54 protein-coding genes (1 of these 54 running past the window's edge) are annotated in these 57671 nt (G+C 46.1%); 20 read left to right on the forward strand and 34 right to left on the reverse strand.

Annotated features, from left to right (window positions below):
* Window positions 1–783: 783 nt before the first annotated feature.
* Entirely contained in the window at window positions 784–1320 is a 537-nt protein-coding gene (locus ACO0K1_RS05735) for a hypothetical protein (RefSeq protein WP_423023611.1), read from the forward strand.
* A 1222-nt stretch (window positions 1321–2542) separates the two neighbouring features.
* Here ACO0K1_RS05735 and msrA read toward each other — a convergent pair.
* The 4 genes from msrA to ACO0K1_RS05755 form a co-directional block, all read right to left on the reverse strand.
* On the reverse strand, window positions 2543–3040 hold the full coding sequence (gene msrA / locus ACO0K1_RS05740; RefSeq protein WP_423023613.1) for a peptide-methionine (S)-S-oxide reductase MsrA: 498 nt from the start codon (window positions 3038–3040) through the stop codon (window positions 2543–2545).
* Window position 3041: 1 nt separating this feature from the next.
* Entirely contained in the window at window positions 3042–3488 is a 447-nt protein-coding gene (msrB, locus tag ACO0K1_RS05745) for a peptide-methionine (R)-S-oxide reductase MsrB (RefSeq protein WP_423023615.1), read from the reverse strand.
* A gap of 170 nt (window positions 3489–3658) precedes the next feature.
* On the reverse strand, window positions 3659–4582 hold the full coding sequence (locus ACO0K1_RS05750; protein ID WP_423023617.1) for an HD-GYP domain-containing protein: 924 nt from the start codon (window positions 4580–4582) through the stop codon (window positions 3659–3661).
* A 415-nt stretch (window positions 4583–4997) separates the two neighbouring features.
* Window positions 4998–5960 carry an AraC family transcriptional regulator gene (locus ACO0K1_RS05755; RefSeq protein ID WP_423023619.1) on the reverse strand — a complete coding sequence of 321 codons (963 nt, stop codon included), beginning with the start codon at window positions 5958–5960 and terminating at the stop codon, window positions 4998–5000.
* Between the two features lie 116 nt (window positions 5961–6076).
* Between ACO0K1_RS05755 and ACO0K1_RS05760 the strand changes: the two genes are divergently transcribed.
* From ACO0K1_RS05760 to ACO0K1_RS05770, 3 genes are all read left to right on the forward strand, one after another.
* Complete coding sequence (locus ACO0K1_RS05760; protein ID WP_423023621.1) at window positions 6077–6658, forward strand: ferritin-like domain-containing protein; 582 nt, start codon at window positions 6077–6079, stop codon at window positions 6656–6658.
* A gap of 9 nt (window positions 6659–6667) precedes the next feature.
* Window positions 6668–7096, forward strand: a complete 429-nt coding sequence (locus ACO0K1_RS05765; protein WP_423023623.1) for a c-type cytochrome — start codon at window positions 6668–6670, stop codon at window positions 7094–7096.
* 108 nt (window positions 7097–7204) lie between these two features.
* Complete coding sequence (locus tag ACO0K1_RS05770; RefSeq protein ID WP_423023625.1) at window positions 7205–7513, forward strand: MGMT family protein; 309 nt, start codon at window positions 7205–7207, stop codon at window positions 7511–7513.
* A 188-nt stretch (window positions 7514–7701) separates the two neighbouring features.
* On the opposite strand, the gene ACO0K1_RS05775 is transcribed toward ACO0K1_RS05770, so the two are convergent.
* Both ACO0K1_RS05775 and ACO0K1_RS05780 read right to left on the reverse strand, forming a co-directional pair.
* Complete coding sequence (locus tag ACO0K1_RS05775) at window positions 7702–8160, reverse strand: hypothetical protein (RefSeq protein WP_423023627.1); 459 nt, start codon at window positions 8158–8160, stop codon at window positions 7702–7704.
* Between the two features lie 205 nt (window positions 8161–8365).
* Window positions 8366–8845, reverse strand: coding sequence for a hypothetical protein (locus ACO0K1_RS05780; protein ID WP_423023629.1), 480 nt, complete (start codon window positions 8843–8845; stop codon window positions 8366–8368).
* A gap of 160 nt (window positions 8846–9005) precedes the next feature.
* On the opposite strand from ACO0K1_RS05780, the gene ACO0K1_RS05785 reads away from it, so the two are divergent.
* Entirely contained in the window at window positions 9006–10727 is a 1722-nt protein-coding gene (locus ACO0K1_RS05785) for an HDOD domain-containing protein (protein ID WP_423023631.1), read from the forward strand.
* Between the two features lies 1 nt (window position 10728).
* Here the strand turns inward: ACO0K1_RS05785 and ACO0K1_RS05790 are convergent, their stop codons facing one another.
* A complete protein-coding gene (locus ACO0K1_RS05790; protein WP_423023633.1) occupies window positions 10729–11298 on the reverse strand; it encodes a hypothetical protein in 570 nt (189 codons plus the stop codon).
* A gap of 99 nt (window positions 11299–11397) precedes the next feature.
* Here ACO0K1_RS05790 and ACO0K1_RS05795 point away from each other — a divergent pair, with 99 nt between their 5' ends.
* Together ACO0K1_RS05795 and ACO0K1_RS05800 are read left to right on the forward strand one after the other, a co-directional pair.
* On the forward strand, window positions 11398–11757 hold the full coding sequence (locus tag ACO0K1_RS05795; RefSeq protein WP_423023635.1) for a winged helix-turn-helix domain-containing protein: 360 nt from the start codon (window positions 11398–11400) through the stop codon (window positions 11755–11757).
* Between the two features lie 290 nt (window positions 11758–12047).
* Window positions 12048–12428 (forward strand): hypothetical protein, encoded by a 381-nt coding sequence (locus ACO0K1_RS05800; RefSeq protein ID WP_423023637.1) that lies wholly within the window; start codon window positions 12048–12050, stop codon window positions 12426–12428.
* Window positions 12429–12862: 434 nt separating this feature from the next.
* Here ACO0K1_RS05800 and ACO0K1_RS05805 read toward each other — a convergent pair whose 3' ends face one another.
* The 3 genes from ACO0K1_RS05805 to ACO0K1_RS05815 form a co-directional block, all read right to left on the reverse strand.
* Window positions 12863–13444 carry a YdeI/OmpD-associated family protein gene (locus ACO0K1_RS05805; RefSeq protein ID WP_423023639.1) on the reverse strand — a complete coding sequence of 194 codons (582 nt, stop codon included), beginning with the start codon at window positions 13442–13444 and terminating at the stop codon, window positions 12863–12865.
* 100 nt (window positions 13445–13544) lie between these two features.
* On the reverse strand, window positions 13545–14741 hold the full coding sequence (locus ACO0K1_RS05810) for an acyltransferase family protein (protein ID WP_423023641.1): 1197 nt from the start codon (window positions 14739–14741) through the stop codon (window positions 13545–13547).
* The gene (locus tag ACO0K1_RS05815) at window positions 14734–15372 is read right to left on the reverse strand and encodes an esterase/lipase family protein (protein ID WP_423023643.1); all 639 of its coding nucleotides are present in this window, start codon (window positions 15370–15372) and stop codon (window positions 14734–14736) included. Before ACO0K1_RS05815 ends, ACO0K1_RS05810 begins: the two co-directional genes overlap by 8 nt.
* A gap of 550 nt (window positions 15373–15922) precedes the next feature.
* Between ACO0K1_RS05815 and ACO0K1_RS05820 the strand changes: the two genes are divergently transcribed.
* Window positions 15923–16501 carry a PEP-CTERM sorting domain-containing protein gene (locus ACO0K1_RS05820; RefSeq protein WP_423023645.1) on the forward strand — a complete coding sequence of 193 codons (579 nt, stop codon included), beginning with the start codon at window positions 15923–15925 and terminating at the stop codon, window positions 16499–16501.
* Between the two features lie 454 nt (window positions 16502–16955).
* Here ACO0K1_RS05820 and glmS read toward each other — a convergent pair whose 3' ends face one another.
* Complete coding sequence (gene glmS / locus ACO0K1_RS05825) at window positions 16956–18773, reverse strand: glutamine--fructose-6-phosphate transaminase (isomerizing) (RefSeq protein WP_423023647.1); 1818 nt, start codon at window positions 18771–18773, stop codon at window positions 16956–16958.
* Window positions 18774–18933: 160 nt separating this feature from the next.
* Between glmS and ACO0K1_RS05830 the strand changes: the two genes are divergently transcribed.
* The gene (locus ACO0K1_RS05830) at window positions 18934–19392 is read left to right on the forward strand and encodes an Lrp/AsnC family transcriptional regulator (protein WP_423023649.1); all 459 of its coding nucleotides are present in this window, start codon (window positions 18934–18936) and stop codon (window positions 19390–19392) included.
* An 8-nt stretch (window positions 19393–19400) separates the two neighbouring features.
* Here the strand turns inward: ACO0K1_RS05830 and ACO0K1_RS05835 are convergent, their stop codons facing one another.
* From ACO0K1_RS05835 to ACO0K1_RS05845, 3 genes are all read right to left on the reverse strand, one after another.
* Window positions 19401–20228 carry a substrate-binding periplasmic protein gene (locus ACO0K1_RS05835; RefSeq protein ID WP_423023651.1) on the reverse strand — a complete coding sequence of 276 codons (828 nt, stop codon included), beginning with the start codon at window positions 20226–20228 and terminating at the stop codon, window positions 19401–19403.
* Between the two features lie 158 nt (window positions 20229–20386).
* Complete coding sequence (locus ACO0K1_RS05840; RefSeq protein WP_423023653.1) at window positions 20387–21229, reverse strand: substrate-binding periplasmic protein; 843 nt, start codon at window positions 21227–21229, stop codon at window positions 20387–20389.
* A 79-nt stretch (window positions 21230–21308) separates the two neighbouring features.
* Window positions 21309–22013 carry a Crp/Fnr family transcriptional regulator gene (locus ACO0K1_RS05845; RefSeq protein WP_423023655.1) on the reverse strand — a complete coding sequence of 235 codons (705 nt, stop codon included), beginning with the start codon at window positions 22011–22013 and terminating at the stop codon, window positions 21309–21311.
* Window positions 22014–22247: 234 nt separating this feature from the next.
* Between ACO0K1_RS05845 and ACO0K1_RS05850 the strand changes: the two genes are divergently transcribed.
* The 3 genes from ACO0K1_RS05850 (at window position 22248) to ACO0K1_RS05860 (ending at window position 24509) form a co-directional block, all read left to right on the forward strand.
* Window positions 22248–22829, forward strand: a complete 582-nt coding sequence (locus ACO0K1_RS05850) for an HD domain-containing protein (RefSeq protein ID WP_423023657.1) — start codon at window positions 22248–22250, stop codon at window positions 22827–22829.
* A 109-nt stretch (window positions 22830–22938) separates the two neighbouring features.
* A complete protein-coding gene (locus tag ACO0K1_RS05855; RefSeq protein ID WP_423023659.1) occupies window positions 22939–23694 on the forward strand; it encodes a class II aldolase/adducin family protein in 756 nt (251 codons plus the stop codon).
* Window positions 23691–24509: an SDR family oxidoreductase gene (locus tag ACO0K1_RS05860; RefSeq protein WP_423023661.1), complete on the forward strand. Its 819-nt coding sequence runs from the start codon at window positions 23691–23693 to the stop codon at window positions 24507–24509. The genes ACO0K1_RS05855 and ACO0K1_RS05860 overlap by 4 nt, the downstream gene beginning before the upstream one ends.
* A gap of 53 nt (window positions 24510–24562) precedes the next feature.
* Here ACO0K1_RS05860 and ACO0K1_RS05865 read toward each other — a convergent pair whose 3' ends face one another.
* The 3 genes from ACO0K1_RS05865 to glmU all read right to left on the reverse strand — a co-directional run bounded on the left by ACO0K1_RS05865 (window position 24563) and on the right by glmU (window position 27329).
* Entirely contained in the window at window positions 24563–24880 is a 318-nt protein-coding gene (locus ACO0K1_RS05865) for an AzlD domain-containing protein (protein WP_423023663.1), read from the reverse strand.
* Window positions 24877–25629: an AzlC family ABC transporter permease gene (locus tag ACO0K1_RS05870; protein WP_423023665.1), complete on the reverse strand. Its 753-nt coding sequence runs from the start codon at window positions 25627–25629 to the stop codon at window positions 24877–24879. Before ACO0K1_RS05870 ends, ACO0K1_RS05865 begins: the two co-directional genes overlap by 4 nt.
* 341 nt (window positions 25630–25970) lie before the next feature.
* Window positions 25971–27329: a bifunctional UDP-N-acetylglucosamine diphosphorylase/glucosamine-1-phosphate N-acetyltransferase GlmU gene (glmU, locus tag ACO0K1_RS05875; RefSeq protein WP_423023667.1), complete on the reverse strand. Its 1359-nt coding sequence runs from the start codon at window positions 27327–27329 to the stop codon at window positions 25971–25973.
* A 312-nt stretch (window positions 27330–27641) separates the two neighbouring features.
* Between glmU and ACO0K1_RS05880 the strand changes: the two genes are divergently transcribed.
* Window positions 27642–29009, forward strand: coding sequence for a tetratricopeptide repeat protein (locus tag ACO0K1_RS05880; protein WP_423023669.1), 1368 nt, complete (start codon window positions 27642–27644; stop codon window positions 29007–29009).
* A gap of 97 nt (window positions 29010–29106) precedes the next feature.
* Here ACO0K1_RS05880 and ACO0K1_RS05885 read toward each other — a convergent pair whose 3' ends face one another.
* The 15 genes from ACO0K1_RS05885 to ACO0K1_RS05955 form a co-directional block, all read right to left on the reverse strand.
* Window positions 29107–29448 (reverse strand): zinc ribbon domain-containing protein YjdM, encoded by a 342-nt coding sequence (locus tag ACO0K1_RS05885; RefSeq protein ID WP_423023671.1) that lies wholly within the window; start codon window positions 29446–29448, stop codon window positions 29107–29109.
* 170 nt (window positions 29449–29618) lie between these two features.
* The gene (locus ACO0K1_RS05890; RefSeq protein ID WP_423023673.1) at window positions 29619–29891 is read right to left on the reverse strand and encodes a DUF2164 domain-containing protein; all 273 of its coding nucleotides are present in this window, start codon (window positions 29889–29891) and stop codon (window positions 29619–29621) included.
* A 212-nt stretch (window positions 29892–30103) separates the two neighbouring features.
* The gene (locus ACO0K1_RS05895) at window positions 30104–31165 is read right to left on the reverse strand and encodes a DUF4062 domain-containing protein (protein WP_423023675.1); all 1062 of its coding nucleotides are present in this window, start codon (window positions 31163–31165) and stop codon (window positions 30104–30106) included.
* Window positions 31166–31438: 273 nt separating this feature from the next.
* Window positions 31439–32071, reverse strand: a complete 633-nt coding sequence (locus ACO0K1_RS05900) for a LysE family translocator (protein WP_423023677.1) — start codon at window positions 32069–32071, stop codon at window positions 31439–31441.
* Between the two features lie 120 nt (window positions 32072–32191).
* A complete protein-coding gene (locus ACO0K1_RS05905) occupies window positions 32192–32575 on the reverse strand; it encodes a VOC family protein (protein WP_423023679.1) in 384 nt (127 codons plus the stop codon).
* Between the two features lie 87 nt (window positions 32576–32662).
* A complete protein-coding gene (locus ACO0K1_RS05910; protein WP_423023681.1) occupies window positions 32663–33610 on the reverse strand; it encodes a carbohydrate kinase family protein in 948 nt (315 codons plus the stop codon).
* A gap of 24 nt (window positions 33611–33634) precedes the next feature.
* Window positions 33635–34855, reverse strand: coding sequence for an AGE family epimerase/isomerase (locus tag ACO0K1_RS05915; RefSeq protein ID WP_423023683.1), 1221 nt, complete (start codon window positions 34853–34855; stop codon window positions 33635–33637).
* Window positions 34856–34885: 30 nt separating this feature from the next.
* The gene (locus ACO0K1_RS05920) at window positions 34886–35878 is read right to left on the reverse strand and encodes a LacI family DNA-binding transcriptional regulator (RefSeq protein WP_423023685.1); all 993 of its coding nucleotides are present in this window, start codon (window positions 35876–35878) and stop codon (window positions 34886–34888) included.
* A gap of 129 nt (window positions 35879–36007) precedes the next feature.
* The gene (locus ACO0K1_RS05925; RefSeq protein WP_423023687.1) at window positions 36008–36205 is read right to left on the reverse strand and encodes a hypothetical protein; all 198 of its coding nucleotides are present in this window, start codon (window positions 36203–36205) and stop codon (window positions 36008–36010) included.
* A gap of 64 nt (window positions 36206–36269) precedes the next feature.
* Complete coding sequence (locus ACO0K1_RS05930; protein ID WP_423023689.1) at window positions 36270–37118, reverse strand: DMT family transporter; 849 nt, start codon at window positions 37116–37118, stop codon at window positions 36270–36272.
* A 180-nt stretch (window positions 37119–37298) separates the two neighbouring features.
* Window positions 37299–40589, reverse strand: coding sequence for a fused isobutyryl-CoA mutase/GTPase IcmF (gene icmF / locus ACO0K1_RS05935; RefSeq protein WP_423023691.1), 3291 nt, complete (start codon window positions 40587–40589; stop codon window positions 37299–37301).
* Between the two features lie 314 nt (window positions 40590–40903).
* Window positions 40904–44488, reverse strand: a complete 3585-nt coding sequence (locus ACO0K1_RS05940) for an indolepyruvate ferredoxin oxidoreductase family protein (RefSeq protein WP_423023693.1) — start codon at window positions 44486–44488, stop codon at window positions 40904–40906.
* Between the two features lie 632 nt (window positions 44489–45120).
* Window positions 45121–46590, reverse strand: coding sequence for a sensor histidine kinase (locus ACO0K1_RS05945; RefSeq protein WP_423023695.1), 1470 nt, complete (start codon window positions 46588–46590; stop codon window positions 45121–45123).
* Entirely contained in the window at window positions 46583–47296 is a 714-nt protein-coding gene (locus ACO0K1_RS05950) for a response regulator (RefSeq protein ID WP_423023697.1), read from the reverse strand. Before ACO0K1_RS05950 ends, ACO0K1_RS05945 begins: the two co-directional genes overlap by 8 nt.
* Window positions 47297–47306: 10 nt before the next feature.
* A complete protein-coding gene (locus ACO0K1_RS05955; RefSeq protein WP_423023699.1) occupies window positions 47307–48512 on the reverse strand; it encodes an ABC transporter substrate-binding protein in 1206 nt (401 codons plus the stop codon).
* Window positions 48513–49044: 532 nt separating this feature from the next.
* On the opposite strand from ACO0K1_RS05955, the gene ACO0K1_RS05960 reads away from it, so the two are divergent.
* From ACO0K1_RS05960 to ACO0K1_RS05985, 6 genes are all read left to right on the forward strand, one after another.
* Window positions 49045–50298 carry a maltoporin gene (locus ACO0K1_RS05960; protein ID WP_423023701.1) on the forward strand — a complete coding sequence of 418 codons (1254 nt, stop codon included), beginning with the start codon at window positions 49045–49047 and terminating at the stop codon, window positions 50296–50298.
* Between the two features lie 111 nt (window positions 50299–50409).
* Window positions 50410–51663 (forward strand): ABC transporter substrate-binding protein, encoded by a 1254-nt coding sequence (locus tag ACO0K1_RS05965; protein ID WP_423023703.1) that lies wholly within the window; start codon window positions 50410–50412, stop codon window positions 51661–51663.
* Between the two features lie 158 nt (window positions 51664–51821).
* Complete coding sequence (locus tag ACO0K1_RS05970) at window positions 51822–52769, forward strand: carbohydrate ABC transporter permease (RefSeq protein ID WP_423023705.1); 948 nt, start codon at window positions 51822–51824, stop codon at window positions 52767–52769.
* Window positions 52759–53628 carry a carbohydrate ABC transporter permease gene (locus ACO0K1_RS05975; RefSeq protein WP_423023707.1) on the forward strand — a complete coding sequence of 290 codons (870 nt, stop codon included), beginning with the start codon at window positions 52759–52761 and terminating at the stop codon, window positions 53626–53628. Before ACO0K1_RS05970 ends, ACO0K1_RS05975 begins: the two co-directional genes overlap by 11 nt.
* Window positions 53629–53717: 89 nt before the next feature.
* Window positions 53718–54854: an ABC transporter ATP-binding protein gene (locus ACO0K1_RS05980; RefSeq protein WP_423023709.1), complete on the forward strand. Its 1137-nt coding sequence runs from the start codon at window positions 53718–53720 to the stop codon at window positions 54852–54854.
* A 19-nt stretch (window positions 54855–54873) separates the two neighbouring features.
* Entirely contained in the window at window positions 54874–55857 is a 984-nt protein-coding gene (locus ACO0K1_RS05985; protein ID WP_423023711.1) for a glucokinase, read from the forward strand.
* Between the two features lie 49 nt (window positions 55858–55906).
* On the opposite strand, the gene ACO0K1_RS05990 is transcribed toward ACO0K1_RS05985, so the two are convergent.
* The gene (locus tag ACO0K1_RS05990) at window positions 55907–56863 is read right to left on the reverse strand and encodes a LysR substrate-binding domain-containing protein (protein WP_423023713.1); all 957 of its coding nucleotides are present in this window, start codon (window positions 56861–56863) and stop codon (window positions 55907–55909) included.
* 3 nt (window positions 56864–56866) lie between these two features.
* Window positions 56867–57313 (reverse strand): Lrp/AsnC family transcriptional regulator, encoded by a 447-nt coding sequence (locus tag ACO0K1_RS05995; RefSeq protein WP_423023715.1) that lies wholly within the window; start codon window positions 57311–57313, stop codon window positions 56867–56869.
* Between the two features lie 126 nt (window positions 57314–57439).
* Here ACO0K1_RS05995 and yedA point away from each other — a divergent pair, with 126 nt between their 5' ends.
* Window positions 57440–57671, forward strand: the 5' end (the start) of a protein-coding gene (yedA, locus tag ACO0K1_RS06000; protein WP_423023717.1) for a drug/metabolite exporter YedA. 641 nt of this gene lie beyond the right edge of the window; the window shows 232 of its 873 coding nt (coding positions 1–232); it begins with the start codon at window positions 57440–57442; the stop codon falls past the right edge of the window.

Consider the following 57671-nt stretch of genomic DNA (forward strand, 5'->3'; position numbering starts at 1 on the left):
GCTGGTCTGGTGCGACGCGGGATTGGAAATTGAAGGACGAGGTCTGGCTGAATCCGAAACGAAATCAGGCAGAGGAACTAATGCTAGCAGCATGACTTGACGCGACATCTTTGTTGACAACTACCGATTCTTTGTCTGACACATGAGAACCGTCGGATAAATTTGTGGGCACAGGAACGGGGTCAAGTCTAACAATTCGACATTGGAAAATTTGGATGTTGGAAAGTTAGACTTGACCCCGTCCGTTTGAAGGAATCCAGCAGCTATTCGCGGCCATACTTTCGGGCATGCCTCTTTTTTGGTATTTTGAAAGTTACTACAATTGCCTAGATTGAAATGGTCGCGATGATAAAAAAATCAAATTGCTGCAAAAAGTCATCGAAACCACACCGCATGATGGCGTCAAAAACAAAGCGCAAAGCATGTTAGAGCTTGTAGCTCATTGATTTATGACCGACTGATTTGCACAAAGTTGACAGTCGCAACAACATAAATTACTTTTTCCTACCGAAAAAAAAAAGGGATATCATGGTTTTATTTTAGTAAATTTATGAAACTTTCAAGGGCTTGAATTCGTTTCTAACTTAGGAATCATGACAGCTCAGAAGTGGTCATTAATTTTATTTCGGCGCCTTTGAGATTTCGGACCATTTCTGACTGATATGCACCGATGCGGAAAGAATGCGCAAGGGTGATTATTGAATACAAATATTGTAGAGGGATTTAAAATTGATTAACTCAGTCGAAAATCGGCACAATGAAGGCGCATTTGAGAAAACTCAAGTGACAGAAGTACAATATAAAGATAGCCTCTTTTGTTGGGCATTCTGGACACTAATAGCAACCATCTTTGGATTCGCATTTGTTATGCCGTTCATTGGCTTGCTTGTGCTTTTGTTTTTTCCATTTTGTTTCATCTCAGCTGTCTGTTCGATTGTTGGGTTATTTCGAGCCATTAGAAGCTTTAAATGGCGCCGTGCGGGCGCAATGGTATTAAATTTGCTATTTATACTTTCATTTTTCATTTTGCAGGGATTAATAGCATCAACGTTGGGACGTGCTTCAAATATCGTGCATCTCCTCAGTCAAAAACGAGACATTGATTCTAATTTACGAATTCATCCTTCAAAGCGACCAGTTTTTGTAGCTGACTGGGGTATATCGGCGACTCAAAATACTTTCGTGATTTATGATGAAAGTGATCGAATTGCCTTGCCGGAAAACGACCTAATGTGGACTAATGACGACATGGAACTTGTGCGATATTGCGCAGGTCATGTGGCTCCAATCATCAATCACTATTTTCGATGCGACCCTTGAGATTTTTTTGGAATGGCCGCAGTGTAGGGGATTGACATAAATTAGGGACTTAGAATGAGTTTCGACGCCGAAATCCAAGGATGCAAATGGCTGTTTATGGGCAGCATTGCGGAACCAAATGATAACGAATTTAATTTGGAGATATTAGACGGCTAGAAACTTCCAATGTCGCGTGAAATTTTACGGCCGCTCAATGAGGCTCTTAATTCGGGTGCGCCCATAGGTAGTGAGATTTCAAAAATGGTGGTCGAAAGCGCAAGGCGAATCTAAAGTTGGCAATGCTCTGGAAGTGGATTTTCGAGGATTCGTGCAACCGCTAAAAGTATGCGCTTTGGAAACTTCAAGGACAGTTAGTTGGTAGCCGACTGAAAATGGAATCCCATTTTGGGTGGATACAATTATAGAATTTGCTTTAGAACGAGATGAAAAAATGATCAGACTCTGGTGTATTTCACACATTCAGGGGTACAAAGCCGCTGATAATTTTTTTTGCAAATGCTCAACAAATTGGGCGGTTTATGTGATCAGTTTGAAAGAGTTAGTTGAAACAGGTAAAGGGCGAGGATTCCCCAATAACATCGAATGCGATCACGATTCTTAAGTTATCAAATGCAAAACCGACTCCGGGCTTCCTTATAAGATTCAAGGACAACACAAATTTAGCCACAGATTTTGCCACAGAAAATTATTTAATCTCAGATCCCATGCGGCTTGACTCGACTCGGAACTGTGGCTCAAAGTTTGAAACTAAAGAGTCATTAATCTGCGGAAGCAACTGGTCCAAATTCGAATTTGAACAACGGCTATGGAGAACTGCGACTGTCTCGTCAGTGCACGATCCTGACAGTCGCAGCTGAACTTCAACGACCGCATTCCGTGAAGACATGTCGCTCACCAGTCATCCTGTAAGACCTAGCGCCCGTGCGCATATCAGCAGAATTTGGCAAGCGCGCAGTTCAGCAGTAAAACTTACGATTTACAGACGAACGCACTAGTGTTTTCTTCGAGCCCGGTGTGCTATTGCCGCATCTCGGGGAAGTGGTTTTTGGACCACTAGCCTAAGACGACACCCCGCAACTTTTTGTGCCTTGGCATCCCACACATGAATTTGCGTATGTGCCTGACATGGCACATACGGTATGCAATTTACCGGAGGCAAATTGAGAGGCGTCCAAACAGACTTCGATAACGGGAAGTCTGTTTGGATCGTATTTAACAAGGTTTAACGGCGCGGTAATACCCAATTTGCGCGAGGAAAATGGCAAGTATAGCCATTTGGATGTTTTTCGAGATAATCCTGATGCTCAGGTTCCGCATCCCAAAAATCGCCAACCGGCTGCAACTCTGTGACCACTTTGCCAGGCCAAAGATCTGAGGCATTGACATCAGCGATCGTGTTTAATGCTTCAAGGCGTTGCGCTTCGTTCGTGTAATAAATGGCCGAACGATACGACAAGCCACGGTCATTACCCTGCCGATTAGGTGTTGTCGGATCATGAATCTGGAAGAAAAATTCCAGAATGCGACGATAGCTGATCACGGCTGGATCAAAGTTAACTTCTATCCCTTCGGCGTGAGTACCATGATTGCGATACGTCGCGTTTTTAACATCCCCACCGGTATAACCCACGCGGGTGCTTATTACACTGGGTAATTTACGGATCAGATCTTGCATCCCCCAAAAGCATCCACCCGCTAAAACGGCACGTTCTGTCGTCATATCAAACTCCCTCGACCTGATCTAAGTAATCGGCGTAACCCTCGGCTTCCATTTGGGCACGCGGCACAAACCGCAATGAAGCCGAATTAATGCAATAACGCAAGCCACCCCGATCACGTGGGCCGTCAGGAAATACGTGTCCGAGATGGCTGTCACCATGCGCAGATCGCACTTCCGTACGACGCATGCCGTGGCTATCATCATGCAACTCTTTAATAAAACCATGCGTAATAGGCTTGGTAAAACTTGGCCAACCGCAACCTGATTCGTATTTATCCGACGACGCAAACAAAGGCTCTCCAGACACGATATCAACATAGATACCGGACTGTTTATTATTGAGATACTCACCCGTGCCCGGCCTTTCAGTGCCATTGCGTTGAGTCACATTGAACTGTTCTGGGGTCAGGGCCTTGATCGCCTCTGCCGATTTGCTGTAGCGTGTCATAAAAACTCCGGTAGAAAAAACTGCAAGTAATACACGGCACTAAAATGCGCTTCACAGATTCTTGCGTTGCATTACGTAGTCGTACAGGAACAAAAAAACTTACAGTTGTTCCTTAAAACATCCATGCTATCAGAGTCTTTCGCAACGTGTCAGGGACGGAAGAATCTTCGTCAGACTTCCGATACCAGATGATCAAGGTTAATCTCGTCAGCGACATCCGCTACCAGATCACCTATGACAAAGTTATCGGGTTGTGTTTCGATTTGAATGGCATTGCCTTTGGCTCCAGTTGGCACGACCTTCGGGGTATTACCATCCACTTCGACCTTATACTCCGCAGTACAGCTCCGGCAGTAGGTGACATCTCCAGGCTTACTATGACGCTGTAACACGACCGTTGGCCCACACATCACACAATGCTGCAAAGGAATGCCGACATCACTATGACCGACGACATGCAATAGGTCAGAGTGAGTTTGTAGTTGTAAAAATAATTCGCCGAATTTACGGTCAAACTGAGTACCAAGATTATCCTGAATAATCCTCATTGCTTTTTCCACCGGCATACCTGAGCGATAAGGACGACTGCTGGTCATCGCGTCGAACGCATCGCAAATGCCAACAATACGAGCCACATCCGGAATCTGCTCGTGTTGCAGTCCGTTAGGATAACCACGTCCATCCGGGGTTTCATGGTGAAGAAAAACGGCATCCAGTGCCAATTGCGAAAATGGATGACCCGATAGCATGCGTCGCCCTACTTCCGGGTGTGTTTTGATGACCTCATATTCGGCATCGGTGAGCTTGTCTTTTTTGTTCAGAATTGCGTCTGGGATGGCGACCTTACCAAGATCATGCAGGAAGCCACCTATCATGGCGCGTGCCGCATCTGCTTTCGACATACCCGCCTGCAGCGCGAGCAGCCGTGAATACCGAGAAACACGCCACAGATGGCCACCCGTATAGGGATCGCGTGCTTCGACCACCCACGCCATGACTAGTAAACTGGCCAGTATCTTCTCATTTGAAATGGAGCGGTGTTCTGCGGGTTCGCTGGAGACAGTGCCAAAGCGAAGAAAATCAAGAAATTTCATGCGAAGCGCCTTTTAAATGACATCCATGAAAATAGAGGCTGCGACTTACGATAATAAATGCAGCGAAGTTGAATCTGCTGATTCAGGTAAATCAGGTAAAATTTTTGTTCACAGGCACTATTCTTGCACAAAAACAATATTTATACACTGATCATTCGGCGCTCATTCTCGTACTATTAATATTACAAAAAGCGCTATTTACTCACTACAACAAGCGTTAACGACAACATTTATAAGCATCCCGCCGGATCAAACAGCATGCTTACAGCAACGAACGGCATCACGATTCGCAATTCATTCGTGTCGTCGTTGTGTTGTGGTGTCGTATTGACTACTGCGTTAAGAAGCCAGAGTCAAAATTGAGCTTTTCGGTCACAGTCAGAAAACAGGGTTAATGAGCAAAATAAGATAGAGTTTAAGTCATCATCGTGATCCAACTGAATGGCGTCATCCCGATATGTTTGTCGAAAGCACGAGAAAATGCTGTCGTACTGGAATAGCCAACGGCGGGCGCAACAAGCTTTACCGGCTTACCTGATTTGAGAAGTTTCTGTGCATAACTAATTCGCCAATCGGTTAAGTAATCAAGCGGTGGAATGCCGACAATCTCTTTAAAAGTAGCCGCAAACCTCGTTCTCGACATCGTCGCTGTTTGTGCCAGCTCTTCCAGCGTCCACGGATATTCCGGCTTCTCATGCATCGCAAGGATTGCTTTGGCTAATTTAACGTCAGAGAGCCCGGCTATTGTTCCAAGTTCAATTAGTTTTTCATCAATGGCATGCCGAAATAGCAGTACAACCATAAACTCCATCAAACGGTCTATTGCGACCGCTCGCCCTGGTCTGTCGGCAAAGGCTTCATTAAATAGCGATGCAATAATATTTGCGATACCAGGTATGTTTTCAAGAGGCACACATAAAAAATCAGGTAGCCCCCTCAATGTCGGACTATTCAAAGCAACACCAAAATCGATCGATGCACAAACCAAATCCGCGCCATCGCGATGATCGACCTCAAATCGATGAGAAAAAGGTCTACGACAAAAAAGTAGTGTGGGTTTGGTTAATTCTAAATCAAGTAAAGGTGGTCTGTTGACGCGAACAGTACCCTGACGCAAGACATGCAAGATACCGCCGCCCTGACTATTGTCAAAATCGACGATGCCGCACAATGTTCCACTATAGAAAACCTTTGCATTCATCGTGAAGTGCTTAAAAAGAACGGAAAGTGAATCCATAAGTTTTATTTGATGTAGGACGATTAGTCGGTTAATCGGGACGAACGGTGAACTAAGGAAAGATGCAGCCAAGTATATTTGATACCGTGCAGATATGCACTCACCAAGAGGACGCGAGGCAGGCCAGGAACTTTCTTGCATGACCTTGTACGGTGACAGACTACTTAGCAATTAAATAGACGTATTCTTTTAAATCTCTTATCAACGAATAAGTTGATTTTAAGAACTCACTAACCACCTTTTTTGAGAAATTTATCATGACTTCTGAAAACAAAATTGAAACACCGACGCGTCGTATTTTTCTCGGAACGAGTGCCGCAACTCTGTCGGCAGGCGCTATTGCTCTGCTGGGCGGTCAAGACGTCTTCGCTGCGGGCAATCCGACAGATACAAAAAGTGATATTACAATTTTAAACGTCGCAGTTGGCCTCGAGTACGAAGGAATCAATGCCTACGAGATCGCACTTAAAAGCGGCCTTCTCAACGCTCAACACGTCAAGGCTGCGACTAAATTCCAGGACGATCACAAGCAACATAACGACGCATTGATTGCCACTATTCGTAAATTAGGCGGCGAACCTGTGCAGGCGAAAACGCTTGATGAATACGTGAAGCAGCTGAAAGTCGATCAACTCAAAAATGAAGACGACGTTTTAGATTTAGCGGCGCGATTAGAACTTGGTGCAACCAACGCTTATCTTGGTGTCATCACTGTATTCAAGGATCCAGCCTTAGGAAAAATTGCAGCGCGACTGGCAGCAGATGAAGCATCGCACTTTGCTTTATTAAATTTTGACTTAAAGCGCCCATTTTCTAAAGCATTTGCATTTGGTGCCTGATTAAACTAAATGACTGACTCTCCATTTGATGATGTCAGTCACTTCAAAATGCCGCGAGATATCCCCATGCTTAAATCAAAATTTATTTTCCTGATAATTATGCTGCCTGCTTTGACCCGAGAAGCACATGCTGAGAGCAATTCAATACGTGGTAAAGAATTGTACGACAGTCGTTGTATCGCATGTCACTCTATCGATCAAAACAGAGTTGGACCTGCGCATCAAGGTGTTTTTAACCGTCGTGCTGGCCAGGCGCCAGGCTACAATTACTCAGAGGCACTAAAAAACGCCAAGCTGGTATGGTCGGAAAAGACACTAGATGCGTGGCTTAAAAGTCCCGAAGAAACTATTCCAGGCCAAGCAATGGGGTATAGTGTTTCCGACGCTCAAGACCGGGCGGATCTGATCGCCTATTTAAAAAAATTCTCAACAAGATAAACAGGCACAAACAGGCACAAACAGGCACAAAAAATACTTCGCTTTTTGATCGCTCTTTACGATAAAAGCCGACGTGTTCGTACCTTATTTTTATGATGAGGTCTCAACGTGAATGAAAGAAATTACAAAATCTATGCCACCATTTGCCAGATACCTGCCGGAAAAGTTGCTACCTATGGCCAAGTTGCAAAAAATGCCGGGCTTATTAAGCAAGCGCGCCAGGTTGGTAACGTTTTAGCTGGATTGCCACCTGGCAGTGAGATACCTTGGCATCGCGTTGTCAACTGTAAAGGCGAAATTAGAACAAACAGCATTCTTAATGGTGAAAATTTACAGAGACAATTACTTGAAAAAGATGGTGTTTACTTTAATTCGCATGGGCGTATCTCACTCAAGCTTTATGCATGGTTACCCTAAAAATTCTATTGCCTGAAGCAACCGCTTTGTCGGCAAATCTTCCCGCCTACGAAATCGTCAAAACATTTCTAAGCAATGTTGTTTGAAACCAAGAACTATAAAAAAGCACATTCTTGTCTCAACGGATTTACAAACATGAAGTCGAAACAATTCGGCATAAGGTGGCAAGATAGCACCAGTGACATTGACTAGACTTTTCTTAAACTCTCGATCAAATCCGGTATTTCGCTGCGGTAAACATCTGAGTTTGCGCAGATTTCTAAGGTTTCCGTTTTCAAATTTCTGAGAAACTGGACGTGTTCACGCTGGAAACGTTGTGCGATCAGGGGATCTATAATTTTTAAACGACAACTTCTCTGAATTTGCAGTTCCAAATTGAGAACATAGAAGACGACATTTTTTCGCACGATTTCTCGTTCTGACACATCGTTTTGTTCCGGATTGATATGTCGTTGAATATCAGGTCTGGATAAAATTGCACTATTCAATGTCTGCCATTGTTGATCGACGCCACGCAGCATCTCAAGTTGCGTTAAGCGTATTGACGTTCTGTGGCTATTGACCGATACAATAATCGTGACGATGAGACTCATCAAAAATAACAATGGCATAGCCCACGTAGCGGCAAAATAGTTAGCAAATTCCATCTGAATCTCCCATTGGGATAGTGTTTGATGATACGGCCCACGAAATCTTGCCTTGCCGTGCCGTGCCGAATACAAGTAATGTGCCGCGAAGAGTCATCTGAACAAAAAAATCGTTCGCGCGACAAAGATTATGTACTTGCTGGTTCTTTTGTGCCAAATACTGCCAAAAAATAGCGACCCTATTCGCGATTGCACAAAAAATCGATTAGTTCTCAACCTCAATTATGCCGTACTGACCGACGCTTTTTTCAAACTTTATATTCCCGATCAAATCAGTAATCTTAAGAGTGAGGATAAAATCGGCGCTCGAATTTTGAGCTCTGATGGAAAAATGCTTTTTTGCAGGAATGTGTAAGCTATGCCCATCGTTACTCCTTCTTCCGACTTCTAACAAGTTACTTGCAGTGTAAATCCCATACTGATCACCGTTCTTTAATTCAAAAAAGGTGTCTACATTGCCCCCACCGCTTGAGAAGCAAGATTGCACCAATGACGTTAATTGTGCTTGATTTACCGCATTCGTGCCACATGTCAGTTCGACATCGTATTCTATTTTGTCACGCCATAATTGCCCTGATAAAGATCGCATTACGCATTCGGCGTTCTCGCAGATCAGCAGCAAGGCAAAACAAGAAAAAATAAACATAAGAAAATAAATAACTTTATTGAAATTATTCGCTTTCACTCGTCACGCCTTAAAGAGGTTCATTAAAAGATAGGTATAATAAACATATCATTACATTTTTTAAAGCGATAAATAACTAGATCGATAGAAATTTTATAATTAATAAAATATCCTTATAAATATTCAATAAATAAGGGGCATTCGACCATCTAAATTACTGTTGAAAATAATTATTATTGTATTTAGACAAATTTATTGCTACAATTTTTATACCAGTAATTGCAGTTATCATCAACATAAAAAACGCCCTAAAAAACTGAATTTCAATAAAGGTTTTCCTGCTATGGATGGCATTGCATCGGTAATGAACCAGGTTGATTTAGCAAAGCCACTTACTACTTTTGCGACTCCCAAACTTGAACGTCTTCTCAGAAAATTGAATGAGGAGACAGACTTACCAACGTTGGGTATCGCGATCGCTAAGGTGATTGAAATCACGTCTTCAGGAGAAGATTCAGTGACGCGACTTGCCCATTTTGTGCTTTCTGATGTTGGACTAACTCAAAAAATTTTACGTTTATCGAATACCGTACATTACCGCACCCGGTCTCGTACCGCCGTCACAACAATTTCGCGCTCAATTTTTTTGCTCGGGTTTAATACTGTAAAAACGAGTGCCATGGCAATGCTACTCGTTGACTTTTTTAAGGACAAAGAACAAGTCAGTAGCGTGCGTTTAGAATTGGTTCGTTCATTGTGTGCAAGTATTATTGGTAGAGAAATGTCCCAGAGAGGGCGCTTTTCAGATGGGGAAGAAGGTGCAGTGGCGGCGTTGTTTAAGAACATAGGCCGCGTTTTGGTTGCCTCTTTTGACCATCAACTGTATGAGCAAATTCAAAAAATCTCCGACGCTGGAGAAAGCAATCTCAATGATGCTGTACATTTATTATTAGGCTGTAGTTATGAGAATTTTGGCGAAATGGTCTTACAGGAATGGCAGATGCCTGCCACCATCATTCAGGCGTTAGCGCCATTACCGAAGGGTGAACTAAATAAAACGTCATACCGTAACGAGTGGATTAAACAGGTTGCCAGCTTCAGTGAAGCCTTAGCTGACATTGTGATGCTAGGCAAACATAGCTTGCCAGGATACGCGGATCACTTGTTGAAGAAATTTGGCAGAGCTCTGGAGATTGATCAGAAAACCTTAGATCATATGATCGTTAAGGTTGAAAATGAAACGCGGGAACTGGCAAAAAGCATGAATATCACATTGCCGGGTGGGTTTGAAGATAAGAAGGAATTAGACCCTCCGACAGGGCTTCCAGGCGAATTTCTAATGAAAACTGATGAACTTCTACCGGCCCAGAACACCGAAAGATACCCTAGTGGTAAGCCCTATAATGCACGCGATTTGTTATTGGCGGGTGTCCAAGATGTTACGCAAATGCTGGCTTCAGATAATTTGCAAATCAATGATCTTATTCTTTTGGTGCTAGAAACCATATATAGCAGCATGGGATTTCGCTTTGCAACTGTATGTCTCCGGGATATGACTACAGGTCGTTATGTGTCGCGCGTTGCGGTGGGGGCGAACTATGCCAACTGGCAAAAAGGATTCACGTTTGCAAGTAAGCCAGAATCAGATTTATTTCACTTAGCGATGAGCAATAATGTCGATCTGATGATTTCAGATGTGACACAAACGAAAATTCGTCCGTTACTTCCCCCATGGCATCAGGCACTATTGCCAGACGCTCGCAGCTTGATGATTTTGCCGCTGGTGATACAGAAAAGGCCATTAGGCTTATTTTATGCTGATCGAAATACAATATCAGAAGAATCACCTGTTGACGAAACGGCATTAATCAAAACACTCAAGAATCAACTACTGGCAGCAATGATGCGTGGAAATAAAGTACCAACGACCACATTTCGCTAGCTCAATTGCACCTGTTGCTTGACTGGAATTTTTTAAATGCCGTAAATACTGACAAGCTCATTTTAATTGAGTAGACAACAATCAAGCTTCCAAAGAGATCACCGGCAAACATAACAAAGAAATCGGAAAAAAAATCTTGTCGGTCTCCATGTAGAAAAAACCAGATATGGTGAAGCAAAGGACTGGCGAATGCATAACCTGCCACGCACACCAATAATCGTTTAGGCGTCAAGTTGGCAAGTGTTGCGTGTAGCCCATAGAAATGTTCAGCGATCCGGTAGACCATATATGGTGCTGCGGCCGCAAGGATGCCACCCATAAAAGAGCGAACGACATCATCAGGGAAAAAATAAAAAAAGCAGACTAGCCAGGAGACAATTAACAGACCAATCGCGCCTGCTCCTCCAAATAGTAATGTGCTGAGTAAGCGCACTCCCGCTGGCAAATATACCCAATTAATGCCACGGGCAAATTCAAATCGGTTAAATATCAATTCATTGATATAGAGCGTCAAAATAAATAAAATAATTGTTGCCGTTACCATCGCAACATTGAGGCGCAATTGGGTCATGAAGAAATGGAATAAAATTGGTCTTTAAATGTTTTCGTACTATTTTTTAGAGCGGTATAATAGGCTTTAATTTTCAACATTCGGTTGCAATTTTCCAACATGAAACAAACCACACGACCTGCCGACATTTATTTGCGCTTTCTGCAATTGGCAGACGCCTTACGTGGTTTGCCATCTTTGCCATCACTTGATCCATTAGAAGAACGAATTCTCGATCTCGTGGCCAGAACCTACCAAACTCAAGAGCGATTATCGGTACGCGATATGATGGCTAAAAGTGAACTCGGATCTCCGGCGATGCTACACAGTCGTCTAAAATCCATGCGGGAAAAAGGATGGATTATGCTCGCGGATACTGAAGATGCAAGAAGAAAGCAAATCGAACTGACGCAGGCAGCATTACTTCATTTTGACAAATTGTCGAAATGCCTGATTCAAGCGACAAAGAGTATTTCGTAAGAAAAATTATCTTCTTTATCAGCTGCTGCATGCCTCCGCATAGCCTCCAGAACCTCCAAATTTGCAAATCCGATTCGACAAAATTTTAATCAGTCGTCCATATTTCAAGTATCACACAAGCATCGCGATCCAGGCCATGATCGCAGATGATACATTTCGTTATACTGAAGCAATAATATCGTTACACATCGAGGTCATCGATTTCAAACAACAGTGCGTTATCAGACTCATAGGAGGCATCAAAATAGTCGCCCCTAAATTTAAAATCATTCATTCTTCAGGAGATCTTCATGTTTAAAACTACTCGAAAAATTGCTTCCATAGCGATCCTTACCGGCTTATCAGCGCTGTCAATTCAGTCAACATTCGCGCAGGATACTACCTTCGCCAAAGAACATCCGCGTCGTGCTGAAGTAATAGCGCGTGAAAAACATGAGAAAGCCATGACAGCCAAAGAAGTAAAAAATGGCAGTCTGACGCAGGCACAGGGAAAGCAGTTGAATAAAGAAGATACGGCGATCAGAAAAGAAGAGCGCGCTGACGCAGCTGCGGATGGCGGACACATCACTAAGGGCGAACAACGTCATTTAAATCGTCAGGAAAACGCTGTTAATGCGCAACGCAAAGCGGATATCCAGTCCAACAAAGCAGGTGTTGCGACTGGTAACTAAGTAAAACTCAAATACTGTTTTTCAAATATCGCTGATGATCCTCCACGATTTCGTCGAGGGTCATCAGCGATTTTATTTCTTCTCAACTTATTGCATCTTGCTCAGTTGAGAGAACTTGATCATTATTTTAAATTAGGAGAATATCTAAACACTTCACTGAGCTTCAGTTTTTTGAAATTTTCATTGGAGGTCTTAACGCTCTTTTAAGGCGATCTTATCAGACACACTCAAAGCAACCCGCCCTGATGTTCTATCAATCTCCCATTGACTCCCAACAAACGTAAGCCACAAGCTTGAATCTTTAAAACCAAACACAAATAATGTGTCAGATAGGGTTGTAGGAAAATGCGACATTTAAATCGATACAAAGATACGTACTTGGCCACGGAATACTTAATTCAATTGCAATTTCGCGCAAAATAGCAATGACGCCGCTATTGGTCATCTAAACCCTTACCGTTCAGTATGTTTTCCAAATATTTCTCAACCCTGGATTCTCTTGTCTTGGATTGCTTTGGCGCGGAGAAATGAAGTAGGTAAGCTCTTTGTCGTCCCGGGGTTAATGCATTAAATGCCGCGTTCAACTGAGGAAGCTCGTTCAATTTACGTTGAAACTCTTCAGCGATTTTGAAATCGGATGGCTTTTTGAATTCGACCTTTACACCTGATTTTTCGATGTCAATTGCTTCAGCGATATAAGCGCTCAACAGATCAGATTGACTCGTGATGCCTTGGATGTCGGTAAATCTGACCTGACGCGCCGCTTGTACGTTCTCGGTCTGCCGGATCAAAATACCATAGGGATCCTTTAAGAGCACACCTTTATGAAATAGCAATGCATAATACGCTTTAAAGCCGTGTATCAGTACGACATTCGCTTTCTGAAATGTGTAGCACGGCACACCCCATTTCAACTCTTCTTCTAATTCGGTGTTGAGTAAGATTTCTCGTAATTTTTTATATTCTTGCTGCCACTGACTGGGTTTTTTAAAAAAGAAATCGACTTGAGGATTCATTTTCATCACCTTTTCAAACAGCTAAATAAAAGTCCCGGCCCCAAGTGTGTACTCAGTTTATCTACGATTGTATCTTTCCCTTCAGTACAAATACATTATCTTACAACGACGTATTCGGGAAGAATTTTGCGCGTAGTGTCATAAACGGCGTCTCCACTATGTGGTATAAAAACCATCCTCCGCACAGGGCAGCCATCATCACAATCACGATCCCAAGCGGTGCGTTCGTATCAATCTGCCATAACGACATTGGAATGATCATCAATTTAAATAGTGGCTTATGGGCAAGATAAATAGCATATGACCAGAGGGCAAGACTTTCAGCACCGGGGACGCGCATCCGATTCAATAACGAAGTAGGACTTAACGCCGCCATCGTCAATAACGCAAAGCTCGCTGCCAACAAAGAATAACCGAATGTCATGCAAGTAAAAGTAAATCCATAGCCCTCTATCTCGCTATAATTCAATAGCAAATAGACGGTCAGTGCGAACATGAGCATGCCGGATGCCAACAAACTATTTCCTTTTCGCATGATGCTGTCGTAGAGGTCAATTTTAAAATTCTTCAATAGCGCAATCAACACTCCGGCAGATAATTCATCGAAACGTGCAAAACTTGAATAATAAATGTGCGCCGCGTAATCCTCGGAGGTCATCAAATTTTCTCCAAGCTTTAGCCACGAGAACCCCCGGACAGCGATAGGAATAATGATCAACAACGCGATTGTTATTCGAGACCACACAGCAGGTTTGGATAAGCCTGCAATCATGAAGCTGATGAGCGGTAGTACTACATAAAACTGCTCTTCAACACACAACGACCATGAATGAGAAAATGTTTCACCAAAATGCAGACCAATATTTTGTGTGAACGTTAGAAAGCGCCAGAGAGAAGCCGTATCGGTTCCTGCCAATAAGGAGGGAAAAATAAAATAGAGCGCTAGTACGACGTAATAATTGGGCAAGGTCCGCAGCAATCGTCTCGCAAAAAAAGTCTTCAGAGAAAATCGGGCGCCACGCGCGTAGGACGACAAGACTTGATTGCCGATCAAATAGCCGCTCAGCACAAAAAACAGATCCACCCCCATCCAGCCAATATCGGTCAAAAATCCAAATGTCGATTTGTGACTCACTACGACGCCATAATGCGACATCAATACCAGTAAAATCGCGCAGGTGCGCAGCGTATCCAGACCATAGATACGCTGGGTTTGTTGGGGGTTGTTCATTGTTGTGAATGACAAAGAGTTCAAGGAGTTCAAGGAGTTCAAGGAGCTGAGTGCATTATCAGACATTCCAGACATTTTCAAACCAGGCAAGGGTATGTGACAGTGCGACTGAATTGCCGGGGATGAAGGCGTGACTAGCGTTAATTTCAACGGTCAAAGCGAAGTCTGGAGAGAGTAGTTCATCGACCGCAATCATACCGTCATGTTGTAGTTTACAACCTTCAAATAAGCCAAGCACGCCGAGCCATGGCCACACGCCATAAATACATGCGGTTGGGATGGATGGGATAGAAATTGTCGACATCAGACGATCATCTGTCGCTATCAGCCCGCAGTCACCAGTCAAGGCTTTGTAGATGTTCCAATTTTTAAATCTACGCGAAAGCCGGTTTGACCTGATTGGAGAAGCGAGCAAAACTAAACGGCTTGGAAAAATCATAGCGTTTTCATGTTCTTGAAGTACGAGACGCAAAAGGATACCTCCAAACGAGTAGCCAATTGCGCAATACTTACCTTGACTAGCGATGCCAAGTAAAAAGGCGGTTAATTGACTTTTGATGTCTGCTAGCGATTGCTTAGAAGTTGAATAATCAAAGAAGTGCACCGCATATCCACGAGCGGTAAAAAAATTCTTTAATGTACGTCGCATGTAACGCTTGCCGCCCATGCCATCAACGAAAACGATCTGCTTCGTCATTTTTGCGCCCTTTTTAATAGGTAAAGCGATCGCTCTTTGTAGGTACAAGCCGAGGGTAGTACGGCGAAACCTTACTTTAGTTTAGTTCCGCAACAGCCAGGAGATAGTTGCTTGAAGAAAAATTAAATTTTATTCGCCATCAAACCACAGAAGTGTAAAAAATAACTATTCGCCCTAAGAATCGGATCACATTTTTCAAACTCTTTTGAAATACGCTGAAGTACAGTCAATTTCTTACACAAATATTACCCAATTGAAAGACTGAATTATGATGGGTACTTTTCTAAAAAATAGACCTATTTTTTGGTCGCATTTTTTTGTTTTCAGAACTCATCAGAAGATTTTGGCCTAAACGCTCAAAGAAAGCCCGTAGACACTGTTAATTGTCAAAAATATTTACACTTTGAATAATTTCTATTTTATTTTAACTATAAGTCTTTGTTTATTATAAATATTAACAATAAGGCATGATTTTTGCTGTTGATCTAAAAGTACTGCATTTCGCAGTTATTTCCGACAACTTGAGCGAAAGTGAATCATGAAAATAAAATTGAAATCCCTTATTTTTTTATGCGCGAGCGTATTTTTTCAGGCAGCTAATGCCGATCAGATTTTTTCCTATACCGAAGGATTTACTAATCCCAATGACTCACAAAGTACATTTGTCTTATCTGGTACTTTCAGCGAATCAAGTGCAGGTGTACTGACGAATTTATCGTCAAGTATTTTAGCAAATGGCAATTTTTCGGCAAATCTGACCGTTGATTCAATTTCAGCCTCAAAATTCGTTAGTTTGCCTAATGCAACACAACATGGCCTGCCTCTACAGATCAATGGATTTTTTATCGGGCCAGCTGGAAATAGAAATAGCATTACGTCATGCGGTCAGGTCTTTCTGAATGGCAGCGGATGTGCAGATTGGCAGACTTGGGACTCCACGGTCCGTTCACAAGGACTCACTGATATTCGTACTTTAGGCGCAGGCATCGGTGGCGCACAGCTTTCAAACGATAGCTTTTCACAGACGAGTGCCTTGCAATTATCAGAAGTGCCTGAGCCAAATATCATGCTTTTATTTTTCGCAGGTCTCGCACTGTTATCATTTCGTCGCCAAAACAAACAGCAATAAATTATCTAGCGCTATGCCATCGACAGAACCAGCCCGCGCGGCTGGTTTATTTGGTTCTACGAACCACGTTTGTACTGAATTTTTCTTTCGAATTGCTTGTCCAGTGCAGTCCTATGACTATTCTGGTGTCGACATGTAGCAAGAATTAACAGTCCGATTTCGGCTCAATTTCGCAGTCGAGGGTGCGGATAAAAACTTGGACTAATTGGTCAATATTTTGTGCGCGTCAACACTATCGCGATATTACAAAAATTAAGATCTCATTTGTACTCGGATTGAGAGGCAAAAATGCCCAAGCCTGATGATCTAGGTTTGGGCATTTTCTTGAACGTTTTTAGCTTTCTACTTAATTGTCGGGAACATTTATTTTTAGGATCAGAGCTGTGTCAAACTTTTTTTGTTTGTGTCAGACTTTTTTATTTATCCACAACAGTCACATCAAACAAACTTCACCTTATTCCACCGTCACACTTTTCGCCAAATTACGTGGTTTATCCACGTCTGTGCCGCGGGCTAGTGCGGTGTGGTAGGCGAGTAATTGTAGTGTGACGACGTGCAGGATGGCGGAGAGTTGGCCGTAGTGTTCCGGCAGACGGATTACATGTACGCCTTCGCTGGAGGTTATGTGAGAATCAGCGTCGGCGAAGACGAATAATTCACCGCCACGGGCGCGGACTTCTTGCATGTTGGATTTGAGTTTTTCAATCAAGGCGTCGTTCGGGGCGACCGTGACGACGGGCATCTCTTTGGTGACCAGGGCTAGCGGGCCGTGTTTTAATTCGCCCGCTGGATAAGCTTCCGCATGGATGTAAGAAATTTCTTTGAGTTTTAATGCACCTTCGAGGGCGATTGGATAATGCAAACCCCGGCCGAGGAATAAGGCATTTTCTTTGTTGGCGAATTCATCCGCCCACGCAATAATTTGTGGTTCTAGCGCCAGCACGGCACTGATCGCGACGGGCAAATGGCGCATCGATTTAATATGGGTCGCTTCTTCTTCGTCAGACAAACGGCCTTTGCTTTGTGCCAGTGCCAGGGTGAGCAAAAACAAGGCCGCCAATTGCGTCGTGAATGCTTTGGTAGAGGCAACGCCAACCTCAACGCCAGCACGTGTGATGTATGCCAATGCACATTCGCGAACCATCGCGCTTGTCGACACGTTACAGATGGTGAGCGTGTGATGCATACCAAGGCTACGTGCGTGTTTGAGTGCGGCGAGCGTATCGGCGGTCTCGCCACTTTGCGAAATGGTGACTACCAGACTATTTGGATTTGGTACGCTGTCGCGGTAGCGGTATTCGCTGGCGATTTCTACGCTGACTGGAATTTTAGCGATGGATTCTATCCAGTATTTAGCGGTCAGACCGGCATAATAGCTAGTACCGCACGCCAGGATCAGTACTGAATCGATTTGTTTAAAAATACCGTATGCATTATCACCAAATAGCTCGGGCATGATGCCGGTGACGCCTTCAAGCGTATCGCTGATTGCACGCGGCTGTTCGAAAATTTCTTTTTGCATGTAATGGCGATATGGCCCTAACTCTGCCGCGCCACTGTGAGCGTGAACGGTGCGGACTTCGCGGTCTACGGATTTGCCGTTAACATCGACGATCCAGACACGTTGCAATTGCAAATCAACGACGTCACCTTCTTCAAGGTAAGTGATCTGGTCAGTCACACCGGCCAGGGCCATTGCGTCAGAAGCGAGGAAATTTTCACCTTTTCCAATACCAACGATCAATGGTGATCCGTGACGAGCACCCACCACGCGGTGTGGTTCATCGCGGCAAAATACGGCGATGGCATAGGCGCCAGTCAAACGTTTGACAGCGAGTTTGACGGTTTCAAACAGATCGCCTTGGTACATATGGTCGACCAGGTGGGCAATCACTTCCGTGTCGGTTTGACTTTCAAAGACATAGCCGAGTGCAGTTAATTCTGCGCGTAATTCTTCATGGTTTTCAATAATGCCGTTATGAACCAAGGCAATTCGATCACGTGAAAAATGCGGATGTGCATTGGCGGAAGAAGGCACACCATGGGTAGCCCAGCGTGTGTGTGCAATACCAGTGAAGCCAGCCAAACCTGTTTGCTCAATTTGCGCTTGCAATTCTGCAACCCGCGACGTACTACGCGAGCGTTGTAATTGACCATTGACATGCAAAGCCACGCCACAAGAATCATAGCCGCGGTATTCGAGTCGCTTCAGACCTTCAAGCAAAATTGGGGTGATGTTACGTTGAGCAACTGCCGCGACGATACCGCACATGGTGACCTCACAAATAAAAATGGAATGTCGCCATGCTAATGGAGATTGATTGAAACTTTATTTCAAAATTTAACTTGATATGAAATCTTAACTTACGAAGATTGAAAATGAATGTTATATTCCATAATATCTTCTTTTATGGAATTTTATTTCATTTATTATGATACTTGATGAACTCGATAAAAGAATTTTGTTGCAAATACAACAAAATTCAGCCTTAACAAATCATGAATTAGCGGCGCGCGTGCACGCTTCACCGCCGACGTGCTTACGGCGTGTTAAACGTCTGGTCGATGAAGGCGTGATTTTGCGTCAGGTTGCGCTACTTGCACCTGAAAAATTAGGGCCAAGCCTGACAGCGATCGTAGAAATTACGCTCGATCATCAAACGACAGAAAAATTGCTTGAGTTTGAAAAGCTGGTAGCAGCTGAGGATGCTGTTCAGCAATGTTATCGGGTATCTCCGGGCCCAGATTTCGTTTTAATGATTCAGGTGGCAGATATGCCTGCCTATCACGCGCTTGCGCATCGCTTGTTCGCAACGCAAAGCAATATCCGAAACGTGCGGAGTTTTTTTTCGATCGTGCGAAGTAAATTTGAAACACGTATTGCTCTCTGAGCCAAGTATTACAGCGGTCGGATACCTTCGCGTAAAACTTCTTCTTTGTAATAGCGTTGAAAACCCTTCCAGACCAAGCCGTTGCGTACAACGCGATCAAAAATTTCTTGAAGCGCTTTCAAATCCTCCGAGCTCAGTGACTTTTTAGAAAAATACACGCCAGTTTCGCCCCACGGCAATTCGGTTAATTGTTCGTAGCGTAATTGATCGACAATATCTTCAACCCGTTGATCCGTCTGTGCTGTGCCAGCAAGAATGGAGGGCGCCATCAACACGTAGTCAACAGCCCCCCGTTTTAATAATCGTGCAACGGATAGCGGGTCGACATCGATGACCAGTCGCCCCTTTTTTTGCAACTCTAGCAAGAGCGCCTGATACTGTTCGCCGTAATCAAATCCTCGTACCACCGCGACTTTCGTTTTTGATTGTCCTAGCAAATCAGAAAAATTTTTAACGCTCTGGCGGGATGAGGGTAATGACATCAGCATCGCGCGACTACGTATCAGCGGAATAAAAATACCGTTTTGATCTCGCTTGGGAGTGCGTGTCGCCGGAATCATCATATCCGCCTGACCGTTTTCAAATAATACTTCCAAGCGCGACCGTGGAACCAAAGTAATATCAAAAGAACATGTATCTTTTGACGCCAAGGCTCGCAAAATTTCTGGATAGACCCCACTGATAATATCGCCTTGATCAATCACACTCAGTCCCGTCACGGACATAGGAACATTGATCGAACGCGAGCAGGCCGCCAACGCCGGTAACACAGAAAAGACAGTGATCAGCAAAAGCAGTAAACCCTTGGAATAGCTGACGGCTTGATGATTTGACATACGTACGCTCAAACGGTTAATACCAGTACAGTCTACCTGATGCTGCCATTTTTACGCAAAAAGTATGCAAAAACAAACATCCTAACTTAGCGGCTCAATTAGTTGCTCACTTAGTAGCTCACTTAGTAGCTCACTTCGTAGCCAACTTCGCGACTCACTTAGCGAGGACGAGATCCAAGGTTGAGAGCCTCAGATTGATAATAATTCTGGAAAAATTTCCAGACAAAGCCGGATTTAGCGGCACTATTAAATAAGACCTGCAAACTTTGCTTATCTTGTTCCGTTAATGTTTTGGTCGATAAATAAACGCCGCTATCGAGCCACGGTATTTCTGAGAGAATTTCGAAATGTAATTTGTCTTCCAAATCACGAACCCGCGCATCCCTCGCTACTTCACCGATGAGTATGTATGGCGCCATCAAGGTGTATTCAGCAGCGCCAGCTTTTAACATGCGAGCAACTGAGCCCGGATTGGCTTCATAAATAAGACGCTCCTGTTTCATCAACTCTTGCATTAGATTGACATAAACGTCGCCATAATCATAACCACGAACCACCACGACTTTGGCGGATTTTCTATCGAGTAAATCTTGAATACTACTGACGGGCGGCAGATCAGATTGGATCGAGATCAATGCCGCTCTTGTATATAACAGAGGAACAAAAGTACCAAATGCGTCGCGGCGTGAAGTTCTGATTGCCGGGAGTAAGAGATCAGTTTGCCCATTTTGAAACATAAGCTCTTGGCGGGCGCGGGGTACGATAGAAAAATTAAATAAACAACCGTCTTTGTTTGCCATGGAAGACAAAAGATCAGGGTACACACCAGAAATTTCGTTATCCTTTGCGATTGCCGTTAATCCAGTCGGTGAAAATGCAACATGAATTTTACGAGTACATTTTGCATGTGCTTCCGAGAAGAGGCCACTGCAAGCGCTAAAAATAAAAAAATAGCAACAATAACGAAGTATCAGCGTTATTTGCAGTGCCAACTGAGGCATCGTAAAGTCCCTCGTAGGTCAAACTTTCAGATTAGTTGACGAATTGCATTTTCACAAAAAAATCTTTTTAAAGTCACATTTAATTGTGATCACAAAAATGCAATAAGTCAGCAGGCGAAATAATATCGATGGTTCGATAGCCTAGCGAAATGACCTTACGTTGACATAAAAATTTTAACTCTTTAGATAAAGTCTGCCGACTCATCCCTAGCATCATGGCTAATGATTCCTGCGAGATCTGAATGCTGCTTTGTGGTGTTGAAGCATGCATGGTGTTGCTTCCGGAGAGCAATAAAAGGCGGCGAGCGGTGCGCGCTCTGGGTGAGCGCAGATGAACATCTTCGATTGCGCCATACAACAATCTTATCCGGTAGGCCAATATCTGTGCGATGGCCATGGCAAATTGCGGGACTTGCATCGCATGTGCAAACGCCTCAGGTGTCACGAGCATCAATTCGACATTTCCTAACGCAGTGGCGTCGTGCGTTCGCGGTTGCCCATCGATCAATGAAATTTCACCAAACCATGTACCAGGCTCAAGGGTACTTAAAATTCCTTCGCGTCCATCTTCACTGAGTGTCGACATTTTGATGCAACCTCGGAGTAAGGCGTAAAAACCAAGTGGTGCATCACCGCGCCTGAACAGCATTTCACCTGCCTTAAGGCTGACCCCGCTGGCGTCATTTAACAAAACCTGGCGGACGCTATCTGACAGCGCGAAAAACCAGCTCGACGCAGGCAAAGCGAGCAATTGCGCATCAAATGTGCTTTTTTCGGGCTGCAAGTTCGATAACATTCCGTTACTATTCAGGCGCATTAAATTAATAGAAACTAATTGTAGAATATTTGACAGTTTGATGCTCTCAATCGCTGTATGGTGGCAATACAACAAATCAAAATGAGGTTCCAATATACGGGCAAAACAAGTTGACCAAGAGCGGATACAAGCTCACTTCATAGGTCATTAAGCTGCCTGGTCGATGTTGGTTCAACCGATAACACAACTGGAGTGAGACAAATGCATCATCGCACCGATTTCGTCCGTATGGAGGACAGTCAAGCAGAAGACTGGCAAATTATTGGCGGAGAATTCATGCAATTCGCACAAAAATTGCCCGAACGCATCATCCGTCATCTACAACTTCTGGAGGGCGATTACGGCGGTTTTCCGATTGACCGCTACGCCCATTCATTACAAACAGCAACGCGCGCGCTGCGCGATGACAGGGATGAAGAGTACGTTTGCTGCGCACTTTTGCACGATATTGGTGATACCCTGGGTAGCTTCAATCACCCAGATATTGCTGCTGCGATACTAAAGCCGTTCGTCAGCGAAGACAATCTTTGGATGGTTCAGCATCACGGGATTTTTCAAGGTCACTACTTTTTCCATCACATTGGTATGGATCGTGATATGCGCGAACAATTCCGCGGGCATCCCTATTTTGAAAAAACCGCAGAATTCTGCGCGCTTTATGATAATCCGTCATTTGATAAATACGCGGAAACGTTTCCTATCATTGAATTCGAACCAATGCTGCGTAGATTATTGGCAAAACCTAAAAATACAATCTACAAAGCCGCATTAACTGATAAATAAAAAAAAATTAAAACAATGAGAACGCTAGATTATGCCAACACCCTATTCGTTGCTGGTATAACATTTGCTAGATTTGAATCACAACTTATTAAAAATAACTGGAGACGCCATGCAAATCCCTTCATTGAAAGACCAAGTTAGTCCCGAAGAATGGCAATTGCGGGTTGATCTTGCGGCCTGTTACCGCCTGGTTGCGTTGTATGGCTGGAGTGATCTGGTGTTTACACATATCAGCGTGCGTATCCCGGGGCCAGAACATCATTTCCTGATCAATCCTTATGGCCTCATGTTTGATGAAATTACAGCATCGTCACTGATTAAAGTGGATCAACAATGCAATAAAGTGATCGACTCACCGTTTCCGGTGAATCCTGCTGGCTTCGTCATTCATAGCGCCGTGCATGCAGCACGCGAAGATGTGCAGTGCGTATTACACACCCATACACGCGCTGGCGTTGCAGTAAGTGCACAAAAATGTGGGGTTCTGCCGATTTCTCAGCAATCGACATTCGTATTGGCATCTTTAGCCTATCATGACTACGAAGGTGTTGCATTTCGCGACGACGAAAAGCCTCGTCTGCAAGAGGATATGGGAAAAGCAAATTTCCTGATGCTGCGCAATCACGGACTGTTGACTGCAGGAAAATCCATTGCTGATGCATTCTTATCGATGTACACCTTTGAATCCACGTGCCAGATTCAATTGGCAGCACAAGCTGGTGGTGAACTGACTCATGTAGATCCACACATCGTCAAAGGTGTTGCCGAAGCGATGCGTGTACAAACGGGCGGCCTGGGTGGCGCGTTTGTCTGGCCATCGTTAATTCGCAAGCTCAACCGTATCGATGAAAGTTACGCATCATGACAAAGCAACACAAAGTCATCATCATTACCGGCGCATCCGATGGTATCGGTGCCGAAATGGCGCGCCAACTCGCTAAGAAATATGGTGCCAAATTGGGACTGGTATTAGCTGCCCGCAATGAAAAAGCGTTACACGACGTCGCCACTGAATGCAAAGCTTATGGCTGTGTCTGCCTGGTCGTAAAAACAGATGTAGGCTCAGAACCGGAATGTCGACGACTGATTCAATCAACGATAGAAAATTTTGGCAGCATTGATGCGTTGATTAATAATGCCGGAAAATCGGCGCAAGCATTATTTAGCGACGTCGAGAATTTAGGCTGGTACCAGGAACTGATGCGAATTAACTTTTGGGGTAGTGTCTGGTGCACCCACGCCGCGCTACCATTCCTTAAAGAATCTGGCGGCAATATCGTTGCTGTGTCGTCTTTGGCGGGACTGATCGGGGTTCCGGGGCGGACCGCTTACAGCGCCAGTAAATTTGCAATGAATGGTTTCTTTGAGAGTTTGCGTAGTGAGATCATTGACTCCGGTGTACACATTACGCTGGCGTATCCGGGTGTCGTCGCTACCCGCATCCGCTATCACGGATATAATGCCGCCGGTGAAGCAGCGGGGCAAAGTGGCTTGAAAGAAGATAACGCCATGTCCGTAGAGGAATGTGCGCGACTGATCATTGAAGGAATGGCAAACAATCAGCGCGAAGTAGTCATGACAGCCAAAGGAAAACTCGCACGCTGGCTTAAGTTGCTCGTGCCTGGCATGGTCGAGAAATTGGCGATGTCAGCATTGAAAAAAGAAGTTCGTCCACACTAATGAGCGACGTTTAGTCGTGGTCGAACTTACTTCAATGTAATTGGCTGTCGCAATCAAAAATACCACTGAAAAAAGAAAAAACTCAGTAATCCTGCCGCAATGGTCAATAACTGACGTTTGCTGACCAAGCACACCAGCACGGCAATGATCGATGCCATTAACTGTGGATTGTGGAAGTTAAGCTCAAGTTCTTTTCCATGTGGCGTCAGAATCATCGGCGTAATAATGGCACTCAAAACGGTAACCGGTACAAAACTCAGTGCGTGGTTGAGCCATACTGGAAATACCAGGCGATCTCCAAGTATAAAGAAGATTGCTTTTATCAATACCGTAATGACCGCCATACCAAGGATAAGCAACGTGTAGTTCATGCTGGCTCCTTCTTTTGCAAGGCTTGTCGCGACAACGCTATACCAACTACCACACCAACAAAGACCGCGGTCAGCAAGCCCAGTTTATAAGGTAAGTCACGCAAAAAATACGCAAAACTACCGGCCGCCAATGCCGCAGCAAAATACGGTAAGCGATGTAATTGCGGAACGATAATTGCAATAAAAGTAGCGACCATCGCGTAGTCCAGCCCCATGTTTTGTAAGCCGGGAAACAAGGTACCGAATAAGAGCCCAATCAACGTCCAAACCTGCCAATTGCTGTACATCGCAAGACCAGAACCGAGAAAATACCAATGCGCATAGCGCCGCTCACTGGCACTCAAAGGCTGTTGATGATGGCCAGAAACAACGGCAAAAGTTTCATCCGTCAACAAAAAACCAAGTAGCCATCGCCAGCGGGACGATAGATGGGCAACGTGGGGTAGCAAGGTGGCGGCATACAGCATATGACGTAAATTCACGATAAAAGTCGTCAACCAGATCACTAACATGCCCGTGTGGCTGGCGATCAATCCTGTCGCGATAAATTGACTTGAGCCCGCGTAAACAGCCAAGGACATCAATTGTCCATGCCACGGCATCATTGGGCTCGAGGAAACCAACGTACCAAAAATCATTCCGAAAGGTGCGGCACCAAGAAGCATCGGGAAAGTATCTCGAGCACCTCGTGCCAAATTCGCCAGCTTAAGATTGCGCGTAGGCAACGTTATTTCATCATCAGTGTTCATGCAGTCTCCTTTGATCAAAGAGTATACATGGCGATGCGATTGAGTTGCCTATTCTGAAAGGTCAAATTTGTTTGCCGTACTGCGTCAGCGAGATACCGAGGGTGTAACGACAATATAGGGACGCATATCAATGAGGCACATTAATGAGGCATATTAATGAGGCATATTAATCATGCATATTAATGAGGGCATCAGGATAGCCTTGGATAGCTATATCTACGATTGAGATCCGTATCCAATCGTACTGCAGGTGCAACCCGCGCTGTGCTTATGCCTTATCCGATATGGCGGGATACACCCGCCCTACCATCTCTTGATAAACAATGCTCTAAGGCAAGCGACTATTTTTTAATCTTCACCGGACGTACCCAGTTTTCTATCGTCAGTTGTTTCGCTCTGGATACGGTCAGTTTTCCGTCCGGTGCATCTTTGGTTAACGTTGTTCCTGCGCCTAGGGTGGCACCTTTTCCAACACGTACTGGTGCGACTAATTGGCTATCGCTACCGATAAATGCGTCATCTTCAATGATGGTGCGAAATTTGTTTGCACCATCATAATTGCACGTAATTGTTCCAGCGCCGATATTCACCCGACTACCAACAGTGGCATCGCCTACGTAGGCCAGATGATTGGCTTTACTGTGTGCGGCGATCTGGCTATTTTTAATTTCGACAAAATTGCCAATGTGCACGTCGTCTGCCAACTCTGTGCCAGGACGCAAGCGAGCGTAAGGACCAATTTGCGATTGCGCGCCAACCTTAGCATCTTCAATATGGCAGAAAGCTTTAATAGCCGCACCCGCAGCAATGTGCGCATCTTTAATCACACAATTGGGGCCAATTGAAACGCCGTCCTCTAGTGTGACATTGCCCTCAAATACACAACCAACATCAATACTGACATCGCGGCCACAGACTAATTTGCCACGCACATCAATACGTGCCGGATCCAGTAAATGGACTCCTTGCTCCAATAACTGACGTGCAATGTTTTGTTGGTGTATGCGTTCCAGCTCGGCAAGCTGTACTTTACTATTGACGCCGAGAGTTTCCCAAATCGCATCAGGTTGGGCAGAAACGACTTTAATCCCATCTGCGACGGCGCGCGCGACGATATCGGTCAGGTAATATTCACCCTGCGCATTATTGTTAGACAGGGTCGACAACCACTGTTTCAACTCTTTGGTCGGGGCAATCATGATGCCGGTATTGATTTCGGTGATCAAGCGTTCTGCCTCATTCGCATCTTTTTGTTCGACGATACGTTTGATCTCACCGTCTTCACGGACAATGCGTCCCAAACCGGTTGGGTCTGCCATTTCGGCAGTCAGAATGGCCAGACGGTCGTTACCGGCGACATCCATCAAGCGGCGCAAACTAGCGCTGGTAGTCAACGGCACATCGCCGTACAGAACCAATGTCGGCATACTTTCGTCCAGGACAGGGATCGCTTGCGCGACGGCGTGACCTGTACCTAATTGCGGCTCTTGTTTGGCAAACCGAAGATCATCCGCAGCAACGTTACTCAAGACCTGTTCACCGCCATGGCCATAGATCACACAAATCGACGCTGCATTCAAACTGCGTGCTGTGTCAATCACATGGGAGAGCAAAGCTTTGCCCGCCAAAGGATGTAATACTTTTGGCAGGGAAGATTGCATACGTTTGCCCATACCGGCAGCGAGGATAACGACATTCATAGTGGTGGGTGCAGAGAAAGCGCTGAAAAGATAATCTTAGAATTTTAACATGCGACCTGTTGGATAGTCGTCAAATCGTGCTTACTCAGATTACATTAATGAATCGCATGTAGTGCGCAACCACGCGCACGAGTCATTAAATAAATCTTATAAGCCTTACAAATCTTATAAATCTTACTTTAATACAACAAACTTGCATCATCAGGGCAATTTCAAATTTATTCGCTTCACTAGCCTGTCACAAAGACCGAAGACGTCCTATACAATAAGGCAACGACCGTCATCCCTCGATATCATCCATCACTTCCAGCTATGTCTGAAAAAACGCTAGATCAGCTTTTCCTTGAAGGCAACTCGTTGATGAATGCAGGCCAACTCGACGATGCCACGGCATGCTTTCTGGCGGCGCTGGAATTGCATAGGGAGTGTGGAGAAGTCATTGCAAACCTGGCATTTTTAAAAGAGTTGCAAGGCGACTATGGCGCGGCGGAGCAGTACTACCGACAGGCATTAAATTTACTACCGCAAACGATACAAATCTATCTTAATTTCGGCGTGATGTTAGTGAAACAAAAACGTTTTTCCGATGCTGAATTGATGTATCAGCTAGCATTAGCAATCAATCCTGATGTAGCCGCTAGTTGGTCAAATTACGGCGTGATGTTGGCGTGCACGAAACGCGAAACTGAAGCAGAACAGTGCTACCGCAAAGCCTTGAGTATTGATCCCTCCTATCGCAAAGCACGCTTTAATCTGAGTTATATCCTATTACGACAAGGGCGCTTTGAAGAGGGATGGTTTTGCCTGGAGTCACGCGACTGGCAAGATTTATTCACGCCCTATTTCCATTTTCCACGCTGGTTAGGTGAATCCTTGCAGGACAAGTCGATTGTGATATGTTTTGAAGGCGGGCATGGCGACATGATTCAATTTTGCCGCTATGCGTCGGTATTGAAGTCACAAGGCGCGTCGAAAGTGAGTATCATTTGCCACCCTTCTCTCGTAGATTTGTTCCAGCGTATGGAAGATCTCGATGAAGTATTCTCATATAATCTGGATGTCGATAAATCGGGCTGGGATTTCTGGACGCCCTTGATCAGCTTGCCGTATTACTGCAAAACCCGGATCGAGACAATACCCGCCAAGTTACCCTATCTGAGTGCCGACCCTGAAAAAGTGTCGTCTCACCAAAGGCTATTTGTCGATGATCGGCTAAAAGTAGGCATTGTCTGGCAAGGCAATACTTTATTTGAAAATAATGACGACCGCTCTATCTCACAACTGGCCACACTCAGACCAATCCTGGCGATTTCTGATATCCAATTTGTTAGCTTGCAAAAAGGTGCCGGAGAAACACAAGCGCATGCCTATACTGGCAGCTCTTTCATTGCGGGCGGTGATGTCATCGACAATTTTTCAGACACCGCAGCGCTCATCGCCCATCTGGATCTTGTGATCAGCGTTGATACTTCTGTTGCCCATCTTGCAGGCGCGATGGGGAAAGCGTGCTGGGTTTTACTTCCAGAATATCGCTCTGACTGGCGATGGATGAAACATAGACTCGATAGTCCCTGGTATCCCGGAACGATGCGTTTGTTCCGACAAATAGCAAATGAAGATTGGGCTGCGGTTGCCCGGCGCGTTGCGTTGGCTTTAGAAGAATGGAAAATAAATCGCTAAAATTCAGTGATTAAAAAACCGACATGGAAGACACCATTGTCGGCATTTTGGTATAACACGTCAGCATCAAACTGACGTGATCAACTCTAAATTTCAATCATACTTTTTTCAAGTAGCAAGCTTTCAGCATAAAACTACCGCCGTCCATTTTGCAATCGACTTCATGGTCGCCACCAACGATGCGTATGCTCTTGATTTTTGTTCCCATTTTTAGCGTTGTCGATGAACCTTTGACTTTTAAATCTTTAATCAATACAACAGCATCGCCATCAGACAGAATATTGCCATTCGAATCTTTGACGATACGTTCATCGTTATCATCCGCGCTCGCAGCGGCAACTTGCGGCCACTCGTGACCGCAATCTGCGCAGACATAGTTATCGCCATCTGGGTAGGTGTTTTCCATGCCGCATTGTGGGCACGCAGGTAAGTTTGACATGGGTATGCTCTTCATCTTGCTGGTTATAGACCCAACAGTATACTCGACCAGCCTGTAAGACCCTAGTTTTTGCGATGACGCTTGCGTTACTTCAAACTAGCACGTAGTGCCTGGATGATAATTTTTTCCCGTGACAAATGAGAATAAATTAGCGCAATCACCTGAAAATCTTATTTTTTTGATCTTTTGGCGTCTTGCTGGCGCCAATACTGGAACTCGTTCTCATGTACTTCAATGTCAACTTCCATGATACGTGCTTGCAAACGTTCCTGAACGTCTGCTACTGCTTGGTTATAAACCACCGGGCCAATTTCTTCCAGAAAAAAACTGAGCAAACTGTCTGCTTCAAGGCTGCCTAAAGGCTCTGAAAAATTTTCGCGCGCATAACGCTCAATTGAGGTAATTGCTTCTTTACGCGACTCTTTGGCAATCTTGATTGTCATAGAAAAGTAAGAAGTTTAAAAACCATATTTTATCGCGCCCACACCCTATTTCTGCTAATGTGAAACAATTTATTTAACGAAAATAAAATCGAAAAAAAGATCAAAAACCAGATCAAAAATATGGTCCCAATAAGGTTAAAAATAATGCTAAAAATAGAAGCGGACGGTGTGTGCGTCAACACAATCCGTCCGCAAATTGGTACTGAGAAATATTATTTTACGTCGTTATTCTGCGCCGCATGGCGCTGTACGGTATCAAGAATAATCAATTCGGTTTTACGTATTTCTTCTATCGCATCTTCTAGGCTTAAGCTGGTCCCACGTGACAAAGTTGACGATGCTGACATGGTATTTCCCGCCAACACATACTCGAGGACATCTTTTAATACAGCGTCAGACATATATGGCCCAAACAAATGTTTGACTTTGTCTTTGAAAAATTCAAATCGTGGCTGCGTTAACGCGTAACGCTTTGATGCAAGACTTGATGCAAGACTTGATACTGGCGCGGCTGAGGTGGCTGGCGGCGCAGCGGATACTGGTTCTGCAGCAACAGGCTCTTTCGCTTTGGGTATCGCGACCTCTGGCGCCGATATTGCTGTTGCTGGTGTGACTGTTGCTGTTCCCGGCGCTTTTGTCGGGCTTGCCATAGGTGCCACACTTGAAGCCACGTCGACTTTTTTTGGTTCTGACGATGCTTGCTTCTCTACTGACTTCTCAACTGGCTTCACTTCGGGCCTAACTGCTTGCTTAATGTCCGCTTTTACTTCTACCTTGGGTTCCGGTTTAGACACTGAAATCGCGCCGACTGGCCCCAATACACGGAACAAATCATTGTGCACTTTCGCTACCAGATTATCTGCCGAATCAAAAAATCGGACGTCCTGCACCTGGCTAAGCAAACCCTTTAGCTCACTTAACTGGTGGGCAGATGCACCTATATCAACGTGCTTGGGCAGTACCCAATGTTCATCCTCGTCCATAATGTAAATCAACATCGGGATGTGATGCGCGAGTGCTTCTTCTAACTCTAACTGCACCAAAGACTTTTTTGACACGGGATCAATATCCCCAAAAACCATCCCAAATATGCCAATAAACGCTTTTGCAGAGCGAACTAAATGCAGACGATTCTCTATCGACGTTTCAGGTAAGGTCGCAACTACTGCGACATCCGGTCTGGCGGTTCCGGGTGCGCCACAGCTTTCCGTAATCTTTTTTCGATGCAATGCCAGATCAAACGGTGTTGAACTGACGAAGATAGTCGTTGTCATAAAATTTCTCGCCTCAAAATTGATGCTATATAAACCGTATGCGACGCCGAATACTAAAATTTAAAGCCGATTTATGTCAAAAAAACGCCCACGACAAAAAACGGGCTCTGATTCTTATACTAGCATGAAGGAGAAATTTTGTAGCAAGCTAAGACAAGAAAGTTTGCCACAAGACAACATTTATATGTCAATTTAACAATACCAGTAGCAACTTACAATAAAGGGCAAATAAGTTTATAAATAGGTAAATCAATTTGAAACCAAACTGGTTTTTTATGCCTTCATTCCCGCCATGAGTGCGGCAAACCCAACAAAAGCGCCACCTGTAATCCGGTTAAACATCTTCAACACGCTCGCTTTTTTAAGATAGGTGGAAAGTTTAAAACCACCAAGAGCATAGATAAGGTACCAGCTCATTTCAATGACGGCAAAACTGCTCAGTAAAATGCCAAACTGAGGCAGCTGCGGCGAACCTGCTTGTATAAATTGCGGTAAAAATGCCGCTGCAAACAACAGAGCTTTAGGGTTGCTGGCAGCTGTCACAAATCCAACTCTATATAGGTCCCACGCGGCCGGCGGGGACTTATGTGCTGGCGCAGTTTGATACCCGGTCGTGTCGCTGACCGGCGCGGTCCACAACTTATAGCCCAGATAGGCCAGATATAGCGCACCTGCCCAGCGCAAGGTTTCAAATACGGCAGGTGCACTGCGCAGCAGTACGCCAAGGCCGGCGGCAGATGCGGACATCATCAAAAACAAGGCCGTCAAACACCCCATTGCGCCACACATCGCCGAGCGAAAATTAAAACGGACGCTTTGACTCATGATCAACAACATATTCGGGCCGGGCGCAGCAGAAATAAAAAATGTCGCTGTAACAAATAACCACCACGTATGCAATTTCATAAGAATCAATCTAAAAAGCGGAAATAGGAATAAGAATAGGAATAAGAACAGAAATATGGATTACTTAATTTGCTCTAGTTTTATTAACATTGGATGACATCAACAACATCAAGAGCAATACTAGGCCTCATACAATTCTAGTGGTAAGCCATCCGGATCAGCAAAAAAGACGAAGCGCCGTTGAGTATATTCGTCTACACGAATTTCTTCCATCACGATTCCTTTCGCTTCTAGTACTTGCCTGGCGCGCGCGACATCGTCGACCGCAAAGGCGAGGTGTCGCAATCCGCGCGCCTCAGGATAAGATGGTCGAACGGGCGCATCAGGAAAAGAAAACAATTCAATTTGCCCGCCATCCGGCAAGGCCGGATCCAATTTGTAGGATAGTCGAGCATCGCGATAGTTTTCGGCAATCACCTGTAAGCCAAGTAAATCCACATAGAAATGTTTGGACAACGCATAATCAGAACAAATAATCGCGGCGTGATGTAATCGTTTTAGCATAAAAATAACCAGGGTAAAATCATCGCGTGACGAATAATGACTTCGAACTACATCGACCTAAGCCGACATGCGGCGACCTCCTCCGACCTACTCCGAAATGAGGGGATCTGGTAGAGTTGGCTGTTGTAGCTGGGTATATAAAGCCATTACCTGTGACAAAGGAACCGCCTGTGCACCCGCCGCCGTACACGCGGCTGCGCCACTCGCCACGGCATAATGTAAATGTTGTTGCCAGTCCCTCTCACCGTGGAGATACAAACTGTACAGCAAACCAGCCATACTTGCATCGCCGGCACCCACCGTATCCACCACCTCAATACGTGGCGTAGGACTGTGCCACACTTCATTTTGCACCAACAAACTGGCGCCACTTGCCCCGCGAGTGTACAAATAAGTAGCAAGCGGATTCATACTACGCAAACGCCGTAATGCCTGATCAGCATCATTAGTTCTGAATAAGCCACACAGATCTTCATCAGAGACCTTGATTACATCGGCGAGTTGAACCATGGACTGTAAAGTTGCGTCATAACGCGCATCCATCAGATTTCTAAAATTCGGATCGTAACTGATCTTAACGCCTTGGGACTTTAGGTCCGTCGCTAACGCCACCAATGTCGACGCCAATGGTTGCCGTGCCAAGCTGATGCCGCCAAAATGCGCCCAGGCCAATTGGTCACTCCAGCCGGCAGGTAATTGGCTCACATCGAAATGTAAATCGGCGCTGTTTTCACCAATAAAAAAATAGCTAGGCGGTGAACTCTGCGCCACAATCGCCAATAAGGGAGCATGGTGACTTCTTTGTAGCAGACGTAAATCCATCCCTGCTTCAGCACTAGCTGCATATAACTGATCGCCAAACACATCGTGACTAATACCACCGGCGAATCCGGTATGAATTCCCGTCCGCGCCAGACAGCGTGCAACATTCCAGGTAGAACCTCCCACCAGACTGCGCCATGTATCATCGCCATTCGCAATCATGTCGGTCAATGCTTCACCAGCACATAGAATCGAGGGATAATTATTTTTCATATTATTCTGCATGTATTGCTCAATTTATGTGGTTGAAATCTTGTTTGAAAAGCTCCTGAGAACATCGTAGCAGGCACCCATTGTGTGATAGTCGGTTTTTCCTGCGGGGCTTTTTTCGTCACTGTATTTTTTATTGTCGCGTGACAAAATTCTGTACCAGGCACCGTATCGATGATCAATCAGGTGTTGCCAACTGTAATTCCAGATACTGACGTACCAATCGCGGTATTCTTGTCGTCCGGTACGCTGTGCAAGCAGCGCTGCTGCAGCCAAGGATTCTGCTTGTACCCAGAAATATTTATCGCCATCACAGATAGTCAGATCGGGCGCAAAACCATAGAAAATACCGCCGTATTGTTCATCCCACGCATAACGCAATGCAGTGGTAAATAAATGTTCCGCAGTTGGAATCATCCAGCTACTGTCCTCAGCCAGATGAGCATGCTGAGCCTCTATCAAGACGAGTAATTTTGCCCATTCCGTAAAATGACCAGGTTGATACCCCCATGGGCGAAACAAGTTGGCTTTATCGTGGACATTGTAATTCCAGTCAATCTGCCAGTTGGTATCGTAGTGCTCCCAAATAAATCCTTGCGCCAAACCCGCCTGACGTTGCGTAATGTGTCTTGCCAGCGTTTCAGCTCTATGTAAATAGCTCAGCGTACCAGTCGCTTGAAAGGCGGCCAATAAAGCTTCACACGCATGCATATTAGCGTTTTGCCCCCGGTATTCATCAACTTGCAGCCAATCAGGACTGGCCTGATCAGCATATAAACCGTGTTTAGCATCCCAGAATTTGTCGTTCATTAACGTCACGGCTTCGTCCAGGTAGGCACGCGCTTCTGGCACGCCTGCCATCAATGCATGCGCGTAAGCAAGTACCACAAAGGCGAGTCCGTAACAATGGTTGTCTGCATCCGTGACTTGCTTGCGGCCATCACGCCATTCAAGTTGCCAGGCATAACCACCCGTCATTGGATTACGGTGAATATCACGTAAAAAAGCAACACCATGTTTTACCTGCGTCAGATAATCGGGAGTCTGAAACTGCCGATACGCCATCGCATAATTAAACACAAAGCGCGTGCTGCTGACGAGGTGTCGATGATGCGCATTGTAGACTGTGCCATCATCTTTAAAATAATGGTAAAACCCTCCGCTGGCATCAATGCAGCGCGGATGGTAAAAATTCATTGTCGTTGCAATGTGATCGAGAATAATATCCGTTGAAAAAAAATCCGGCATGGCAGTGTTTCTTTTAAAAATAGGAAAAATTTAATCGTCAGAACTGCTCTCACGCACAACCAGGGTCACTGGTTGTACGACTTCTCGTACGGACGAACTCGTCGCTTGCGTCTGATGAAGAAGCATATTGATGCCAACGACACCTAACGCCTGTTTATCAATACGAATGCTACTTAGCGGCGGTATTGCTTGTGCCGCAGTCACAATGTCATCAAAACCGATCACCGCTAATTGAAATGGCACCTTAATGCCTTGCTCATTGCAGCACTTTAAAACTGCCAGTGCTGTGCTGTCGTTATAGCAAAAAACCGCATCAGGTGGCTTAGGTAAGGACATTAAAGCGGTCAGCGCACTGCGAACACTCGCCGCCAGATCATGGACATCGTCAATGGTGATTTCTAATGCAGGATCAGCCAACATTTTGTTTTCGAACAAAGCTTGTCGGAAGCCACGTGCTCTTTCGGCAATACTAAAATGTGCCAGCGAGCCACCTATCATGGCAATGCGTTTCCGCCCACTTTGTATCAGGTGGCGCGTTGCCAGCCAGCCGCCGAGCCGATGATCGGGGGTCACTGAATTAATCCCGGAAAAACGCGCATCCAGCAACACGATAGGTTTATTGGTATGGCGTAATGCGGTCAGGATTTCCGGTTCAAAAAAACCTGCACAGAGGATGGCATCTGCCTGGTGCACACGGATCTGATCCAACAGGGGTTCGGATGGGTCGCTCGTAATCAGAGATAAAGCAACACCTGCGGCACGACATGCCGCTTCGGCACCTTGTAATACAGGCGAAAAAAATTGACTGGCTGACTCCCCTTCATGCTGACGGTGCAAAAGGAACACGACCCGCCGTATCCTGCCTTGCTTTAAGCGCGAAAAGTCGTAACCAAGAGCATGCGCAACTTCGCTCACGCGTACGCGCGTCGCTTCGGTCAAGCCTTCCTGATTTTTGAGTGCGCGCGAGACAGTCCCCACCGATAGTCCGGTCTGATGGGCAATATCTCTGATACTTACAGGCATGCGACGCTCCCCATGAGATGTGACTAAACAAAGTTATTCAAGCGCCAGTCTTAGTATGTTTGCGTCGCTCTATAGCTATATTTATACAATGATAGAAATTTGAGGTCAATCAAGAATGAGGAAATGGCTTTAGTTTAGGAAGTTTACTAAACAATAGAAAAGTCGCTCAGTTGAAACAACCAACGCAGAGTTGCCACATTGCAAAGGGCGACAGGAAAAAGCCAGAATTGCTGCCACCGTGCTGGAGGTTATAAATTCAATACGGCGGAAGGAAACTGCAACATCGGCAACATCGGCAACATCGGCAATATCGGCCACATCGGCCAAGACTGAAGGCCGGCGCAGGTTGCAATAAAAATTGTGTAGGTTCAGCGTCGCTACGAATTTACGATCATTTTCGACTTTCCGAGTTAAATACCATACTCATTACTCCGCCGATGATGATCATCGTAATACCCAATATCGTACTCATCGTCAGCGTATCCTTCAAAATAGCCCAGGATAACAGGGCTGAAAATATCACCGTTGTATAGGAAAGTGCACTCGTCGTCAGTGCTTTACCTAAACCATAAGCACGGGTCATGCATACCTGTCCTAACGATCCGAGCAACCCAAAACCGACGATATAAGGAAGCGTCATCAAAGCGACGTGGGAGAACTTTGACCATAACAGCCATAGCAAGCCCATCACCGTGCCAGTCAGAGAAAAATAGAAAACGACTCTCAATTCCGACTCACCGCTACGGACTAATACGCCAACGCTGTAATACGCCAAGGCTGTCAACAAGCCACTAGCCAGTCCCGATATGCCACCCAGATATTGCGTCGGAGAAAAAGATGGGTGCAGTATTGTGACAATACCTGCAAATCCTATCAATATTGCGACATAGACCATTGAGGTGGGTTTTTCTTTGAACAGAAAAATAGATAGTAAAGCGAGAAAAATCGGATTGGTGTAATTCAAGGTTGTTGCCGTGGCGATAGGCAAATGCGCAATTGAATAAAACATGCACACCAGCGACAGATTCCCCATCAACGCTCGCCGAACATGCAAAAACGGCACTTTAGTAGAAAACGGTACACGTCTTTGAAGCATCAGAATGCTCACGATCAATAAATTGATTGAGGTCCGATAAAATAAAACATCAGGTACCGCCAACTTATCTGAAACATGTTTGATTAACACGCCCATCAGAGCAAAGCAAAAACCAGCGACGACCATCCACAATGAATACAACATATTCCCCTTAAAGCAAAACGCCGCAGAACGGCGGCGCTTTCAGCATATTATATGTTAATGCCAGGTGGAGTGAGTAAGCTGTGCGGAAGATGAGCAAACGATCGTCATGCCAACAAATTGACCTGGCGGTGTGCAACGTAGCGATGCACCCACTAAGTCAATTTAACGGCATGACAGAGATTACATGTTACGACGATACTGTCCACCCACCTCAAACAAGGCCGTCGTGATTTGACCCAATGAACAAACGCGGGCGGCGTCCATCAGTTTGGCGAACACGTTTTCATTGTTGATCGCAGCTTGCTGCAAAGCTGCCAATGCTTGCGGTGCCACGTCGGCGTGGCGTTGATGGAAATCAGCCAGACGTGTTAATTGCGACTGTTTTTCTTCCTCGGTAGAACGTGCCAATTCTATCTTCTGTGGTGTATCGCCCGCCTTAGGATTACGGAAGGTGTTGACACCGATGATAGGCAGAGTGCCGTCGTGTTTCAGATGTTCGTAGTGCATGGATTCTTCTTGAATCTTACCGCGTTGATAGCCGGTTTCCATCGCACCTAACACGCCGCCACGTTCGGCGATGCGTTCAAATTCTTGCATCACGGCTTCTTCAACCAGATCGGTCAATTCTTCGATGATGAAGCTACCTTGAATGGGGTTTTCGTTTTTCGCCAGACCCCATTCGCGGTTGATGATCAACTGAATCGCCAATGCACGACGCACCGATTCGTCGGTTGGTGTGGTGATCGCTTCATCGTAGGCATTGGTATGCAAGCTGTTGCAGTTATCGTAAATCGCGATCAATGCTTGCAATGTGGTGCGAATATCATTGAAATCAATTTCTTGTGCATGCAAAGAACGACCAGAAGTTTGGATATGGTATTTCAACTTCTGACTACGATCATTGGCGCCGTATTTATCGCGCATCGCAATCGCCCAGATACGACGGGCAACACGGCCCAGTACCGTGTATTCTGGATCCATCCCGTTACTGAAGAAGAACGATAAGTTGGCGGCGAAATCATCGATGTGCATGCCGCGTGCGAGGTACGCCTCCACAAACGTAAAGCCGTTCGACAAAGTGAATGCCAATTGCGAAATCGGATTCGCGCCCGCTTCGGCAATGTGGTAACCAGAGATCGATACCGAGTAGAAGTTACGTACTTGATGATGCACGAAATATTCTTGAATATCACCCATCACTTTGAGTGAGAATTCGGTCGAGAAGATGCAAGTGTTTTGACCTTGGTCTTCTTTCAGAATATCGGCCTGCACAGTACCACGTACATTCATCAACACCCATGCACGGATTTTTGCAGCTTCATCAGCGGTTGGTTCACGCTTGTTATCAACGCGGAATTTTCCCATTTGCTGATCAATTGCGGTGTTCATGAAAAACGCCAGAATGGTTGGTGCCGGTCCATTGATGGTCATGGAAACGGACGTCGCTGGGTCGCACAAATCAAAACCGTCGTACAAGACTTTCATGTCTTCCAGCGTTGCTACAGACACGCCAGAGTTACCGACTTTACCGTAGATATCAGGACGGATCGCTGGGTCCGCACCGTACAGAGTCACGGAGTCAAACGCAGTCGACAGGCGTTTTGCATCCATGCCTTGCGATACTAATTTGAAGCGACGATTCGTACGGAACGGATCACCTTCACCGGCAAACATACGAGTTGGGTCTTCGCCTTCGCGTTTAAACGCAAACACACCGGCGGTGAATGGGAACGAGCCAGGAACGTTTTCCAGCAACAACCAACGCAGAATTTCACCGTGATCGACAAAACGTGGCAATGCAACTTTACGAATCGTTGTGCCGGATAAAGTTTGCTGCGTTAAACGGGTGCGGATTTCTTTATCGCGGATTTTGACGACGTATTCATCACCGGCGTAGGCGGCTTGCATGTCAGGCCACATGTTGATGAGTTGTTTGGATTCGGCGTTCAGGTGATTATCGCGCTCTATAATCAATTCGTCGATGGCACCGAATGCATCTTGGGCTTTGCCGGATTTGCTCAGCATGCGCTTGGTTTCTTGCAATTGCTGACGTTCACGAGCGAGGTTAACTTGTTTGCCAGTTTGCTTGTGATAGTGGCGCACGGTGTCGGCAATCTCAGCCAGATAACGGCTGCGTGCTGGCGGTACGATCACATTTTTTGCACTGGAGAATTTAACATCCACTGGCGCCAATTTACTGGTGGTGGTTTTTAATCCGCGTGCTGCCAGCGCAGGCAACAAGCCTTGGTACAACGCAGTGACGCCATCATCATTGAAACGGGAGGCTTGCGTGCCGTAGACTGGCATGTCGTCTGGCTTTTTAGTCCACAATTCGCGGTTGCGTTGATATTGTTTCGCCACGTCGCGCAAGGCATCCTGAGCGCCTTTGCGATCGAATTTATTGATCGCAACAAAATCAGCAAAATCGAGCATGTCGATTTTTTCTAATTGGGATGCAGCACCAAATTCGGGCGTCATCACATACATTGACACATCAACGTGCGGCACAATCGCAGCGTCGCCTTGACCAATACCAGAGGTTTCAACGATGACCAGATCAAAACCCGCTACTTTGCAAGCGGCAATCACGTCTGGTAATGCTTGAGAAATTTCGGAACCTGCTTCGCGGGTTGCCAGCGAGCGCATGAAAACTTTGACATTGCCTTTCCATGGATTGATCGCATTCATACGAATGCGATCCCCCAGCAAAGCACCACCAGATTTACGACGGGAAGGATCGATCGAAATCAATGCGATGTTCAAGTTGTCGTCTTGATCCAGACGGATGCGGCGGATCAGTTCATCGGTCAACGAGGATTTGCCAGCGCCACCCGTGCCAGTAATACCAAATGCCGGAATTTTAATCTGTTCCGCGGCTTTGATAATCTCAGCACGTAAAGCAGGAGCGACTTTGTCGTTTTCCAGAGCGGTGATCAGTTGGGCTAATGGACGGTGTTTGGCGGCGATATCGCCCTCTTGCAATACGTTCAGGCTGGTTGGCGCATAGGTGGACAGATCAACGTCGCACGCCTGGATCATCGACAATATCATGCCGACCAGCCCCATGCGCTGACCATCTTCCGGGCTAAAAATACGGGTCACGCCATAGGCGTGCAGATCGGCAATTTCTTCTGGCACGATCACACCACCACCGCCGCCAAAGACTTTGATATGTGCGCCACCGCGTTGCTTTAACAGATCGATCATGTATTTGAAGTACTCGACGTGGCCGCCCTGGTAACTGGAAATAGCGATACCTTGCGCATCTTCTTGCAACGCGGCAGTAACGATTTCCTCAACGGAACGGTTGTGCCCGAGATGGATTACTTCGGCACCATTCGCCATCAAAATACGGCGCATGATGTTGATCGAGGCGTCATGGCCATCGAACAGAGAAGCGGCGGTGACGAAACGCACCTTATTCGCTGGTTTGTATTCGGTCAGGTTTTGGGCTACGGACAGGTCGGTCATGTCATCCTCAACAGTCTATATTTTCGGTAAAGCATACGCCTAGATCGCTTTACGGGGTGGTTATTGCTCACGAATTGATCGGTTTGTTTGTCGCTAACTTATATGACGTTAACGTAAACGTCAATATGAATATTCCAAAGCAAACAGAAGCAAACAAAAAAATCTGAAGCAATCAGAAATGCCAAGTCCAGTAGTCATGCGGATCTTAAGACAAAAATGGCTCAAGAATGGCTTTCCTATTGGACTTACTAAATTGATACTTTTTCTAACGACCAGCGCTCATCGTCCGTGGAGCGAGTGCTGGTCGTTGCTTTTTATGCCGCAACCCGCTTTGCTGGCTGATTCAACAGGCTAGCTTTTTCAAGTTGATACGCTTGCATGGCTTTTTCTTTGACATGGCCAAAACCACGTACTTTTTCGGGCAAATTTGCAACAGCGATGGCGGTTTCCAAGGTTTCTGCGGTCAGATTTCCGACTAATTGCTCAATTGCAATACGATAATCGACGATCATAGCGCGCTCTGCTTTACGCTCCTCGGTGTAACCAAAAATATCTAATTTAGTGCCGCGCAGACCTTTTAACTTGGCCAACACACCAAACGCATGCCAGACCCACGATCCGTATTGGGCTTTGACTAAGTGCCCTTGTGCATCTTTTTTGGAGAACAAAGGTGGTGCGATATTGAATTTCAAACTGAAATCACCTTCAAACTGTTGTTTGAGTTTATCGGTGAACTGACCATCTGTGTAAAGACGCGCGACTTCGTATTCATCTTTGTAGGCCATCAGCTTGAAGTAATACTTAGCCACTGCAGTAGTCAACTTATTACCTAAGCCCAATGCCGTCTCGGTATTGCGAACGCGTGTTACCAGAGCGTTATATTGCTCTGCATACGCTGCGTCTTGATACGCCGTCAGGTAGTCAATACGACGTTTGATGACGCTATCCAGACTTTGTGGCATCTGAACCACCACGGTTTGCGTAGGCATCGCGATTTTTTCTACACGTGGCAGATCAACAGCAGCGCGACGACCCCACAAGAACGCCTTTTTATTCGATTCAATCGCAACACCATTGAGTTCAATCGCTCTTAACAAAGCCGCTTCCGACAAAGGAATCGCGCCTTTTTGGAACGCAAAGCCGAGCATGAACAGATTGGTTGCAATGGAATCGCCCATCAATGCCGTAGCGATTTTGGTGGCATTGATAAAGTCGACATTGCCGCCAACGGATTCTGAAATCAAGTGCTCGGTCGATTCCAACGGGAACTGCCAATCCGGATTTTTTGCAAAGGGTCCGGTCGGTTGTTCATTGGTGTTGATGACTGCACGCGTGCGGCCTGCACGCATCTTGGAAATCGCATCGTGAGCACCGGCAGTCAGAATATCGCAACCCAAAATCAAATCGGCTTCACCTGTGGCGATACGTTGTGCGCGTAATTTTTTGCGCTCATTGACGATACGGATGTGAGAAGTCACCGAACCGTTTTTCTGCGACATACCAGTCATATCGAGCACTGATGCGCCTTTTCCTTCAAGATGCGCCGCCATACCCAACAAAGCACCAACGGTAATCACACCCGTACCACCGATACCATTGAGTAGAATATTGTACGATGTCGCGCAAGTGGGCAATACAGGCTCAGGCAAGCCACCGAAATCGTCGGTTTTCGCGGTACCGGTTTTGGACTTGCGCAATTTGCCCCCTTCTACCGTGACAAAACTTGGGCAAAAACCTTTGACGCAAGAATAGTCTTTATTACAGGAAGACTGATCAATGCTACGTTTGCGACCAAATTCAGTTTCCACCGGCATGATGGACGTACAGTTCGATTGCACACCGCAATCGCCACACCCTTCACATACTGCTTCATTGATGAACATGCGCTGATTTGGGTCGGGGAATTCGCCCTTTTTGCGACGGCGACGTTTTTCTGCGGCACAGGTTTGGTCGTAAATCAGGACGCTGCAACCAGGTAATTCACGCAATTCGCGTTGGACGGCATCCATGTCTTTACGATCATGTAAAGTCAGCGATGCGGGCAAATTAGAACGATCGGTATAGCGTGACAAATCTTCGGTCACCAAGGCAATACGCTTCACGCCTTCTGCCGCCATTTGCTGTGCCATCATCGGCACGCTGATGATACCGTCAACTGGTTGACCACCAGTCATCGCAACGGCATCGTTGTACAAAATCTTATAGGTGATATTGACCTTGGCAGCCACAGCAGCGCGGATCGCCAGATAACCAGAATGGAAATAAGTCCCATCACCCAAATTCTGGAACACATGCGGCAACGTAGAAAATGCCGCCTGACCAATCCAAGGTGCACCTTCACCGCCCATGTGGGTGGTGAGTTTATTAAATTCAGGATAAATTGCCGTTGCCATGACGTGGCAACCAATACCTGCCAGCGCCAGACTACCTTCAGGCACTTTGGTGGAAGTGTTATGTGGACAACCGGAGCAATAATACGCAGGGCGTACTGGCGTATTGACTTGTTTCGTCAATACCACGTCTTTGGCTTCCAAAAATGCCAGACGCGCTTTGATCAGATCGCTGGTATGGAAACGGGCGATCCGTGAAGAAATCACGCGGGCAATTTGTGCAACTGAAAAGTCCGCTTTAGACGTTAACAACCATTCGCCCCGTGGATGCACCCATTCGCCTTTTTCATCGAACTTACCAATCACGCGTGGCCGGACGTCATCGCGCCAGTTGTACAGTTGTTCTTTCAGTTGGTATTCCACCATCTGACGTTTTTCTTCGATGACCAGAATTTCGTCGAGACCCTGGGCGAATTCACGCACGCCGTCTGGTTCTAAGGGCCATGGCATCGAAACTTTAAACAAACGGATGCCGATGTCGGCGGCAAATTTTTCGTCAATGCCCAGTTCTTCTAAGGCTTCCAGCACATCGAGGTAGGATTTTCCTGAGGCCACAATGCCTAATTTGGCTTTCGGACTATCAATCGTCACGTGATTGAGTTTATTCGCACGTGCATACGCCAACGCCGCGTAGATTTTGTAATCCTGCATTAAGGCTTCTTGCTTACGCGCTTGAATACCGAGCGTATCGAGTGATAAGCGGGTGTTCAAACCACCTTCTGGCATCACAAAATCTTCTGGGATCGTGATCTTGAGACGGAATGGATCTGCATCCACGGACGACGTCGATTCAACCGTATCGGCCAGCGCTTTAAAGCCCACCGCACAGCCCGAGAAACGCGACATCGCCCACGCATGCAAACCAAGATCGAGGTATTCCTGCACATTGGCCGGATACAACATCGGAATCATGCAAGCAGAGAAAATATGGTCAGACTGATGCGGCAGCGTAGAAGAGTACGCACCGTGGTCGTCACCCGCCACCAACAAAACACCACCGTGTTTAGCCGTGCCAGCATGGTTCATGTGCTTGAAAACGTCGGCACTGCGATCAACGCCAGGTCCTTTACCGTACCACATGGCGAATACGCCATCATATTTTGCAGGGCCAATCAGATCAACCGTTTGTGTGCCCCAGACCGATGTTGCAGCTAAATCTTCATTCACACCAGGAACAAATTGCACATGGCTTTGCTCGAGTATTTTTTTGGTTTTCCACAATGTCTCGTCAAGACCACCGAGCGGCGAACCGCGATAGCCTGAAATAAATCCCGCCGTATTCAGACCGGCAGCCTGATCACGTTGACGTTGTATCATTGGTAAGCGCACTAATGCCTGAATACCAGATAGAAAAATCGTACCGCTATTGGACGTGTATTTATCGTCAAGTTTGACGTCGCGTAGCTGTGTTGGGGTAGTGAGATTCGCGCTAACGTCTGATAGATTGTTTAGCGCTGAAGATGACGCGGACGTGAGTCCAGCAGACTCCAGATTGGTGTCGGATGACATGTGTGGCTCCAAAATTTGTAATTTAGATCGCAAAGAACATGCGTTGCATCCGGTAAGACACAAGTTTGTTCGCAACCTATAGCGAGGTATCGGATATAGGCTCTCGTTGCGTTGGCTGAGATAACAGCCATTTTATTCGAATTCGGTACAAAATTCGATAGCAAGAAGCTACGATATTGCTTCCTCCGCACAAATGACGACGTGTTTACCCAAATAAACGCGCCCTCCAGTTACTTGCGCGAATGCAATAACGTCATCGCTTTCGAACCTGGCCAAATCAAAGAGACATCAAAAGAAGCTTTCGAAATTTCGCTGCAGCGCTTCTTCGACTTCCTTTGAAATCTGCTGTGTTCACAGTGTAAGTCGTGAAATAGATTTCGGAAAATACGGAATAAAAATAGGGGTATCATAAAAAATGATAGGCCACGTCGTTTAATTTTTATCGTCGCCGGGCAGTGGGTCTCGCGCTGTATTGGTCATTCACGGGATTAGTATTTGCGCCCCCGGCCTGCCCCCAAAAAACCTCTAAGGAGTGCAATTGAGTTAATTGAAGTCAGAACGACGAAAAAACTTCCCATAAATTGGCGAATTGCACCTACCGGACGAGGAACTGACATGCGCTTTTAAAACCATCAACCAGTCTTAGGCAATTGTATGCAAGCCAGCAAACCACCGCCAACCGCATTACTCAACACCAATTTTCCACCATGCGACTGCACAATATCGCGCGCAATACTTAAACCCAAACCCAGGCCAGTCTGGTTTTGCTGACGGCCATGATCTAATCTGACGTAAGGATCAAACAAGCGCTCTAACGCTTCTTCCGGAACACCGGGGCCATGGTCACGGATTTGTATTTCTATGGCGTCTTCTGTTTCTATTGAAGAAATCTCGACCTGCTTGCCATAATGAATCGCATTATTTAAAAGATTACCGATCGCCCGTTTTAAGGCCAAAGGTTTAGCAGAAACGGTGAGCCCGGATTCATGGAATGTAATTTGATGCCCAGCTAAACCAACACCACGCACCATCCTCCCAATCAGCGGATCCAAACGAATTTCCGTCGGGTTCTCGTAAATATCGCTATCCTTAACGCACTGCAAAGCGCCTTTTACCATCATGTCTAGCTCATCGAGATCATCATGAAATTCGCTACGTATTTCGTCATCATCTAATAATTCAGCGCGTAATTTCAAGCGCATAATTGGCGTGCGCAGATCGTGTGAAATAGAAACAAACAGACGTTCGCGGTCATCGATATAGCGTGCAATACGCTCTCGCATAGCACTAAAGGCACGTGCTGTGTTCACAAATTCGCGGCTACCAGTTTCCGGCAATTCAGGCGCAGTTTCGCCATTTCCGAATGCAGATGCGGCTTCAGATAAGGCTGCCAGGGGACGAGTAATCCAACTTACCACTAAAATAGAAAGTAACAAAACCGCGGCCAGGGACAACGCTTGTAACACCACCCGATCACCGGACAATGGATCATTGCTATCCAAGAAATAGGGGTTAGGCATCAGAGTTGCCAGATACAACCAATGTCCTGGTTCCATTTCAATTTGCAACACTAAAATCGGTGCAGGATTCGGTTTAGTGACTAAGATATGCTGCACCCAACGATCTGGTACATCGCCAATACCTGCGCCATCTTCTGACAAAACCAAATCGGCTGGCCAGGTAAAGTTAATCTGCGTTTTAGTGATGTTTGGTAAGACATTTTTCAACGCAGCAGAAAATTTTTCTTTCGCCAGTTCGGTCAATGCCTCCTCTGGAATATCTTTTATTTTGAGCGGCTGACTATTCAAATTAACATAAAATCGGGTGCCACCCATTTCACGAAATTGTTGAATAATCAGAGGCCTGAAGTTGGGCGGCGGGCTCATAAAAAATCGGATCGTGCTGGCAGCGCTTTGTGCCAGATGCTGCGATGACTCTGTAACTTCAATTTGCGACTCTTTGCGCATTTGTGCAGCCCAAAAAGCATTGCCGACAAATTGCGTCAACATCACACCAGCCACCATCACGACTGATAAACGACCTAGCAATGAGCTTGGCAAAATGCGTTGAATCCAGGGTCGCTGAGAAATCTGATCAGACATTAGACACACTGACGTCGGCTGAAAAGACGTAGCCAGCGCCGCGCACCGTCTTAATGATAAAAGGCTGTTTGCCGTCATCATTTAATCGCAAACGCAAACGACTGATTTGGACGTCGAGCGATCGATCTAAAGGCCCCGAATCGCGTCCGCGAGTTTCTTCACACAAAATACCGCGATCGAGAATATCGCCCGGATGTTCAACGAAATATTTAAGCAACTGAAAATCCAAACCAGTTAGCGAGACAATCTCTGATTCCGCATTCACCACGGTACGTTCCACCGCATCGAGCGTGAAGCCATTGAAACGATAAAAACGCGGTGGCGCATTGCTTTCCGTTCCCATGCGACGGTGAATAGCCTTAATTCGCGCTAATAATTCACGCGGACTATATGGCTTACCGATGTAATCATCCGCCCCTAACTCCAACCCCACCACACGGTCGGTTTCATCGGAACTAGCGGTGAGCATAATGATAGGAATATTCGAACGTTGACGAACGATTTTGCACAACGCAAAACCATCGGTATCTGGCAGCATGACATCCAAAATGACCATCGATAATTCATCAACATAGCGTTGAAACTCTGCCAAAAAAGATTCGCCGTTATGCGCCAACCTGACCTCGTATTGATTCTTTTCAAGGTAGGCTTTTAACAGGGTTCGGGTCTTTTGATCGTCATCGACGATAAGTATCTTGCGCGTCATAAACGGATTTTCATTTAGGTAAAGTATGAGAAATGGCTGCCAGCCGCCTTTGTGCATCACTGACAGCAACATTGTCATTCGAAAAAAAACGTATCAGCTCCGCAACGATGGCCTCCTTCGATATTTCGTCGGTTGCCATTCTGTGCGCGAGACTCGGCACTTGCGCCGCGGTACCGCGTGAAAATATTTTCCATGACGCTTGTGCGCAACTATCCAATTTGCTCAGATCTGGGTTACGTAAGACCGGAATAGAACCTTTGATCTGATTGTACTCAGCCTGCATCACTGGAGAAACGGCGATTTGTGCAATTTTTTCTTGTGCCATGCGTGCTGCTGCACCTTTGTTCAACATCACCAGCGTATCTATATCGTATAAATGATAATTGGCCGTATTTGGTACTGCTGCACAGGAGAAGCCGACATCGGTTGCCAGCCCCCATGAATTCAGTTCGGCTTTAGCCCAATCACCCATCACTAGCATAGCGGCATCACCGTCTGCCAACATGCGTGCGCTTGCGATCCAGGAGCGTTCATTCAGGGGGGATGGCATATATTTTTTTAAACTGCGGAAACGACTTAGGGCGCGGCCAAAACGCGCATCCAGAAAGGCTTGTGAATTTTTATTTACAAATGCATCGCGGTAAAAATTGGCATCCGATTCCGACAGTAAGATCGTTTCAAACAGTGTCGCCAGTTGCCACGATTCAGAACTTTGTGCCAATGGCGTGATACCCGCACGTTGCAATTTTTGGGCGACAAGTTCAAATTCATCCCAATTCGCCGGCGCGGCCACATTGAATCTGGCAAAAATTTTACGATTAAAAAACAATGTGTTAATTCGATGGATACCTAACGGTACTGCAACGGGATGGCCGTTAGGCTGTATCAAATGCCAGACTGTCGGGTATAGCAATTTTTCCCATTTGGCGTTGCTGGCTACGCCATCGAGTTCTTGCAGCAATCCAAGTTCAGCCCATTCTGAAATCATGACACCATTGAGCTGCGCGATTTCCGGCGCATCACCTGCCAATAATCTGCTTTTCAAAACGATGCCCGCACCTATGCCTGATCCACTGGGAATCACTGCATTTTTCCAGACGATATTTTCCTGTGCCAGGCGCCCCGACAACACTGCAATGGCCTTCTCTTCACTGGTGGATGTCCACCAATGCAATACCTGCACGGTCTGGGCATGCGCATTTGCAAAAAACAGCAAAAAAATAGCCAAAAACACACTACTTATGAACGTGTCGCTTTTAATTTTTGACTTCGATCTGCTGGCAAATTCCGCATAGGGCAAGAATATTTTTTTTTCTATTTGCACCTTGAGGGATCCTTCCTTGTCTCGTCGAACACTATAGCCGAAGTGGCCGACGAAGTGGCATTACCACCGTAATGAAGGCTAGCTATTTGTAAAGAAACGTAAGTTTTTATGATTTTTTATGAGTCTCTTTACATTCATACGTTTTTGCTTTTGCTGCTGTGAGCGGACGTTTTTGACGGTTTTTGTCAGTCCGCTTTTGTAAAGATACGTAAGCCATTTTCCTCTGAAGAAAATACTCAATTCGTTATAAATCAATACCTTACTGTGACAAAGACCCGTCGACCTGACGAGTTGGAATCACATTCACAGGGGTGTTACTGTCCGCTCGCTGTCCAACGACATGCAATAAAAAACAAGCTCAAAGCAAAAAATAAAAAGCACAGACTTTGTTGAGCCTTGTTCACTCAACTATTACGGAGACAAGATGACTCGTACTACTCTCAAAGCATTGCCTTTGGCGCTGGCACTCGCGCTCACTTCTGGTTTGACATTCGCTGACGCAGGTCATGATGACGACGGCTTTCACGGTTATTTGCGTGACGGCGCAGGGGTTAGTTCTGCTCACGGTCCACAAAGCTGCTTCGGCCTTGGCGGCAACACCATGAAATACCGGCTTGGTAACGAGTGTGATGCCTATTTCGAAGGGGGTTATACCTCCACGCTGGCAAAAGCAATTGATGGCGTAACATTCACAGGAACTTTATGGGCGAATGCCTGGAGTCCAAATTCTGACTTTGGTAATGCCTCACTCAAAATAGCGAAAGCTTACGTAGAAGCGAAAAACGTCGATTTCTTGAATGGCGGCGTGGCTTGGATAGGAAAGCGTTATTACTATCGTCCAGACATTCACATGTTAGATCTGCAATTCGTCAATCTGAATGGCACAGGCGGTGGTATCGACGGCATCAAAGCTGGCCCTGGCAAATTCAGTTATGCCATTTTTAAAGATAATGACGCCACAACGATCGATCCAAGTACAGGACTTGTCACCACGACGACAGCCGCCTTACGTCAAAATTTCATCTATGAAGGATTACCTGTTAATGAAGGCGGCAAGATCGATGCTATCTTTACAGCAATCACTTCGCAGGGTACGAATACACATAGCGGCTGGCAGTTGAGCGTATTGCACAAGCAAGATGTGTGGGGTGGTGGCAATACTTTGGGCATTCAATATGGCGTTGGTCCAGGGACAGGGATCGGCGTTGGCAACGATCGCATGGGTTCATCGGGCAACACGTTGCTCGGTTCAGACGTCACACGTACACGTATTTTCGACGATCTGGTCGTGCAGCCAAGCAAACAATTCAGCGCTGAATTTGTCGCATTAATGCAAAGAGACAAATCGAATGCTGGCTCAACAACCTGGACAAGTCTTGGCGTTCGCCCAGTCTACGCTATCTTGCCGCACCTGAAATTACAGATGGAATTAGGTACCGACCGCGTTACCTCCATCACCGGCGGCGCTGATGCACGTCTGACCAAATTGACTTTTGCACCTGCGATCTCTATGGGAGAAAGCTACTGGTCACGTCCGGAACTGCGCTTCTTCGTCAGTTACGGCAAATGGAATAACGCCGCAACAGCTGCGGTGAATGCCAGCAACAACTCCGGCCCTGTCTACAACAACGGCACTAGCGGCACCTCCGCTGGCGTACAAGTTGAGGCATGGTGGTAATACCCCTGAAAAAATTGGCGTGCACACTGGCCAAACTCCACGGTGCTCGCTACCATGTAAGCAGTCAATCTGTAGTCAAAAACTAGTCAATAAAACAAGACGGAGACACAAATGAAACTCAAGAAACTGACACTCGCGGTTCTGACAGGCACCACATTACTGGCCAGTGCAAACATTACCAACGCTGCAGAAGTTGAAGTTTTGCATTACTGGACATCTGGCGGCGAAGCTAAGTCTGTTGCTGAATTGAAAAAAATGATGGAAGCTAAGGGCGTGGCGTGGAAAGACTTTGCAGTCGCCGGCGGGGCCGGTGAAAATGCCATGACAGCATTAAAAGCACGCGTCATTTCAGGTAGCGCGCCAACCGCCGCTCTGATCAAAGGCCCATCAATTCAAGAATGGGGCAATGAAGGCGTATTGGCAAATATTGATGCCGCTGCAGCAGAAGGAAAATGGGAAGCCAACTTACCACCGACGCTGGCAAATATCATGAAATACAAAGGCCACTACGTTGCAGCACCCGTCAATGTTCATCGTGTCAATTGGCTGTGGATCAATCCTGAGGTATTGAAAAAATCCGGTGCCAAAGTACCTACCAATTTTGCAGAATTTTTTGATGCAGCGGACAAGATCAAAAAAGCAGGTTACATTGCGATCGCCCATGGTGGCCAACCATGGCAAGACGCGACCGTCTTCGAATCCGTTGCGTTAGGTGTGGGCGGCGCAGAGTTCTATAAAAAAGCCATCGTACAATTGGATCAGGCAAGTCTGACGAGCCCGACCATGATCAAAACCTTTGATACCTTAGCCAAAGTTAAAACGTACATCGACAAAGACTCGGCTGGTCGTGACTGGAATCTGGCAACAGCGATGGTCATTAATGGCAAAGCGGGTATGCAATTCATGGGTGACTGGGCGAAAGGCGAATTTACAGCAGCTGGCAAACAGCCAGGTAAAGATTTCTTGTGTGTTGCCGCACCTGGCACAGAAAAATCCTTTACCTTCAACGTTGATTCGCTGACGATGTTTGCAGTCAAAGGCGCAGATGCACAAAAAGCCCAATTAGCGTTGGCAGGTGCCGTAATGAGTCCTGAATTTCAAGAAGTTTTTAACTTGAATAAGGGTTCTATCCCCGCACGTGCTGGTGTTTCTCGTGCCAAGTTTGATAGTTGTGCATTGAAATCGATGGAAGATATGGATGCCTCAAGCAAAGCGGGTAGCTTTGTACCAAGCTTCGCGCACGGCATGGCAATTGACACTGCAAAAGCGGGCGCTATTCAGGACGTGATCGCAAAGTTCATGAATTCCAACATGACGTCGCAAGCAGCCGTTCAAGCTTTAGCAAAAGCAGCCAAAACTAAGTAAAGAATACACCCTAAGTGGCTGCATCATCACGCCGCTTAGTCAGATATTCGATCAGTTATATCCGAGTACCAGCAGGATCAATGATCCTTACTGGCGAGCTGATGCAAAACCTGCCGTTTGCATCAGCTCAGCTCAACTCAGCCGCCCCGGAGACAAGCATGTCGGTAACATCCCCGTCAGATTTAAAGATCGCTCCCTCACATCAAAAAGTATCCATTCCGAATCGCCTACAAGCGTTTGCGGATATCTGGTTACCGCGTTTGGTACTCTCGCCAACCGTCTTTGCTTCGCTACTTTTTGTGTATGGGTTTATCGCATTTACCGCGTATTTATCATTGACTGATTCACGCTTGATGCCAAAGTATGAATTGACTGGTTTCGGTCAATATCAAGCGCTATTTGAATTAGATCGCTGGTGGGTCTCTGCGACGAATCTTGGTATTTTTGGTGGCCTTTTTATTTTATTTTGCCTGATCGTTGGCTTACTCCTTGCGGTCTTTCTGGATCAGAAAATTCGCATGGAAGGCGCTCTTCGCGCGATCTATCTTTATCCAATGGCGCTGTCTTTCATTGTTACCGGTGTGGCGTGGAAATGGATTTTAAATCCTGGTCTTGGCTTAGAAAAAATGGTCCATGAATGGGGCTTCCCCAATTTCTCGATGGATTGGTTGGTGAATTCTGATATGGCAATCTATACCGTTGTCATTGCTGGCGTCTGGCAATCTTCTGGATTTGTAATGGCCTTGTTTTTAGCGGGTTTGCGCGGTGTCGATGACAGCATTATCAAAGCAGCGATGGTTGACGGCGCAAGCTTACCAACGATTTATCGGCGCATCGTTATTCCTGCATTGCGCCCGGTGTTCTTTAGTGTGCTTTTAGTATTGTCACATATCGCCATTAAAAGTTTTGATCTGGTCATGGCATTAACTGCCGGCGGCCCTGGTACCGCATCCGATGTACCCGCTATTTTTATGTATCAATTTTCGTTCACGCGAGGCCAGTTAGGTTTAGGTGCCGCCTCCGCGATGATGATGTTAATGACCGTTTTGGCAGTCTTGGTGCCATTGATTTATCTGGAAAGTAAAGAGGCCAAACATGGGCACTAATTCCACATCCACTTTCAGCCCCGGGCGCATTTTCATTTACGCTTTGTTGATATTTTGCGCCCTGTATTATCTCGCTCCTTTATATGTCATGTTAACGACTTCGGTCAAAACTCTGGATGAAATTCGCAGCGGAAATTTGCTCGATCTCCCGCGTCACCCAAGTCTTTATGCATGGCAAAAAGCATGGAGCGGTGCGTGCACCGGGGTGCGTTGTGATGGACTTTCACCCTATTTTTGGAACTCGGTAAAAATGGCAGTACCAGCGGTACTGATTTCTACATTAATCGGTTCTATCAATGGCTACGTGCTCGCCCATTGGAAATTTAAACACTCTGAAATTATTTTCACAGCTTTAATGGTAGGTTGCTTCATTCCATTTCAAGTCGTCATATTACCGATGGCGCGTCTACTGGGACTGGCTGAATTTGCCAATACTACCTGGGGCTTAGTGTTTGTACATGTCGTCTATGGCGTCGCCTTTACGACCTTATTTTTCCGTAATTACTACATCAGCGTACCGGATGAATTAGTCAAAGCCGCACGAATCGATGGCGCAGGCTTTTTCCGGATTTATCGTAGCGTGATTCTGCCTTTGTCACTACCGATCTTTATGGTGTGCTTTATTTGGCAATTCACCCAGATCTGGAATGACTTCTTATTCGGCGTCGTGTTTGGTGGCACCGATGCGCAACCAGTCACAGTGGCATTGAATAACCTCGTCAATACCTCGACCGGGGTCACAGAATACAACGTCAATATGGCCGCTGCTATTATCGCAGCGCTGCCGACCCTGGGCTTGTATTTGTTGGCTGGAAAATATTTTGTACGCGGCTTAACTGCCGGTGCAGTCAAAGGTTGATTTTGTGTCACACACAAAGAGAAATAAATCGCAACGCCTGACAATGAAAATTGAATCGCGTTGTAATAAAAAATCAGGAGATATAAAACATGGCTAGCTTATCCATCCGGGGTGTACGCAAGGTATATCCAAACGGCGCAGAGATTTTAAAAGGGATTGATTTAGAAATTAAAGATGGCGAATTTCTTATATTGGTCGGTGGTTCGGGCTGCGGCAAATCCACTCTACTCAATATGATTGCCGGACTAGAACCAACCTCCGAAGGCGATATCTATATTGGCGACAAATGTGTCAATGATGTACCACCAAAATCCCGCGATATTGCGATGGTCTTCCAGTCGTATGCGTTGTATCCAACGATGACTGTCCGTGAAAATATTTCATTTGGTTTAGGTATTCGCAAAGTGCCAGCAGCGGAGCAAAAGAAAATTGTCGATCGCGTGGCCGAGACGTTGCAAATGACCCATTTACTCGATCGCAAACCAGCACATTTGTCCGGTGGCCAGCGCCAGCGCGTGGCTATGGGTCGAGCGATTGCACGCAATCCGTCCTTGTTTTTATTTGACGAGCCTTTATCCAATCTCGATGCAAAACTGCGTGTAGAAATGCGCGCCGAAATTAAACTGATGCATCAACGTTTAAAGACAACGACTGTTTATGTGACCCACGATCAAGTAGAAGCGATGACGCTGGGTGACAAAATCGCGGTGATGAAAGACGGTGTCGTTCAACAGTTCGGTAGCCCGCAAGAAATTTACGATAGGCCAGCGAATATATTTGTGGCCGGTTTTATCGGCTCACCGTCGATGAATTTTTTACGCGGCAAATTACAAATGCATCAGGAAGGTTTGGGCTTTGCCATCGATCATGCCGGCAAACAAACGATTTTGCCGATTCCTTCTTCACATCTGGAGGCGGTTAAACGCTTACGCAATAAAGAAGGTGACATTATTTTAGGCATTCGTCCTGAACACGTCACAGATGCGGAAAGTGCACGCCGCTCTGAAACCGGCAACGCCTATCACCCAACTGAGGCTGACTGCACCATCGAACTGACGGAACCTACCGGGCCCGATACCCTGGTGTTCTCTACGTTCAATCAAGAACGGATTACTTGTCGCACCCACCCGCGTGCTGCTGCTGTACCAGGACAAGCCATGCGTCTGGCCTTTGATTTGTCAAAGGCCGTCTTTTTTGATCCAGAAACTGAACATAGCTTGCTTTGATGGTGGTCAGGAGTTAACCATGCGTTTTCCAAAATTATTTGCAGATATTGGCGGTACCAATGCCCGCTTTGCTTTAGAAACGTCGCCAGGTGTTTTGAGCGCCGTAAAGGTACTAGCGTGTGCTCATTACCCGCAGTTAGCCGATGCCATCCGTGCTTATATGGACTCCGATGAGGTGCGTGAGGCAAGTGGGGGTTTAGTAAAAAATGCGGGCATCGCGATTGCTAATCCTGTCCACGGTGATATCGTACAGATGACAAATCATCACTGGTGTTTTTCCATCGAGGCGACACGTCATCTTTTCCATTTTGAAACGCTGGATGTGGTGAACGATTTCACCGCACTGGCGATGGCATTGCCACGACTCACACACCAGCAAGTGACACAGGTAGGCGGCAATACGGCGCTCGATGGTAGCGCAATCGGTCTCTTAGGCGCAGGCACAGGCTTGGGTGTCTCTGGTTTGATTCCTTCTGGGTATGGATGGAAGCCATTACATAGCGAAGGTGGTCACGTCAGTTTTACACCAGCCAATCAACGTGAAATTGCCATTCTCGAATTTGCCTGGAAAGAGTTTGATCATGTCTCAGCAGAACGCTTATTATCTGGACCCGGGCTCAAATTAATCTATCGCGCGCTCGCAGCCTATCAAGGGCAACTTGCTGCGGAAATCGAAGCACCGGAGATTTTACAACGTGGATTAGATGATCAATGTGCAATTTGTCGCGACGTGTTGTCCAGTTTCTGCGACATGTTAGGCACGATGGCGGGGAACCTCGCGGTCACCTTAGGCGCTCGTGGTGGCATCTATATTGGCGGCGGTATTGTGCCACGGCTAGGTGACTTTTTAGCACGATCAGGATTCCGTCAGCGCTTCGAGCAAAAAGGGCGATTCACACAATATTTATCTCAAATACCGGTGTTCGTCATTACCGAAGCGTATCCAGCATTTATCGGCTTATCTGCTTTACTCGAAGAACGAGATTCCCTCATCGCAGCATAAATTCACGTGCAGTAAAAGTGCCAGGGCGACTAATCCAACGTAAGCAGCATTATTTTGTTCGCGCTGATACGTCCGTCATCAAATTTTTAGTCCCCAGCCATTTTTTACTGATGCATAAGTCTCGTGTGACATCGAGTACGAGCTTTTCTACGGCCATCGCAGCATTGGTCAACGGAATATTTTTGGAGGCGCACAAACTGACGGTGCGCGATAACTGCGCATCACTAATCGGGCAAGCGATCATTTCTCCACGTTCAATTTCTGCCAGCAAAGGCGACACCGGTAAAATTGTCGCCCCCATGTCGGCCAGAAGTGCGGATTTTAAAATCGCAATTGAAGTGATGTCAATGACGTGGTCGATACGCAAGCCTTGTGTTCTGACAACTTGCTCGATCCGCGGCCTGACGCCATGTTGAATGCTGGGTAAGATCAGCGGTACTTGAAGTGCCTTTTCCAAACTGATCGATTTTCGCTTGCAGGCAAATTGCGAATTTGCACGCGTGATGTACATCATCTCTTCTTCTACCAGCGCCGTCGTTGCAAAATTATTGAGCTGACCATCGTCAAACAAAATTGCCAGATTTAAGCGACCCGAACGCAATTGCTCGGTCAGATTGCCCGTCAATTCTTCGGTCAACTGAAACACGATATCCGGATACGCTGCTCGTACCGCTGTCAACAATGGAAACGCGAGAGCACCTGAAGCACTTTGCGGAATACCCAATGCCACGGTGCCGGTCGGTTTATCTGTCGATTGGACGACCGCCGATTTGGCATCGGTGACTTGCTTCAGAATCGCCAGCGCATGTTCATAGAAGACCTTACCCGCATCGGTGGCTTGCATCCCCTGAGCAGAACGATGCAAAAGGATCGCACCGAGTTCCTCTTCTAGTTGCTGCAATTGTTGTGTTAAAGCGGGTTGTACGATGTGTAAAACCTTGGCCGCGCGGGATAAGGAACCATGATCAACGATCGCAACAAAATAGCGTAACTGGCGCAGCTCCATGCTCTACTCCACAGGCTTAATGGCGCGTCGTTCTATCGACGACGACAAAATCAATGAGGTGGATGTCACACCGCAGCGAGCAAGGCTCGCAATGACACGCTCCAGTTCGCGGACGGACGGCGCAACAACCTTGACGATGACGCAATCTTCCCCGGTAATGGCGTGACACTCAATCACTTCTGGTACTTGCTCAGCAATTTTAAGAACAGGCATATCGCTCGAACGGCTGGCAATGCGCACAAAAGCCGTGATGCCGTAACCTAATGCTTCCGGATTCACATGCGCGTGATATCCCGTGATCACATTCGCCGCTTCCATGCGTTTAATCCGTTCCGCCACGGCTGGCTGGCTCAAATGAATACGACGGCCGATTTCAGCCAGCGTTACCCTGGCATCTGCCTGCAAAATATCGAGGATTTTGGCATCCATCAGGTCAAATTCTATCTTCATGGTAAAACCTCGATTTTTCAGTTGATTTAAACGAAATGTACCTGATTTACCTTGCTTTATCCATTCAAAATCGCATCCTACTCACATACACTGATAGTTCTCGCCTTTTATTCAGCACCCATTACCATGCGCCATTTGCCTCGTTCTGTCATTCTTGCCCTGCTTACTGTGTATATCGTTTGGGGCTCTACCTATTTTGCGATTCAGGTAGCACTCGAATCATTTCCACCACTGATGATGATAGGCACCCGTTTTGTCGCTGCCGGATCGATATTATTTGCATGGCAACTGTGGCGTGGTTCGCGCTTACCTAGCCTTCGCGAATGGCGCGATGGCGGCATCATTGGTATTTTAATGC

This window comes from Undibacterium sp. SXout20W (assembly GCF_049340285.1).
GTDB lineage: Bacteria > Pseudomonadota > Gammaproteobacteria > Burkholderiales > Burkholderiaceae_D > Undibacterium.

Excerpts from the sequence above, each read along its gene's own strand:
- ACO0K1_RS05880 (WP_423023669.1), top strand. The coding sequence starts at position 27,642 with ATGTCTGAAAAAACGCTAGATCAGCTTTTCCTTGAAGGCAACTCGTTG.
- ACO0K1_RS05940 (WP_423023693.1), bottom strand. The coding sequence starts at position 44,488 with ATGTCATCCGACACCAATCTGGAGTCTGCTGGACTCACGTCCGCGTCA.
- ACO0K1_RS05960 (WP_423023701.1), top strand. The coding sequence starts at position 49,045 with ATGACTCGTACTACTCTCAAAGCATTGCCTTTGGCGCTGGCACTCGCG.
- ACO0K1_RS05755 (WP_423023619.1), bottom strand. The coding sequence starts at position 5,960 with ATGCAAGAAAGTTCCTGGCCTGCCTCGCGTCCTCTTGGTGAGTGCATA.
- ACO0K1_RS05930 (WP_423023689.1), bottom strand. The coding sequence starts at position 37,118 with ATGTTGTATTCATTGTGGATGGTCGTCGCTGGTTTTTGCTTTGCTCTG.
- ACO0K1_RS05850 (WP_423023657.1), top strand. The coding sequence starts at position 22,248 with ATGCATCATCGCACCGATTTCGTCCGTATGGAGGACAGTCAAGCAGAA.
- ACO0K1_RS05915 (WP_423023683.1), bottom strand. The coding sequence starts at position 34,855 with ATGCCGGATTTTTTTTCAACGGATATTATTCTCGATCACATTGCAACG.
- ACO0K1_RS05985 (WP_423023711.1), top strand. The coding sequence starts at position 54,874 with ATGCGTTTTCCAAAATTATTTGCAGATATTGGCGGTACCAATGCCCGC.
- ACO0K1_RS05950 (WP_423023697.1), bottom strand. The coding sequence starts at position 47,296 with ATGACGCGCAAGATACTTATCGTCGATGACGATCAAAAGACCCGAACC.
- ACO0K1_RS05970 (WP_423023705.1), top strand. The coding sequence starts at position 51,822 with ATGTCGGTAACATCCCCGTCAGATTTAAAGATCGCTCCCTCACATCAA.
- ACO0K1_RS05910 (WP_423023681.1), bottom strand. The coding sequence starts at position 33,610 with ATGAAAAATAATTATCCCTCGATTCTATGTGCTGGTGAAGCATTGACC.
- ACO0K1_RS05795 (WP_423023635.1), top strand. The coding sequence starts at position 11,398 with ATGAAACAAACCACACGACCTGCCGACATTTATTTGCGCTTTCTGCAA.
- ACO0K1_RS05760 (WP_423023621.1), top strand. The coding sequence starts at position 6,077 with ATGACTTCTGAAAACAAAATTGAAACACCGACGCGTCGTATTTTTCTC.
- ACO0K1_RS05810 (WP_423023641.1), bottom strand. The coding sequence starts at position 14,741 with ATGTCTGATAATGCACTCAGCTCCTTGAACTCCTTGAACTCCTTGAAC.
- ACO0K1_RS05905 (WP_423023679.1), bottom strand. The coding sequence starts at position 32,575 with ATGCTAAAACGATTACATCACGCCGCGATTATTTGTTCTGATTATGCG.
- ACO0K1_RS05945 (WP_423023695.1), bottom strand. The coding sequence starts at position 46,590 with ATGTCTGATCAGATTTCTCAGCGACCCTGGATTCAACGCATTTTGCCA.
- ACO0K1_RS05805 (WP_423023639.1), bottom strand. The coding sequence starts at position 13,444 with ATGAATCCTCAAGTCGATTTCTTTTTTAAAAAACCCAGTCAGTGGCAG.
- ACO0K1_RS05885 (WP_423023671.1), bottom strand. The coding sequence starts at position 29,448 with ATGTCAAACTTACCTGCGTGCCCACAATGCGGCATGGAAAACACCTAC.
- ACO0K1_RS05860 (WP_423023661.1), top strand. The coding sequence starts at position 23,691 with ATGACAAAGCAACACAAAGTCATCATCATTACCGGCGCATCCGATGGT.
- ACO0K1_RS05870 (WP_423023665.1), bottom strand. The coding sequence starts at position 25,629 with ATGAACACTGATGATGAAATAACGTTGCCTACGCGCAATCTTAAGCTG.
- glmS (WP_423023647.1), bottom strand. The coding sequence starts at position 18,773 with ATGTGCGGTATCGTCGCGGCAGTTGCTCAACGTAACATCACCCCAATT.
- ACO0K1_RS05975 (WP_423023707.1), top strand. The coding sequence starts at position 52,759 with ATGGGCACTAATTCCACATCCACTTTCAGCCCCGGGCGCATTTTCATT.
- ACO0K1_RS05995 (WP_423023715.1), bottom strand. The coding sequence starts at position 57,313 with ATGAAGATAGAATTTGACCTGATGGATGCCAAAATCCTCGATATTTTG.
- ACO0K1_RS05865 (WP_423023663.1), bottom strand. The coding sequence starts at position 24,880 with ATGAACTACACGTTGCTTATCCTTGGTATGGCGGTCATTACGGTATTG.
- ACO0K1_RS05990 (WP_423023713.1), bottom strand. The coding sequence starts at position 56,863 with ATGGAGCTGCGCCAGTTACGCTATTTTGTTGCGATCGTTGATCATGGT.
- glmU (WP_423023667.1), bottom strand. The coding sequence starts at position 27,329 with ATGAATGTCGTTATCCTCGCTGCCGGTATGGGCAAACGTATGCAATCT.
- ACO0K1_RS05890 (WP_423023673.1), bottom strand. The coding sequence starts at position 29,891 with ATGACAATCAAGATTGCCAAAGAGTCGCGTAAAGAAGCAATTACCTCA.
- ACO0K1_RS05800 (WP_423023637.1), top strand. The coding sequence starts at position 12,048 with ATGTTTAAAACTACTCGAAAAATTGCTTCCATAGCGATCCTTACCGGC.
- ACO0K1_RS05980 (WP_423023709.1), top strand. The coding sequence starts at position 53,718 with ATGGCTAGCTTATCCATCCGGGGTGTACGCAAGGTATATCCAAACGGC.
- ACO0K1_RS05920 (WP_423023685.1), bottom strand. The coding sequence starts at position 35,878 with ATGCCTGTAAGTATCAGAGATATTGCCCATCAGACCGGACTATCGGTG.
- ACO0K1_RS05855 (WP_423023659.1), top strand. The coding sequence starts at position 22,939 with ATGCAAATCCCTTCATTGAAAGACCAAGTTAGTCCCGAAGAATGGCAA.
- ACO0K1_RS05840 (WP_423023653.1), bottom strand. The coding sequence starts at position 21,229 with ATGCCTCAGTTGGCACTGCAAATAACGCTGATACTTCGTTATTGTTGC.
- msrB (WP_423023615.1), bottom strand. The coding sequence starts at position 3,488 with ATGACACGCTACAGCAAATCGGCAGAGGCGATCAAGGCCCTGACCCCA.
- ACO0K1_RS05900 (WP_423023677.1), bottom strand. The coding sequence starts at position 32,071 with ATGAAATTGCATACGTGGTGGTTATTTGTTACAGCGACATTTTTTATT.
- ACO0K1_RS05965 (WP_423023703.1), top strand. The coding sequence starts at position 50,410 with ATGAAACTCAAGAAACTGACACTCGCGGTTCTGACAGGCACCACATTA.
- ACO0K1_RS05790 (WP_423023633.1), bottom strand. The coding sequence starts at position 11,298 with ATGACCCAATTGCGCCTCAATGTTGCGATGGTAACGGCAACAATTATT.
- ACO0K1_RS05835 (WP_423023651.1), bottom strand. The coding sequence starts at position 20,228 with ATGTCAAATCATCAAGCCGTCAGCTATTCCAAGGGTTTACTGCTTTTG.
- ACO0K1_RS05765 (WP_423023623.1), top strand. The coding sequence starts at position 6,668 with ATGACTGACTCTCCATTTGATGATGTCAGTCACTTCAAAATGCCGCGA.
- ACO0K1_RS05895 (WP_423023675.1), bottom strand. The coding sequence starts at position 31,165 with ATGACAACGACTATCTTCGTCAGTTCAACACCGTTTGATCTGGCATTG.
- ACO0K1_RS05775 (WP_423023627.1), bottom strand. The coding sequence starts at position 8,160 with ATGGAATTTGCTAACTATTTTGCCGCTACGTGGGCTATGCCATTGTTA.
- ACO0K1_RS05750 (WP_423023617.1), bottom strand. The coding sequence starts at position 4,582 with ATGAAATTTCTTGATTTTCTTCGCTTTGGCACTGTCTCCAGCGAACCC.
- msrA (WP_423023613.1), bottom strand. The coding sequence starts at position 3,040 with ATGACGACAGAACGTGCCGTTTTAGCGGGTGGATGCTTTTGGGGGATG.
- icmF (WP_423023691.1), bottom strand. The coding sequence starts at position 40,589 with ATGACCGACCTGTCCGTAGCCCAAAACCTGACCGAATACAAACCAGCG.
- ACO0K1_RS05815 (WP_423023643.1), bottom strand. The coding sequence starts at position 15,372 with ATGACGAAGCAGATCGTTTTCGTTGATGGCATGGGCGGCAAGCGTTAC.
- ACO0K1_RS05830 (WP_423023649.1), top strand. The coding sequence starts at position 18,934 with ATGATACTTGATGAACTCGATAAAAGAATTTTGTTGCAAATACAACAA.